Source organism: Ruegeria arenilitoris (assembly GCF_013031355.1).
GTDB lineage: Bacteria > Pseudomonadota > Alphaproteobacteria > Rhodobacterales > Rhodobacteraceae > Ruegeria > Ruegeria arenilitoris_C.
In genome coordinates this window covers 111,945-169,615 of record NZ_WPZO01000004.1, presented here as the reverse complement: position 1 = coordinate 169,615, position 57,671 = coordinate 111,945, and the positions used below count along the sequence as shown (strand labels likewise).

56 protein-coding genes and 1 riboswitch (2 of these 57 cut by a window edge) are annotated in these 57,671 nt (G+C 60.1%); of the genes, 18 read left to right on the top strand and 38 right to left on the bottom strand.

Annotated features, from left to right (window positions below; translation table 11 throughout):
- From GOX63_RS11835 to GOX63_RS11785, 11 genes are all read right to left on the bottom strand, one after another.
- On the bottom strand, positions 1-5 hold the beginning of the coding sequence (locus tag GOX63_RS11835; RefSeq protein WP_170326183.1) for an ABC transporter ATP-binding protein. It extends 829 nt beyond the left edge of the window; 5 of the gene's 834 nt are visible here — the first part of the coding sequence; the start codon lies at positions 3-5; its stop codon lies beyond the left edge, outside the window.
- A gap of 72 nt (positions 6-77) precedes the next feature.
- Complete coding sequence (locus tag GOX63_RS11830) at positions 78-1,361, bottom strand: ABC transporter substrate-binding protein (RefSeq protein WP_170545793.1); 1,284 nt, start codon at positions 1,359-1,361, stop codon at positions 78-80.
- 74 nt (positions 1,362-1,435) lie between these two features.
- Positions 1,436-2,512 (bottom strand): branched-chain amino acid ABC transporter permease, encoded by a 1,077-nt coding sequence (locus GOX63_RS11825; RefSeq protein ID WP_170326181.1) that lies wholly within the window; start codon positions 2,510-2,512, stop codon positions 1,436-1,438.
- Between the two features lie 3 nt (positions 2,513-2,515).
- Complete coding sequence (locus GOX63_RS11820) at positions 2,516-2,773, bottom strand: hypothetical protein (RefSeq protein WP_170326180.1); 258 nt, start codon at positions 2,771-2,773, stop codon at positions 2,516-2,518.
- Complete coding sequence (locus GOX63_RS11815) at positions 2,770-3,024, bottom strand: hypothetical protein (protein WP_170326179.1); 255 nt, start codon at positions 3,022-3,024, stop codon at positions 2,770-2,772. Before GOX63_RS11815 ends, GOX63_RS11820 begins: the two co-directional genes overlap by 4 nt.
- Positions 3,025-4,011: a branched-chain amino acid ABC transporter permease gene (locus GOX63_RS11810; RefSeq protein WP_170326178.1), complete on the bottom strand. Its 987-nt coding sequence runs from the start codon at positions 4,009-4,011 to the stop codon at positions 3,025-3,027.
- 29 nt (positions 4,012-4,040) lie between these two features.
- Complete coding sequence (locus GOX63_RS11805) at positions 4,041-4,859, bottom strand: ABC transporter ATP-binding protein (RefSeq protein ID WP_170326177.1); 819 nt, start codon at positions 4,857-4,859, stop codon at positions 4,041-4,043.
- Between the two features lie 78 nt (positions 4,860-4,937).
- Entirely contained in the window at positions 4,938-6,881 is a 1,944-nt protein-coding gene (locus GOX63_RS11800) for an AMP-binding protein (protein ID WP_170326426.1), read from the bottom strand.
- A gap of 787 nt (positions 6,882-7,668) precedes the next feature.
- Positions 7,669-8,067, bottom strand: a complete 399-nt coding sequence (mutT, locus tag GOX63_RS11795; protein ID WP_170326176.1) for an 8-oxo-dGTP diphosphatase MutT — start codon at positions 8,065-8,067, stop codon at positions 7,669-7,671.
- Positions 8,064-9,290 carry a bifunctional glutamate N-acetyltransferase/amino-acid acetyltransferase ArgJ gene (argJ, locus tag GOX63_RS11790; RefSeq protein WP_170326175.1) on the bottom strand — a complete coding sequence of 409 codons (1,227 nt, stop codon included), beginning with the start codon at positions 9,288-9,290 and terminating at the stop codon, positions 8,064-8,066. The genes mutT and argJ overlap by 4 nt, the downstream gene beginning before the upstream one ends.
- A 6-nt stretch (positions 9,291-9,296) precedes the next feature.
- On the bottom strand, positions 9,297-10,145 hold the full coding sequence (locus tag GOX63_RS11785) for a peptidylprolyl isomerase (protein ID WP_170326174.1): 849 nt from the start codon (positions 10,143-10,145) through the stop codon (positions 9,297-9,299).
- A gap of 176 nt (positions 10,146-10,321) precedes the next feature.
- On the opposite strand from GOX63_RS11785, the gene secA reads away from it, so the two are divergent.
- The 3 genes from secA to GOX63_RS11770 all read left to right on the top strand — a co-directional run bounded on the left by secA (position 10,322) and on the right by GOX63_RS11770 (position 15,645).
- Positions 10,322-13,039 (top strand): preprotein translocase subunit SecA, encoded by a 2,718-nt coding sequence (secA, locus tag GOX63_RS11780; RefSeq protein ID WP_170326173.1) that lies wholly within the window; start codon positions 10,322-10,324, stop codon positions 13,037-13,039.
- Positions 13,040-13,139: 100 nt separating this feature from the next.
- Positions 13,140-14,063 (top strand): hypothetical protein, encoded by a 924-nt coding sequence (locus GOX63_RS11775; protein WP_170326172.1) that lies wholly within the window; start codon positions 13,140-13,142, stop codon positions 14,061-14,063.
- A gap of 25 nt (positions 14,064-14,088) precedes the next feature.
- Positions 14,089-15,645: a phosphate ABC transporter substrate-binding/OmpA family protein gene (locus GOX63_RS11770; protein ID WP_170545791.1), complete on the top strand. Its 1,557-nt coding sequence runs from the start codon at positions 14,089-14,091 to the stop codon at positions 15,643-15,645.
- Between the two features lie 4 nt (positions 15,646-15,649).
- Here GOX63_RS11770 and radC read toward each other — a convergent pair whose 3' ends face one another.
- The 13 genes from radC to dnaK all read right to left on the bottom strand — a co-directional run bounded on the left by radC (position 15,650) and on the right by dnaK (position 27,219).
- Positions 15,650-16,405 (bottom strand): RadC family protein, encoded by a 756-nt coding sequence (radC, locus tag GOX63_RS11765; protein WP_170326170.1) that lies wholly within the window; start codon positions 16,403-16,405, stop codon positions 15,650-15,652.
- Between the two features lie 35 nt (positions 16,406-16,440).
- On the bottom strand, positions 16,441-17,175 hold the full coding sequence (locus tag GOX63_RS11760) for an ABC transporter permease (protein ID WP_170326169.1): 735 nt from the start codon (positions 17,173-17,175) through the stop codon (positions 16,441-16,443).
- On the bottom strand, positions 17,172-17,900 hold the full coding sequence (locus GOX63_RS11755; protein ID WP_170326168.1) for an ABC transporter ATP-binding protein: 729 nt from the start codon (positions 17,898-17,900) through the stop codon (positions 17,172-17,174). Before GOX63_RS11755 ends, GOX63_RS11760 begins: the two co-directional genes overlap by 4 nt.
- On the bottom strand, positions 17,897-18,571 hold the full coding sequence (tenA, locus tag GOX63_RS11750; protein ID WP_170326167.1) for a thiaminase II: 675 nt from the start codon (positions 18,569-18,571) through the stop codon (positions 17,897-17,899). Before tenA ends, GOX63_RS11755 begins: the two co-directional genes overlap by 4 nt.
- Positions 18,568-19,503 carry an ABC transporter substrate-binding protein gene (locus tag GOX63_RS11745; protein ID WP_170326166.1) on the bottom strand — a complete coding sequence of 312 codons (936 nt, stop codon included), beginning with the start codon at positions 19,501-19,503 and terminating at the stop codon, positions 18,568-18,570. Before GOX63_RS11745 ends, tenA begins: the two co-directional genes overlap by 4 nt.
- Positions 19,504-19,523: 20 nt before the next feature.
- A complete protein-coding gene (locus GOX63_RS11740) occupies positions 19,524-20,486 on the bottom strand; it encodes a ThiF family adenylyltransferase (RefSeq protein WP_170326165.1) in 963 nt (320 codons plus the stop codon).
- The gene (locus GOX63_RS11735; RefSeq protein WP_170326164.1) at positions 20,483-21,079 is read right to left on the bottom strand and encodes a thiamine phosphate synthase; all 597 of its coding nucleotides are present in this window, start codon (positions 21,077-21,079) and stop codon (positions 20,483-20,485) included. Before GOX63_RS11735 ends, GOX63_RS11740 begins: the two co-directional genes overlap by 4 nt.
- On the bottom strand, positions 21,076-21,840 hold the full coding sequence (locus tag GOX63_RS11730) for a thiazole synthase (RefSeq protein ID WP_170326163.1): 765 nt from the start codon (positions 21,838-21,840) through the stop codon (positions 21,076-21,078). The genes GOX63_RS11735 and GOX63_RS11730 overlap by 4 nt, the downstream gene beginning before the upstream one ends.
- A gap of 2 nt (positions 21,841-21,842) precedes the next feature.
- Entirely contained in the window at positions 21,843-22,037 is a 195-nt protein-coding gene (thiS, locus tag GOX63_RS11725; protein ID WP_170326162.1) for a sulfur carrier protein ThiS, read from the bottom strand.
- Positions 22,021-22,998, bottom strand: coding sequence for an FAD-dependent oxidoreductase (locus tag GOX63_RS11720; protein ID WP_170326161.1), 978 nt, complete (start codon positions 22,996-22,998; stop codon positions 22,021-22,023). The genes thiS and GOX63_RS11720 overlap by 17 nt, the downstream gene beginning before the upstream one ends.
- On the bottom strand, positions 22,995-23,798 hold the full coding sequence (thiD, locus tag GOX63_RS11715) for a bifunctional hydroxymethylpyrimidine kinase/phosphomethylpyrimidine kinase (protein ID WP_170326160.1): 804 nt from the start codon (positions 23,796-23,798) through the stop codon (positions 22,995-22,997). The genes GOX63_RS11720 and thiD overlap by 4 nt, the downstream gene beginning before the upstream one ends.
- A gap of 45 nt (positions 23,799-23,843) precedes the next feature.
- Positions 23,844-23,950, bottom strand: a riboswitch (TPP riboswitch).
- A 132-nt stretch (positions 23,951-24,082) separates the two neighbouring features.
- A complete protein-coding gene (gene dnaJ, locus GOX63_RS11710) occupies positions 24,083-25,234 on the bottom strand; it encodes a molecular chaperone DnaJ (protein ID WP_170326159.1) in 1,152 nt (383 codons plus the stop codon).
- 74 nt (positions 25,235-25,308) lie between these two features.
- Positions 25,309-27,219, bottom strand: a complete 1,911-nt coding sequence (gene dnaK / locus GOX63_RS11705; RefSeq protein WP_170326158.1) for a molecular chaperone DnaK — start codon at positions 27,217-27,219, stop codon at positions 25,309-25,311.
- 212 nt (positions 27,220-27,431) lie between these two features.
- Between dnaK and GOX63_RS11700 the strand changes: the two genes are divergently transcribed.
- Entirely contained in the window at positions 27,432-28,034 is a 603-nt protein-coding gene (locus GOX63_RS11700) for an alpha-ketoglutarate-dependent dioxygenase AlkB family protein (protein WP_170326157.1), read from the top strand.
- Here the strand turns inward: GOX63_RS11700 and GOX63_RS11695 are convergent.
- Positions 28,031-28,852, bottom strand: coding sequence for an ABC transporter permease (locus GOX63_RS11695; RefSeq protein ID WP_170326156.1), 822 nt, complete (start codon positions 28,850-28,852; stop codon positions 28,031-28,033). The two genes, GOX63_RS11700 and GOX63_RS11695, sit on opposite strands and share 4 nt — an antisense overlap.
- Before the next feature lie 122 nt (positions 28,853-28,974).
- On the opposite strand from GOX63_RS11695, the gene cysQ reads away from it, so the two are divergent.
- The 7 genes from cysQ to GOX63_RS11660 all read left to right on the top strand — a co-directional run bounded on the left by cysQ (position 28,975) and on the right by GOX63_RS11660 (position 36,971).
- Entirely contained in the window at positions 28,975-29,772 is a 798-nt protein-coding gene (gene cysQ, locus GOX63_RS11690) for a 3'(2'),5'-bisphosphate nucleotidase CysQ (protein ID WP_170326155.1), read from the top strand.
- Entirely contained in the window at positions 29,772-30,572 is an 801-nt protein-coding gene (locus GOX63_RS11685; RefSeq protein WP_170326154.1) for a 3-deoxy-manno-octulosonate cytidylyltransferase, read from the top strand. Before cysQ ends, GOX63_RS11685 begins: the two co-directional genes overlap by 1 nt.
- A gap of 68 nt (positions 30,573-30,640) precedes the next feature.
- Entirely contained in the window at positions 30,641-31,624 is a 984-nt protein-coding gene (gene galE, locus GOX63_RS11680) for a UDP-glucose 4-epimerase GalE (RefSeq protein WP_170326153.1), read from the top strand.
- 7 nt (positions 31,625-31,631) lie between these two features.
- Positions 31,632-32,669: a glycosyltransferase family 2 protein gene (locus tag GOX63_RS11675; protein WP_437436611.1), complete on the top strand. Its 1,038-nt coding sequence runs from the start codon at positions 31,632-31,634 to the stop codon at positions 32,667-32,669.
- Positions 32,670-32,835: 166 nt separating this feature from the next.
- Positions 32,836-33,822 (top strand): glycosyltransferase family 2 protein, encoded by a 987-nt coding sequence (locus tag GOX63_RS11670; RefSeq protein WP_170326424.1) that lies wholly within the window; start codon positions 32,836-32,838, stop codon positions 33,820-33,822.
- Positions 33,819-35,519, top strand: a complete 1,701-nt coding sequence (locus GOX63_RS11665; protein ID WP_170545789.1) for a DUF5927 domain-containing protein — start codon at positions 33,819-33,821, stop codon at positions 35,517-35,519. Before GOX63_RS11670 ends, GOX63_RS11665 begins: the two co-directional genes overlap by 4 nt.
- Before the next feature lie 6 nt (positions 35,520-35,525).
- The gene (locus tag GOX63_RS11660) at positions 35,526-36,971 is read left to right on the top strand and encodes a nodulation protein NodH (RefSeq protein WP_170326151.1); all 1,446 of its coding nucleotides are present in this window, start codon (positions 35,526-35,528) and stop codon (positions 36,969-36,971) included.
- On the opposite strand, the gene GOX63_RS11655 is transcribed toward GOX63_RS11660, so the two are convergent.
- The 8 genes from GOX63_RS11655 to GOX63_RS11620 form a co-directional block, all read right to left on the bottom strand.
- Positions 36,955-37,473, bottom strand: a complete 519-nt coding sequence (locus GOX63_RS11655) for a L,D-transpeptidase family protein (protein ID WP_170326150.1) — start codon at positions 37,471-37,473, stop codon at positions 36,955-36,957. The two genes, GOX63_RS11660 and GOX63_RS11655, sit on opposite strands and share 17 nt — an antisense overlap.
- A 57-nt stretch (positions 37,474-37,530) precedes the next feature.
- Complete coding sequence (locus GOX63_RS11650; RefSeq protein ID WP_170326149.1) at positions 37,531-38,316, bottom strand: ion transporter; 786 nt, start codon at positions 38,314-38,316, stop codon at positions 37,531-37,533.
- A 20-nt stretch (positions 38,317-38,336) separates the two neighbouring features.
- On the bottom strand, positions 38,337-39,566 hold the full coding sequence (locus tag GOX63_RS11645; RefSeq protein ID WP_170326148.1) for a class I SAM-dependent RNA methyltransferase: 1,230 nt from the start codon (positions 39,564-39,566) through the stop codon (positions 38,337-38,339).
- 48 nt (positions 39,567-39,614) lie between these two features.
- Complete coding sequence (locus tag GOX63_RS11640; RefSeq protein WP_170545787.1) at positions 39,615-41,447, bottom strand: ABC transporter ATP-binding protein; 1,833 nt, start codon at positions 41,445-41,447, stop codon at positions 39,615-39,617.
- Positions 41,444-43,282, bottom strand: a complete 1,839-nt coding sequence (locus GOX63_RS11635; RefSeq protein ID WP_170326146.1) for an ABC transporter ATP-binding protein — start codon at positions 43,280-43,282, stop codon at positions 41,444-41,446. Before GOX63_RS11635 ends, GOX63_RS11640 begins: the two co-directional genes overlap by 4 nt.
- Positions 43,283-43,480: 198 nt before the next feature.
- On the bottom strand, positions 43,481-44,635 hold the full coding sequence (locus GOX63_RS11630) for a CCA tRNA nucleotidyltransferase (protein WP_170326145.1): 1,155 nt from the start codon (positions 44,633-44,635) through the stop codon (positions 43,481-43,483).
- Entirely contained in the window at positions 44,632-45,237 is a 606-nt protein-coding gene (locus GOX63_RS11625; RefSeq protein ID WP_170326144.1) for a CoA pyrophosphatase, read from the bottom strand. The genes GOX63_RS11630 and GOX63_RS11625 overlap by 4 nt, the downstream gene beginning before the upstream one ends.
- Positions 45,221-46,198, bottom strand: a complete 978-nt coding sequence (locus GOX63_RS11620; RefSeq protein WP_170545785.1) for an Hsp33 family molecular chaperone HslO — start codon at positions 46,196-46,198, stop codon at positions 45,221-45,223. Before GOX63_RS11620 ends, GOX63_RS11625 begins: the two co-directional genes overlap by 17 nt.
- A gap of 76 nt (positions 46,199-46,274) precedes the next feature.
- Between GOX63_RS11620 and GOX63_RS11615 the strand changes: the two genes are divergently transcribed.
- On the top strand, positions 46,275-46,718 hold the full coding sequence (locus GOX63_RS11615) for an NUDIX hydrolase (protein WP_170545783.1): 444 nt from the start codon (positions 46,275-46,277) through the stop codon (positions 46,716-46,718).
- Here GOX63_RS11615 and GOX63_RS11610 read toward each other — a convergent pair.
- Positions 46,715-48,010: a SpoIIE family protein phosphatase gene (locus tag GOX63_RS11610; RefSeq protein ID WP_170545780.1), complete on the bottom strand. Its 1,296-nt coding sequence runs from the start codon at positions 48,008-48,010 to the stop codon at positions 46,715-46,717. The genes GOX63_RS11615 and GOX63_RS11610 overlap by 4 nt on opposite strands.
- Before the next feature lie 132 nt (positions 48,011-48,142).
- On the opposite strand from GOX63_RS11610, the gene GOX63_RS11605 reads away from it, so the two are divergent.
- Positions 48,143-48,472, top strand: a complete 330-nt coding sequence (locus GOX63_RS11605) for an Hpt domain-containing protein (RefSeq protein WP_170545777.1) — start codon at positions 48,143-48,145, stop codon at positions 48,470-48,472.
- Here the strand turns inward: GOX63_RS11605 and ilvA are convergent.
- Together ilvA and GOX63_RS11595 are read right to left on the bottom strand one after the other, a co-directional pair.
- Complete coding sequence (ilvA, locus tag GOX63_RS11600) at positions 48,469-49,695, bottom strand: threonine ammonia-lyase IlvA (protein ID WP_170326139.1); 1,227 nt, start codon at positions 49,693-49,695, stop codon at positions 48,469-48,471. The genes GOX63_RS11605 and ilvA overlap by 4 nt on opposite strands.
- Positions 49,696-49,753: 58 nt before the next feature.
- Positions 49,754-50,572: a hypothetical protein gene (locus GOX63_RS11595; protein ID WP_367646711.1), complete on the bottom strand. Its 819-nt coding sequence runs from the start codon at positions 50,570-50,572 to the stop codon at positions 49,754-49,756.
- Positions 50,573-50,663: 91 nt separating this feature from the next.
- Between GOX63_RS11595 and GOX63_RS11590 the strand changes: the two genes are divergently transcribed.
- From GOX63_RS11590 to msrA, 5 genes are all read left to right on the top strand, one after another.
- Entirely contained in the window at positions 50,664-51,887 is a 1,224-nt protein-coding gene (locus GOX63_RS11590; protein WP_170326138.1) for an argininosuccinate synthase, read from the top strand.
- Between the two features lie 140 nt (positions 51,888-52,027).
- Positions 52,028-53,095, top strand: a complete 1,068-nt coding sequence (locus GOX63_RS11585; RefSeq protein ID WP_170326137.1) for a YjgN family protein — start codon at positions 52,028-52,030, stop codon at positions 53,093-53,095.
- 3 nt (positions 53,096-53,098) lie between these two features.
- Complete coding sequence (locus tag GOX63_RS11580; protein WP_170326136.1) at positions 53,099-54,142, top strand: M48 family metallopeptidase; 1,044 nt, start codon at positions 53,099-53,101, stop codon at positions 54,140-54,142.
- Between the two features lie 64 nt (positions 54,143-54,206).
- The gene (locus GOX63_RS11575; RefSeq protein ID WP_170326135.1) at positions 54,207-54,491 is read left to right on the top strand and encodes an SCP2 sterol-binding domain-containing protein; all 285 of its coding nucleotides are present in this window, start codon (positions 54,207-54,209) and stop codon (positions 54,489-54,491) included.
- A gap of 96 nt (positions 54,492-54,587) precedes the next feature.
- Positions 54,588-55,259, top strand: a complete 672-nt coding sequence (msrA, locus tag GOX63_RS11570; protein ID WP_170545775.1) for a peptide-methionine (S)-S-oxide reductase MsrA — start codon at positions 54,588-54,590, stop codon at positions 55,257-55,259.
- On the opposite strand, the gene GOX63_RS11565 is transcribed toward msrA, so the two are convergent.
- Positions 55,256-56,125, bottom strand: a complete 870-nt coding sequence (locus GOX63_RS11565; protein ID WP_170545773.1) for a ribokinase — start codon at positions 56,123-56,125, stop codon at positions 55,256-55,258. The two genes, msrA and GOX63_RS11565, sit on opposite strands and share 4 nt — an antisense overlap.
- A 3-nt stretch (positions 56,126-56,128) precedes the next feature.
- Positions 56,129-57,671, bottom strand: the 3' portion of a protein-coding gene (locus tag GOX63_RS11560; RefSeq protein ID WP_170326132.1) for an NADP-dependent malic enzyme. 713 nt of this gene lie beyond the right edge of the window; only the last 1,543 of its 2,256 coding nucleotides appear in the window; its start codon lies beyond the right edge, outside the window — the gene reads right to left on this strand; its stop codon occupies positions 56,129-56,131.

The following is a 57,671-nucleotide window of genomic DNA, read 5'->3' as shown; positions in this document are numbered from 1 at the left end:
AGCATCTGCGCGTGTCCTTCGTGCGAGTGTGGGGTTCGGGGCGGCAGTTCACCGCCGCCCCGGTGTGTAAAAGCGCCTTAGTTGCAGCGCGAGTCGATGTTGTTTTCCGAGGCGTAAGCTGCCGAATCTTCGTCGATCAGCGCGCCGATCACGTCACCATCGGTCGGTTTGAACTCCGAGATCATCGTCCAGGTCTTGTTCGCCGCGTCCCATTGGGTCACACCCACCAGAGCGTCACCACCGTGGTTCTCGCACGAGACCGAGAAGGTCGGACCAAAGTTCGGCAGGCCCAGTTCGGTCATCTTCGCCTCAGTCATCTCGAGGGCTTCCATACCTTCGCGCATTTCGGCGGCGGTAATGTCGGCATTGCCCGAAATCTCTTGCGCCTTCTTGATCGCTTCGGCAGCCAGCACAGCCGCATAGAGACCACGGTTGTACAGAACCGTACCGACCTGATCACCCGCGCCTGCGGCTTTGCCCGCATCAACCACGTGTGTCTTCAGATCGTCGAAAACCGGGAAGTCGGTGCCCACATTGTGGAAGGTCAGCGCCTTATAGCCATTCGCGGCCTCACCGGCAGGCACAACGTCGTTTTCCGAACCCGACCACCAGATGCCGATGAAGTTTTCCATCGGGAAGCGGATGTTCGCGGCCTCTTGCACCGCCACCTGGTTCATCACACCCCAGCCCCACATCAGGACATAGTCGGGACGATCGCGGCGGATTTGCAGCCATTGCGATTTCTGCTCCTGACCCGGGTGATCGACCGGCAGGGCCGCCAGTTCAAAGCCATGTTTCTTGGACAGCTCTTCCAGCGTGCGGATCGGTTCCTTGCCATAGGCCGAGTTGTGATAGATCAGCGCGATTTTCTTGCCGCTCAGGTCACCGCCGTTTTCCTCGAGCAGATAGTTGATCGCACCCGAAGCACCGTCCCAATAGTTAGCCGGGTAATTGAACACGTGGCTGAAAACGGTGCCGTTCTTGGCCGAGGTCCGACCATAGCCCATTGTGTGCAGCGGAATGTCGTCCGCGGTCACTTTCGGGATCAGCTGATAGGTAATGCCGGTGGACAGCGGCTGATACACCAGCGCGCCTTCGCCCTTGGTGGATTCGTAGCACTCAACGCCTTTTTCCGTGTTGTAGCCGGTTTCACACTCGACCACGCGGATCGGAACACCGCCGATACCGCCATCGCGCTCGTTCAGCAGGGTGAAATAGTCGTTATACCCGTCCGAGAACGGAATGCCGCCGGCTGCATAAGGTCCGGTGCGATAGCTCAGGTCGGGGATCACCAGATCCGCCAGAGCCGGCCCTGCGGCCATCAGGGCGCCAAGCGCCGCGGTTGCCAGTTTCAATTTCATCGGGTGTCTCCTCCCTTGGTTGGTCCGATGTTGGGGTCGGGCTTTTGCACCCGTTATCTGATTGGGCCTGCCCCTTAGTGCGGGAACGGCCAGAGTCTGAGTTTCTCTTTCGCCACGCGCCACAGCTGCGCCAGGCCATGCGGCTCAAGGATCAGGAACAGGATGATCAGCCCGCCGACGATCACCAGCTGCAGATGCGCCACGATATCCGTGGGCCAGCCCAGCCAGTCAGCGCCGACCACTTTCAGCACCACAGGCAGCAGCACCAGAAACGCCGCCCCCGCGAACGAGCCGAAGATCGAGCCCAACCCGCCGATAATGATCATGAACAGCACCAGGAACGATTTCTGAATGCCGAAGGCCTCGCCGACCTCGACCGCGCCCAGATAGACCGCAAAGAACAGCGCGCCCGCGATACCCACAAAGAACGAGCTGACGGCAAAGGCAGTCAGTTTCGCCCGCAGCGGGTTCACCCCGATGATCTCGGCCGCGATATCCATGTCGCGGATCGCCATCCAGGTACGCCCTGTGGTGCCACGCGTCAGGTTGCGTGCGATCAGGGCGCAGATGGTCAGGAAGATCAGGCAGAACAGGTATGTGGCCCAGGCAGGTGCGTTCGGCCCGGTGATGATGATGCCGAACACATCGCGTTCCGGCGCATTGATCTGACCCGAAGCCGAATAGTTGTAGAACCACGGCACCCGGTTGAACAGCCACACCAGGAAGAACTGCGCCGCCAGCGTCGCTACCGCCAAGTAGAACCCCTTGATCCGAAGGCTTGGCAGGCCGAACAGCACGCCGACGATGGCCGTGATCCCTCCGGCCAGAATGACGTGGATGAACATGCTGACATCCGGGAAAGCGGTCATCAGCTTGTAACAGGCATAGGCCCCCACGGCCATGAACCCCCCGGTACCCAGCGAGACCTGCCCGCAATAGCCCACCAGAATGTTCAGCCCGATCGCCGCAATCGCGTAGATCAGGAACGGCAGCAACAGCGCGTTGGCCAGATAGTCGTTGATCAGGAACGGAATGATCCCGAACGCCACTGCCAGCACGACATAGTACCGATACCGGTCGAACTTGATCGGGAAGGTCTGGCTGTCATCAATGTACGAGGTTTTGAAATCCCCGGCCTCACGATAGAACATGTCTTACTTTCCCCATTCTTCCTGCGCTTTGTTGCGGGCCTCAGCGTTCAGTTGGTTGGACCCTTTGGCGTATCCGCTCGCCTCGGAGGCGCGCACCAGTTTCAGATAAGCCAGCACGCCCATGATCAGCCCGACAAAGGCCAGGATCGCGGCGATGGTCAGCTGACCGTCCGTCAGATCTTCAGAGGTGATAGCGATGTACCCAAAGGCCCAGAACCCGGCCCACGAGATGACGTTGATGATGGCAATGAGTTTGGTCATGCTGGAGCACCTATGTTTCTGATGTTCAGCCAGTGAACCACCCCAGCCAAGGCGGCGTAGAAGAACAGCGAATCTAGTGCCCGCAAGTAACCAGCGTAGAGAAGCATCCTCATCTCCCACTCAGTATCGCCTGTCATTGCCATGCTTGAACCAGTCAAATTAATCTCAAAGCACTCAGCCAGCGAACGAGCCAGTCCATAGAGCAACAAGGCAATTGGTAGGGCTTTGAAAAGGGGGCTCAGGTTATCCATCTATACTCTCTCGATAATTTTCTCACCGAAGAGACCTTGCGGACGGAACACAAGGAAGATCAAGGCTAGCACATAAGCAAACCAGTTCTCGGTCGCGCCGCCGACCAGCGGGCCGATGGCAAACTCGAACAGTTTCTCACCCACACCGATGATCAGCCCGCCGACGATGGCTCCGGGGATCGAGGTGAACCCGCCCAGCATCAGCACCGGCAGTGCCTTGAGCGCGATCAGCGACAGCGAGAACTGAACGCCCGACTTGGTGCCCCACATGATACCCGCAACCAGCGCCACGAAACCCGCAACCGACCACACCATGATCCAGATGAAGTTCAGCGAGATCCCAACCGACAGCGCCGCCTGGTGGTCATCGGCCACAGCGCGCATCGCCCGGCCCTGCTTGGTGTATTGGCTGAACACGACCAGAGCCGCCACCAGCAGCGCCGCAATCACCGTCGCCACGATGTCCAGATTGTCGATGAAGAAGCCGTAGCCGAAGATGTTAAAGGTCGTCTCATCAATCCACAGATTGATGCCCTGCGGCAGGCCCACATCCAGCGTCTTGATCTCGGACCCCCACATCAGGTCGGCCACGCCTTCAAGGAAATAGGCCAGGCCGATCGTGGCCATGAACAGAATGATCGGCTCCTGCCCGACCAGATGGCGCATGACGAACCGCTGCACCGCCCAGGCCAGCAGTACCATGACACCCATGGTCAGGATGATCGCCAGCAGCGCCGGCACGTTCCAACCGAACTTGTGCACATGCGTTCCGAAGGTGGCGTTGATCAAATGCGCAAAGGGCACCTGACCGCTCATGATCCCGACCAATGTCATCGCCGCGAACAGGGCCATAACCCCTTGTGCGTAGTTGAAAATTCCGGAGGCCTTGTAGATCAGCACAAAGCCCAGCGCGACCAGCGCATAGAGCACCCCGGCCATCAGACCGTTGAGGATGACCTCCATCGCGAATACGAGTTGTTCAGGCATCTGCGCCGCTCCTCATGTCTGTCGGATGCTTAGTCATGGCTGACCCCCAGATAGGCGTCGATCACGTCCTGGTTGCTGCGCACCTCGTCGGGTGTGCCGTCGCCGATCTTCTTGCCGTAATCCATCACGACAACCCGGTCGCTCAGGTCCATCACCACGCCCATGTCGTGCTCGATCAGGGCGATGGTGGTGCCGAACTCGTCATTCACGTCGAGGATAAAGCGGCTCATGTCCTCTTTCTCTTCGACGTTCATGCCCGCCATCGGCTCATCCAGCAGCAGCAGCTTGGGCTCGGCCGCCAGCGCGCGCGCCAACTCGACCCGTTTTTTCAAACCGTAAGGCAGTCGCGATACCGGCGTCTTGCGAATGTGCTGGATTTCCAGAAAGTCGATGATCTTCTCGACGGCCTCACGGTTTTCAACCTCTTCCGCCTCGGCTTTGCCCTTCCACCAGGCCTGCTGAAACATGTTGGTCTTCATGTAGTTCAGCCGCCCGGTCATGACGTTGTCCAGAACGCTCATGCCTTCGAACAAAGCAATGTTCTGGAACGTGCGCGCAATGCCCTGCCGCGCGACCTCATAGGGCCGCATCGGCGGGCGCTTGGCGCCGTGAAACCAGACCTCGCCCTCCTGCGGCACATAAAACCCCGAGATCACGTTCAGCATCGAGGACTTGCCCGCCCCGTTCGGCCCGATGATGGCGCGGATTTCACCCTCGCGAATGTCAAACGAGATATCCTTGATCGCCACCACACCGCCAAAGCGCAGGGTGATGTTCTTCATCTCCATCACCACGCCGCCGATCTTGCGGCCGTCTTCGGTGACATATCCTTCGGTACTATCCAGCATCAGTCACTCCCTGACTTTTGCAAAAACGGGACGGCGGGCGGGGCGATGACCGCAGGTCGAGCGGCGCATGACCGGCCCTCATTCCGCAGCCACCTTGTGCTGCGCCACCGGCACCACCGGCGCGTCCACAATCTCCAGCGTCGCCGAGATCGACCCCTTGCGGCCGTCCTCATAGGTCACTTCGGTCGTGGTCGAGACGGATTTGGACCCGTCATACAACGCCGCGATGATGTCGCTGAACTTCTCCTCAACGAATCCCCGCCGCACTTTCCGCGTGCGGGTCATCTCACCGTCATCGGCGTCCAGTTCCTTGTGCAGCACAACAAAGCGATGCACCTGGCAACCAGACAGCATTTCATCGGCGGCAACGGACTTGTTCACCTCTTCTACGTGACCCCGAATCGTCTCTAACACACGGGTGTGGCCCGCCAGTTCCTGATAAGACGCATAAGCCACGTTGTTGCGCTCGGCCCAGTTTCCGACTGCGGTCAGGTCGATATTGATGAAGGCCACACAATGATCCCGGCCATTGCCGAACAGCACGACCTCAAGGATATCGGGATAAAACTTCAGCTTGTTCTCGACATATTTCGGCGCGAACATCGACCCATCGGCCATCTTGCCCACGTCCTTGGCGCGGTCGATGATCCGCAGATGGCCCGAGTTCTCTTCGATGAACCCGGCATCCCCGGTGGCCACCCAGCCCTCGGCATCCTTGGTCGAGGCCGTCGAGTCCGGGTTATTGTAATACTCGACGAACACGCCGGGCGAGCGGTAGTGAATCTCGCCATTGTCGTCGATTTTCAGCTCAACCGCCGGAGCTGGTACGCCCACCGTATCCGCGCGCACCTCACCATCAGGTTGAACAGTGATGAAAACGGTAGCTTCGGTCTGGCCGTAAAGCTGCTTCAGGTTGATGCCCAGCGAGCGGTAGAAATCGAAAATCTCCGGCCCGATGGCCTCACCGGCCGTATATCCCACGCGGAATCGGCCATAGCCCAACGTGTCCTTCAGCGGACCGTAGACCAGCAGGTTGCCCAGCGCGTATTTTAGCCGGTCGCCAAGGCCGACCGGTTTGCCGTCCAGCAACAACCCGCCAACCTTCTTGGCGTGCGCCATGAAGTGGTGGAACATGCGCTGCTTCAGCTTGCCCGCATCCTCCATCCGGATCATCACGTTGGTCAGCTGGGTTTCGAACACGCGCGGCGGGGCAAAGAAATAGGTCGGCCCGATCTCGCGCAGGTCGGTCATCATCGTGTCTGCGCTTTCGGGGCAGTTCACGCAGAAACCGCACCAATAAGCCTGACCGATGGAAAAGATGAAATCACCGACCCAGGCCATTGGCAGATAGGACAGGATGTCCTCATTCCGGGTCAGATGATCGAATTCCGCCGAGTTCTTGGCGCTTTCGATCACGTTGCGGTTTGACAGCACCACGCCCTTGGGCTTGCCGGTGGTGCCCGAGGTGTAAAGCATCACGCAAGTGTCGTCATAAGTGATTGCAGCGGTGCGCTTGTCCAGTTCCGCATCGAACCGCTGATGGCCTGCGTTTCCCTCGGCCATGATGTCTTCCAGCGCGTTCATTTGGGAATGGTCGTATTTCCGCATCCCGCGCTTGTCGGTATAGAAGATGTGTTTGACCCGATGCAGGTTTTCCTGAATCTCGATGACCTTGTCGACCTGTTCCTGATCCCCGCAGACGACGTATTTTGCGCCACAGTGTTCCAGCACATAGGCCATCTCTTCGGCGACCGAGTCCTGATACAGCGGCACAGGAACCGCCCCCACCATCTGCGCGGCCACCATCGACCAGTAATGCGCCGGGCGGTTGCGGCCGATCACGGCAATATGGTCACCCTTTTCAACGCCGATCTCGAGGAAACCAAGCGCCAGCGCGCGGACCTCGGCAGCGGTTTCCGCCCAGGTCCAGCATTGCCAGATGCCGAATTCCTTTTCCCGATAGGCCGGGGCATCCCCGAACTGAGTCGCGTTACGATGTAGCAGCGCCGGAAGGGAGGCCATCCCGTCCGCGCCCGACTGCGTCTGAGCCAATCTCTCTCTCCTCCCCATCCGGCCCCTCCCCGGGCCGGAAATGGCGGGTCCGGGTCAAAGGCCCGAACGCCAATGCCCCGATAAGGGACGCGAGAAAGATCAGCGTCAACTTTTTCCTGATGTTTTCTCAATTCTTACGAATTGTAACAGGGATTGAAACGATTGTTCCGTGTCCAATTCTCTTCGTGGCGATGCTGCGGGCTAAGCCCGACCGCAAGTTGAATATAGCCCATTGATTACCATTAAAACGCAACTTCGGAGTTGAAGTAGTTGACGAGCTTGCAAACCGCATTAAACGTTCCAACATGTTAATTAGAATAGAGAAACCACCTTTGGGTGAAGCGCCTGATTGGGTCCGATCAGCTTGGGTCGGATTGCAGCTTCCTGTATTGAACGAACAGCCTGAGCGGTTTTCAGTTTACGGCGTTTTGTCTGGCCCGAAGTCAATAATTGGCTTTATCTGGGCATACCTTGTTCACCCCAAAATCGAGTCATACGGATATTTGGTTCATGCTCGGACTGCGGTTGAGTTACTTGAGGTAGTCAATCCAGAAGCAGCAAACTGGTGGAAAACAAACGCAGCGCATATGCTCATAGGCCAGACATGTTTTCACTTTGATGCTGACGCGTGTGAGCTCACTTTTCCGACCAATCCTTCATGGCCATCAAAGTGAATTCTCATCGTTTTGTTTTTCAGCGCTATATCTTGTTGGCTGACTAGATTTCACAAGGCGCCCAATACCAAGGCACATTGCGCCTACAACCAGTCCCGCAAAATCGGGATCAACGGCACGTCCGCCGCAGGCATCGGGTAGTTGCGCAAGTCATTCGCGCGCACCCATTTCAGCGCCTGCCCCTCCTTGGACTGCGGGATGCCCTCCCATTTGCGGCAGGCAAACAGCGGCATCAGCAGGTGAAAATCATCATAGCTGTGGCTGGCAAAGGTCAGTGGCGCGAGGCACGAGGCCCAGGTGTCGATGCCCAGTTCCTCGTGCAATTCACGGATCAGGGCGGCCTCGGGGGTTTCGCCGGATTCGATCTTGCCTCCGGGGAACTCCCACAGACCAGCCATGGATTTGCCTTCCGGGCGCTGCGCCAGCAGCACCCGGCCCTCGATATCGATCAGGGCAACGGCAGAAACAAGGACAGTTTTCACGAGCGATAATCCGCGTTGATCTCGATATACCCGTGGGTCAGGTCACAGGTCCAAACAGTGGACTTGCCCGCTCCCAGCTCCAGATCGACGGTGATCACCAGATCCTGACCCTTCATATATTCAGCGGCGTCTTCCTCGCGGTAATCCGGGCTGACCCAGCCTTTTTCAGCCACCAGAATGTCACCGAAGGAAATGCTCAGCAGGTCCCGATCCGCTGCGGCGCCGGACTTGCCGATGGCCATGACCACGCGGCCCCAGTTCGGGTCTTCGCCCGCAATCGCGGTTTTTACCAACGGTGAGTTCGCGATCGCCAGACCATGCACCTTGGCGTCAGCGTCCGAGGCGGCCCCGGTCACGCGGATTTCCACGAATTTTGTGGCGCCTTCCCCGTCGCGCACCACCTGCTGGGCAAGATCCAGCATTACGGTTTCCAACGCCTCGGCAAAAGCCGCGTTGCCGGTTGCATCCACACCCGAGGCCCCGGTGGCGCACAGCAGCAGGCTGTCCGAGGTCGAGGTGTCGCTGTCCACGGTGATGCAGTTGAAGGTCCGGTCGGTCTGCGCCCCCAGCATCGCCTGCAATGCCGATTGCTCGACCTGCGCATCGGTAAAGATGTAGACCAGCATCGTCGCCATATCCGGCGCGATCATGCCGGAACCCTTGGCAATCCCCGCAATAGAGACTGTTTTGCCGTCAATCTCGACTTGTGCCGATGCCCCTTTCGGGAAGGTATCGGTGGTCATGATCGCCCGCGCAGCGTCTTCGATGGCATGGCGGCTGAGGCCCGATTTCAGCGTCTCAAGCTGTGCAACGATACGCTCATGCGGCAGCGGCTCGCCGATCACGCCGGTCGAAGAGGTAAAGACCCGTTCGACCGGAACGCCGGTGGCTGTCGAGACAGCCTGCGTCACCTCGGCCACCGAGGTCTGACCGTAATGCCCGGTGAACGCGTTGGCATTGCCCGAGTTCACAAGGATGGCTGCCGGGCCGTCACTGGCCCCGCCGATCTTGTCCTGACAGTCCAGCACCGGCGCCGCACGGGTGGCGGACCGGGTAAAGACCCCGGCCACAGACGTGCCCGGGTCCAGGACTGCCAGCATGACGTCAGTGCGTCCCTGATAGCGCACCCCCGCCTCAACAGTGGCAAAGCGCACACCGTCAATCGCGGGCAATTCGGGAAAAGCCGCCGGAGCCAGCGGAGAGACCTTGGTGATCGTGGCCACGCGCGTTTACTCCTGAATCAGGTCTGTCTGACGCAGAACCTCGGGGCCAGCGCCTTCCAGCGCCGGGCGTTCGATCTCGGCCTGCTGGGTCAGTTCGTCGATGCGGGCCTGAATGACCTCTTGCTGCAGGGTCTGGCTCAGCTCAGCGCGCACCTGATCCAGTTCAGGTGCCTCGGATTTGCGCTTGTCGTTCAGAGTGACCACGTGCCAGCCGAACTGGGTTTTCACGGGCTCGGACACCTGACCCTTTTCCAGGCCGATCACGGCTGCCTCGAATGCCGGAACCATCTGGCCCGATCCGAACCAGCCCAGCTCACCCCCGTTGGGACCCGACGGGCCGGTCGAGTGCTCTTTGGCCATTTCGGCAAAATCGGCGCCGTCATCCAGCTGTGCCTTGATCTCTTTGGCTTTTTCTTCGGTTTCCACAAGGATGTGGCTGGCATTGAATTCGTCAGCGCCCTGGAAATCGGCATATTTGGCGTCATAGGCCGCCTGGATCGCCTCATCCGTCAGCTCTTCCTCGATCAGGGCGTTCACCGTCTGCACAGCCAGCAGCGAGCGTGTCTCATTGTCCAGCGCCAGCGTGTTCAACTTGGACAAGGCCTCTTGCTGCTGGCCCAGCAATGCCTGCTGGATCAACTGGTCGACGATCAGCTCGTACAGCACGTCGTCTTCAATCTGCTGGTACTGCTCGGGCAGAGCGGCACCGGTGGCGATGACGTGACCCAAAGTGATCTCATCCCCGTTCACGCGGGCAATAACGGTGCTGGCGTCGGGTTTGGTTTCGGCGGCCAATGGCAGGGCCATCGCCGCAGCAAGCGCCAGCGATGGCAGAAAAGTGAGGCCTTTGGGCATGGAATCATCCTATTTCTTTGCCGCGACAGGGCGCAGCGTTGACACTCTGGAACCTGCCGCTTACATCGCTTTGAAGCCTTGGACAGGGCCGCCTTTCACCCCCCGTATCTATGGGTTGCGCGCAAGGTGGGCAAGCCTGTCGCAACCAAGACAAGAACAGATCCGCTGGAGTGAACATGCTGGGACTCGGAACGCTCGCCAAAAAGGTGTTCGGAACACCGAACGACCGCAAGATCAAGGCGACCCGCCCGCTGATCGAAAAGATCAACGCGCTGGAGCCCGAGTTCGAAAAACTCTCTGACGAGGGGCTGATCGAAAAGACCGCCGAGCTGCGCAAACGTGCGCTGGAGGGCGAAAGCCTGGATGCCCTGCTGCCCGAAGCCTTTGCCAACGTCCGCGAAGGCGCCAAGCGTGCGCTGGGTCTGCGCGCCTTTGACGTGCAGCTGATGGGCGGCACCTTCCTACATCAGGGCAACATCTCGGAAATGAAAACGGGTGAGGGCAAGACACTGGTCGCCACCTTCCCCGCCTATCTGAACGCGCTGACCGGCAAGGGTGTGCATGTGGTCACGGTCAACGAATACCTGGCCAAGCGGGACTCGGAGTGGATGGGCAAGGTGTTTGCCGCCGTCGGCATGACAACCGGCGTGATCTGGTCAGGCCAGCCCGATCCCGAGAAGAAAGCCGCCTATGCCTGTGACATCACGTATGCCACCAACAATGAGCTGGGCTTCGATTACCTGCGCGACAACATGAAGGCCGATCTGGCCGAGATTTACCAGAAATACCACAATTTCGCGATTGTGGACGAGGTCGACTCGATCCTGATCGACGAGGCGCGGACACCTTTGATCATCTCGGGGCCGTCGCAGGACCGTTCGGACCTGTATACCGCCATCGACGCCCTGATCCCGTCGCTGAGCGATGATCACTACTCGCTGGACGAAAAATCCCGCAACGTGACCTTTACTGATGAGGGCAACGAGTTTCTCGAACAGCAGCTGATTGCCGCGGGCCTGATCCCCGAAGGCCATTCGCTCTATGATCCCGAAAGCACCACGGTTGTTCACCACGTGAACCAGGGCCTGCGCGCGCACAAGCTGTTCACGCGCGACAAAGATTACATCGTGCGTGATGGCAATGTCGTGCTGATCGACGAATTCACCGGCCGGATGATGCCGGGCCGCCGCCTGTCCGAAGGTCTGCACCAGGCCATCGAAGCCAAGGAAGGCGTGCAGATCCAGCCCGAGAACGTGACGCTGGCCAGCGTGACTTTCCAGAACTATTTCCGCCTCTATGACAAGCTGAGCGGCATGACCGGTACAGCCCTGACCGAGGCCGAGGAGTTTGCCGAAATCTACGGTCTGGGTGTGGTCGAGGTTCCGACCAACAAACCGATCGCCCGCGTGGACGAGGACGATCAGGTCTATCGCACCGGCGCCGAGAAATATGCCGCGATGATCGAACAGACCAAGGAAGCGCAGGAAAAGGGCCAGCCGGTCCTGCTGGGCACCACGTCGATCGAGAAATCCGAACTGCTGAGCCAGTTGCTGCAGAAGGAAGGCATCGCGCATAACGTCCTGAACGCCCGCCAGCACGAGCAAGAGGCGCAGATCGTTGCCGATGCCGGCCGTCTGGGCGCGGTGACCATCGCCACCAACATGGCTGGTCGCGGCACCGACATTCAGTTGGGCGGCAACGTGGAAATGAAGGTGCTTAAAGCACTGGCTGAAAACCCCGAGGCCGATCCTTCCCAACTGCGCGCCGCCGAAGAGGCCCGCCATGCGGAAGAGAAAGAAAAGGTTCTCGCGGCCGGTGGTCTTTATGTGATGGCGTCGGAACGCCACGAAAGCCGCCGCATCGACAACCAGCTGCGCGGCCGTTCGGGCCGTCAGGGTGATCCGGGCCGCACCGTATTCTACCTGAGCCTCGAAGACGACCTGATGCGCATTTTCGGCTCGGAACGGCTGGACAAGGTTCTGACCACGCTGGGCATGCAGGAAGGTGAGGCGATCGTGCACCCCTGGGTGAACAAGTCGCTGGAACGGGCGCAGTCCAAGGTCGAAGGCCGCAACTTCGACATGCGCAAAAACGTCCTGAAATTCGACGACGTGATGAACGATCAACGGAAGGTTGTCTTCAGCCAACGGCGCGAGATCATGTCCTCGGACGACCTGTCTGAGATCGTCTCGGACATGCGCGAACAGGTGATCGACGATCTGATCGACGAATACATGCCGCCGAAAACCTATGCCGATCAGTGGGACACTGACGGTCTGCATGAGGCGATCAAGGACAAACTGACCATCGACGCGCCGGTTCAGGACTGGGCCGCCGAAGAAGGTGTGGACGACGAACAGGTGCGCGAGCGTCTGATCAACGCCGCGGATGAGATGATGGCGCAGAAAGCGGCGGCTTTTGGCCCCGAAAACATGCGCAACATCGAAAAGCAGGTGCTGCTGAACACCATCGACAGCAAATGGCGCGAGCATCTTCTGACGCTGGAGCATCTGCGCTCGGTCGTCGGTTTCCGTGGATACGCGCAGCGCGATCCGCTGAACGAATACAAGAACGAAAGCTTCCAGCTGTTCGAAGGGATGCTCGACAGCCTGCGCGAAACCGTGACCCAGCAATTGTCGCGCGTGCGCCCGCTGACCGAGGAAGAACAGCGCGAGATGCTGGCTCAGATGCAGGCGCAACAGGCACAGGCACAACAGGCGGTCGATCAGGCCGCTGACCGGGCCGAAGCCGTGGCTGAGGCCGAAGCCTCTGGCGATGCCCGCCCCGGTTTTGACGAGAATGACCCCAGCACCTGGGGCAACCCCTCGCGCAATGACCGGTGTCCTTGCGGATCGGGCAAGAAATTCAAGCACTGCCACGGACGCCTGACCTAAGGCTGCCCGAAATCAGACACATTGAGTCCCTCTCACGGCCACATATTGGCCGTGATTCTTAATCAATATGCGACTCGCTCCTTCAACTGGGGAGGGTGTCTTGTTTGTCATTAAGAACTATGTGACCACCGGCGGCACGGTCGTTTGCGCGCTGGCTATCGGTTACTTGATGCAGAATGGATTTCCTGCGGGACCGAACGGTTCGCAGAACCCCGAAGTTGTATCCACCGCCCAGAACGCTGTTGTGCCCGGGCTGGAGGACATCGTCCTGACCTCCTCGACCCCCGCCCCGGCAACAGACCAGATCACTTCGTCGACAAAACGAACGCTGAACCCCAGCCGGTCATCCCCCTCGGACCGCGCCGAGTGTGGCCTGAGCGCTCGGGCCCGTGCCGTTCCCGGTGCTGCCGCCCGCCTGATCGTCAAAGCTCCCTGCCACGGCAATGAACGAATCGAAGTGCATCACAGCGGCCTGACCGTCACGCAAGAGACGGACGCAAACGGCACGTTGGACCTGACCATACCGGCCCTGTCGGAGTACGCGATCTTTCTGATCTCGCTTGATGATCAGAAGGGGACCGTAGCCACCACTCACATTCCCGACATCGGCCAGTATTCCCGCGTGGCCCTGCAATGGCAGGGTGAGACCGAACTGCAGATCCATGCGCTGGAATTTGGGGCCAGCTATGGCGACGCGGGTCATGTCTCGGCCGAGTCCGGCACGCGGGGCGCAGGCAGCGTCGTGCACCTGGCCCAACCCACATTCCACGATGCCCGAAACGTCGAAGTCTATTCCTTCCCAGCGGCGCAATCGCAGCAATCTGGATCAATCGCATTGACGGTCGAGGCTGAGGTAACTGAGGCCAATTGCGGCCAGGACCTGAACGTGCAGTCGCTGGAGTTGCAGTATGACCGAAGCCTGCGGTCGCGCGACCTGACGCTCAGCTTTCCGGATTGTTCCAGAACCGGTGAGTTTCTGGTGTTGAATAATTTGCTCCAAGACCTGACAATCGCGGCAAACTAAACCCGCAGGCAGGCTCGAACTTCAAATGACATTTCTTCGTGTGGCGGCAGCCGCACTGTTTTCGGCAACATTTGCCTCAGCCGTTCAGGCGCAGGACATCACGCTCACCTCTCATGACGGCAAGGTCGAGGTGGCCGGAACCCTTCTGGGGTTCGACGGCGAGTTCTACCGCGTCGATACGCAATTCGGCGAGTTGACGGTCGACGGTTCGGGTGTGACCTGCGACGGACCTGCCTGCCCCAACCTGACCGACTTCGTGGCCGAATTACGGTTTTCCGGATCGTCCGTCATGGCCGAAAAGGTACTGCCCGCCCTGCTGATGGGCTTTGCGGAACAAGAGGGGCTGTCGGCAACGCCCCTCATGACCCAAAACGACAAACTTGTTTATGAACTGCACCAGACCGGGCGCGATGCCCCGCTTGGGCAGTTCTTTTTCGACGTTGGCAATACAGGCGGCGGCTTTTCCGATCTGATTGCGGGACAAACCGATATTGTGATGGCTCTGCGCGAAATCCGTCCGTCGGAACAAGAGGCCGCCGAGGCTGCGGGTCTGGGCGACCTGACCCAGGCGCGCCGCTCACGGGTTGTGGCGCTGGATGCGTTGGTCCCCATCGTTGCCCCAGACAACCCGGTGCCGTTTGTTTCCCTGTCCGATCTGGCGCTGGTGCTGTCCGGTGAGATCGACAACTGGTCCGCTTTGGGCGGACCGGACGCGCCAATAGCGCTGCACCTGCCCGAAACCGGGTCAGGTCTGGCGCAAGGGGTCGAGGATCGGTTGCTTGCCCCCGCCAAAGTGGCGCTGTCCGATGTCGTCCTCCGACACACGCGTGGCAGCGATCTGGTGCGTGCCGTGGCCGATGATCCCTTTGCCATCGGAATAGCCAGCGAGGCCGAGGTCGAAACGGCGCGCGCCCTGCCGCTGGCCGGGGGGTGTGGTCATGCGCTGATGGCCACAAGGCAAACAATCAAGACCGAGGATTACCCTCTGACTTCACCCATGTTCCTGTATCTGCCCCAGCAACGCCTGCCCCGCGTCGCCCGTCAGTTTCTGGCCTATACCCAAAGCGCTGACGCCCAGATGGCAATCCGCGCCGCAGGTTTTGTTGATCAGGCGCCCGAGAGGATGCCGATCGAGCTGCAGGGAAACCGGTTTGCCAATGCCGTGGCCTCGGGCGGCACTGAGGTCGGGCTGGAAGAACTGCAGCGTATGGTCACCACGTTGCGGCCTTTGTCCCGCCTGTCGCTGTCCTTCCGGTTCGAGGCTGGATCTTCGCGACCTGACGCGCAATCTCGGTCCAACATCCTGCAATTGGCCCAACAGCTTGAAGCGGGAACGCTCGATGCGCGCAAACTAGTCTTTGTCGGTTTCAGCGACGGCGACGGTGACGCAGCAGCCAACGCGCGGATTGCGCTGCTGCGGGCAAAAACAGTGCGCAACGCGGTGCTGGCAGCGGTGGAAACCGCGATCCCCGACAGTATCGAGCTCGAAGTAGACGGGTTCGGCGAGGCTATGCCGATGGCCTGCGACGACACTGATTGGGGCCGCAAGGTCAATCGCCGGGTCGAGGTCTGGGTCAGGTAACCCGCTAGAGATACCCTTCCGACCGAAAGCTCAGCTCATTCGATTTGCCGATGATCAGGTGATCGTGCAACGTCAGGCCCAGCGCCAGACAGGCATCCTGAATCCGGTTGGTCATGTCGATATCCGACTGTGACGGAGTCGGATCGCCCGACGGATGGTTGTGCACCAGAATAAGCGCCGAGGCATTCAGTTCCAGCGCCCGTTTCGCCACCTCACGCGGATAGACCGGCACGTGATCGACGGTGCCCTTGGCCTGTTCCTCATCCGCGATCAGCACGTTCTTGCGGTCCAGGTAGAATACCCGGAACTGCTCGGTCTCGCGATGGGCCATGGTGGTGTGGCAATAATCCAGCAGCGCGTCCCAGCCAGAGATCACATGCCGCTGCATCACCCGCGCGCGGGCCATGCGGTGGGCGCAGGCCTCAAGGATTTTCAGATCGGTGATAACCGTATCGCCAACGCCCTTGATCTGCCGCAGTCGTTCCTCGGGCGCGGTCAGTACCCGGTTGAAATCGCCGAACGTATCCATCAGTGCCCGCGCCAGCGGTTTGACGTCCTGTCGGGGAATGGATCGGAACAGGACCAACTCCAACAGCTCATAATCCGGTATCGCGGCCGAGCCACCCGACATGAACCGTTCACGCAGCCGTTTGCGGTGATCCTTGATGTAAGACGGTAATCGCCCCGACGGCAGCGGCTGCACCGGGGCTTCGTCAGTTTCAAACAGCATCGGGGCTTCGGCAAAGGCGTCCTGGGTCATGCCCTCAGACTGGCGCAGAATCGGTTTCTGAAAGGTTAACGCGCCTCGCCCGCCATGCGGGAAGTGGCGCGGCGGACAAGCATATGCAGCAGGATCGAAAACACTCCCAGCGTCAGCATCGCCGCAAACATCAGATCGGTCTTGGCGCGGCCATTGGCCAGCAACATCAGATACCCCAACCCCTGCGAAGAGCCGACCCATTCGCCGATCACCGCCCCAATCGGCGCATAGACCGCCGCCAGCCGCATCCCTGAGGCCAGCGACGGCAGCGCCGCAGGTATCCGGATATGCCACAACACCGCGCGCGGGCTGGCCTGCATGGTGCGCGCCAGATCGAGATACCCCGCAGGCGTCCGCATCAAGCCATCAAAAAAGGATGAGGTGATCGGGAAATAGATGATCAGCACCGCCATCGCCACCTTGGACCACAGCCCGTAGCCCAGCCACAGGGTCAGCAGCGGCGCCAGCGCAAAGACCGGCAGCGCCTGCGTGAAGACCAGCATCGGCTGCACCAAAACTCTCGCGGCACGGGAATTGGCCAGTTGTAGCGCGGTGACAACCCCCAGAACCGTTCCACAGGCCAACCCGACCACCACTTCGACTGCGGTGATCCACGTGTGTTCGGCAATCAGCCAGCGGTTTTGCCACCATGTCTCCGCCACCAAGGCGGGGCCGGGCAGGATGAATTTCGGCAATCCAGTTAGCGAAACAATCGCTTGCCAGACCGCCAATGCGAACAGGGTTGCAGCAAGGGCCGAGAGGTATTTCACGCCGCTTCCTCGCGCAAAAGACGCAGCAGCGCACCTTGGGCTTCCAGCGACCCCCGGTCATCGACCTTGCGTGGCGCAGGCGCAGCAGGAGGCTGACAGGGGGTCAAGCCGTGCTGCGACATCACCACGATGGACTGACCCAGCCTTGCGGCCTCGGCCGGGTCATGGGTGACCAGCAGAACGGTCCGCCCCTGCAATGCCTCGGCCGCCAAATCCTGCATATCCGCGCGGGTGCGGGCATCGAGCGCCGAGAACGGCTCATCCAACAACACGATGGGGCGATCTTCCATCAGCGTGCGGGCCAGGGCGACGCGCTGCCGCTGACCACCGGACAATTCGCCGGGCTTCTTGGTCAGATGATCCTGCAGGCGCATCCGTTCGATCAGACGGTCACGGTGCGCAAGGTCCGGTTTTTCACCCCGCAACCGCGCGCCCAGCGAGACATTCTGCGCCACTGTCGCCCAAGGCAGCAACAGATCGTCCTGCGCCATATAGGCGACGCGCGCGGTCACCGGGTGGCCATCGCTGGCGGTGATCCGGCCGGTGAATTCTGCCCCGGTATCCAGCCCTGCAATCAAGCGCAGAACGGTGGTTTTTCCAACACCCGACCCGCCTAGCAGGCAGGTCCATTGCCCCGCGCCAAGCGTCAGGGACAGCGGCGCAAACAGCGTTGTGCCGTTGATGCTGGCCGATCCGGCTATGGTCAGGTCAGGTGCTGGGGTCACGGGGTCAGGCCCATTTGCCAGAAACCGACCTCAAGCTCAGTCGCGGTGCGGAAGGTCTGGCTCAGGCGCTGCCAGCGCGGCGACGCCTCAAAATCCGCACCAATGCGCCGTGTTAGAGCCGCATCGAGCAGTACGCCTACTGCCTGACAGGCCCCTTGATAGTCCGGGCTGGCATAGGTGTTGATCCAGTCGCGATAGGTGTCGGACGTGGCCTCGGACGCCAGCCGAGCACCAATCTCACCATACCCCATCACGCAAGGCGCCAGCGCGGCCAAAAGGTCCAGCAGATCGCCGCTATACCCGGCCTCGAGCACAAAGCGGGTATAGGCCAGATTCTCGGCTCGCTCCTTGGTTGCGAGCAGCTCTTCGCCCGAGATGCCTTCTGCCTCGCAAATCCCGATATGCAGCTGCATTTCTTCAGCCACCAATGCGTTGACGGTCGCAACCGCAGTCAGCATCTCGGAATGGGTTTCGGACTTCACCACCGCCAATGCCCAAGCGCGCGAGAAGTGGATCAGGAACACGTAGTCCTGCCGCAGATAGTGCAGAAACGCTGCACGCGGCAGGGTGCCATCCTTCATCCCTTCGACAAAGGCGTGGCGGGTGTAATCCCGCCACGGCCCCTGCGCCGCATCACGCATCAGCGTGAACGCTTTGCCGTATCCGCTCATTGCACGGTCACGTCGATGGTGATGTCGTTTACCGGGTTGATGCTGTCGATCATGCCGCTGTCTTTCAGGAATGCCTCGAACCGGGCATAGCGGCCCGCGTCAAAACCCGCGGGGCGCAGAGCAAAACGGGGCAGCGTGTCGACCCAGGCGCGGGCGTTCAGCTCATCCTGCAATTCTGGCGAGGTGGCGGCGAAAATCTCCCAGCTCTTTTCCGGGTTGTTCACGATGAACTGGGTCGCTTTTTCTGTCGCGGCCAGAAAACGCGCGACCTTGTCGGCATCCATCGTTTCGGGGTTGGCGACATAGATCAGCTCATCATAAGGCGGCACGCCTTCTTCCTCGATATAGAAACAGCGGCCTGCGACGCCTTCGATATCCATCTGGTTCAGTTCAAAGTTGCGGAAGGCCCCGATCACCGCATCCACCTGACCGGACATCAGCGACGGCGACAGTGAGAAGTTCACGTTGATCATCTCGATATCGTCCAGCGCCACGTCATGGTTGTTCAGCATCGCGGACAGAACCGCCTCTTCCACTCCAGCGACCGAGAAGCCGACCTTCTTGTCTTTGAGGTCAGCCAGCGTTTCGATCGGTCCATCTTCAAGCACCAGCAGGCAGTTCAGCGGGGTGGCAACCAGCGTGCCGACACGTTTTAGCGGCAGGCCCTCGTGAATCTGCAGGTGAAGTTGCGGTTGGTAGGAAACTGCCAGATCCGCCTGACCGGCGGCCACCAGGCGCGGCGGGGCCGAGGGGTCGGCGGGCGGGATGATTTCCACCTCAAGCCCCTCATCGGCGAAGTAACCGTTTTCCTGCGCCACGATGATGGGGCCATGGTCGGGGTTGATGAACCAGTCCAACAGGACGGTCATCTTATCCTCGGCCCAGGCGGGCGCGGCGGCCAGCAGGGCAATGGCTGTGATCAGTTTCTTCATGTCTCGCGTTTCCTTTTCACTCACGAGGTTGACGCCGCGACAAGGACGATCTCGCCCGGCCAATCCGGTTGCAGTTCTTCCGCGGCCCGCCAGGCGCGCAGGCCGGTGGCGCAACAAAGCGCCAGTCTTTTCCCTTTTTTAGGGTCTTTTCTAAGAGTGTCCGTCGATGCGCGCCGGGCATTGGGATGAATGGAACCGGGTGCCTCATCCGTGCTGCGCAGCTCGATGATCAGATCGTCCTCGGTCAATTGATTGGCCGAAACAAAGGGGAAGTACCGATCTGGTTCCGGGGCCTCGTCAAAGCGGAACGTGGTGCTGCGGAAGGTGCGCGCATCGACCTGTACAATCTGTCCCAGCGGGGAGGGCTGAAGGCCGAGGATCAGGTTCAGCGCCATCTGCGCCTGCATCGCTCCGATCATTCCAACGACCGGACCCAACACCCCAGCGGTTGCGCAGCTAGCGCCGCTGTCAGGTGCGTCCGGGAACACCGCCCGCAGGGAGGGCGCGCTGCCGCAAAAGCTGCCGACGTAGCCCGACAACCCCAACACGGATGCTGAAATCAGCGGCTTACCCAATTCGAAACAGGTGTCCGACAGGGTATAGCTGGCCGCGTAGCTGTCGGCGCAATCTAGGACCAAGTCTGCCTGTTCGACAAACTCAGCCACATTGTCGTTTGTTAGAGCCTGTTTTTTTGCGAAAATCCTGACATCACTATTTAAGCCCCGGCAACGATCCGCCGCGACCTCCGCCTTTGGGCGCCCACAATCTGCCTCAGTAAAAAACGTCTGCCGATGCAGGTTCGACAGGGCAACATGATCGCGGTCCATGATCGTCAACTGCCCCACCCCAGCCCCGGCCAACAGCGGCAGCGCCGGAGCGGCCAGCCCGCCCGCGCCCACCACCAGAACCTTCGCGGCGGACAAGCGGGCCTGCCCCTCTGCACCCACCTCGGGCAGGATCATCTGGCGGGTATAGCGGTTCATCGCGTGACCTCGATCCATTCGCGCACGCGGGCCTCGGGGCCGGCATTCAGCGTGATGTCGGTGACGACCGAGACGATATCAGCCCCCGCCTGCAACACGCCCGGCGCGCGTTCAACACTCATCCCGCCAATGCCGACCAGAGGGATATCCCCCACCCGCGCCTTCCATTCGGTGACGCGAGGCAAGCCCTGCTGCTCCCACTTCATCTTCTTCAGGATTGTCGGATAGACCGGCCCCAGCGCCACATAGTCCGGGTCCATCTCCAGGACCCGCTCCAATTCATCGTCATCGTGAGTCGAAACGCCCAGTTTCAGCCCCGCCTTGCGGATAGCCTTCAGATCAACCTCATCCAGATCCTCCTGCCCGAGGTGAATCCAGTCGCACCCCGCCTCAATCGCAGCCTGCCAATAGTCGTTGATCACCAGAACCGCGCCATGCTGACGGCAGAGATCGCGCGACAGGGCAATCTGTTCGCGCACCACTGCATCGGGCTGATCCTTGATCCGCAACTGCACAAGTTTCACACCCAAGGGAAGCATTCGGCTCAGCCAGTCCGAATGGTCGAAAATCGGGTAAAACCGGTCGAGGATCATGACAGAAACGCCTTTCCGATCACCGGTGTTGAAGCTTCGGCCATATCGCGTGCCTCAATCGGGTCGGCCTGATGGGCCAATTGTCCGGCTTCAATCGCCAGCATCATCGCCTTGGCCATCGCCGCCGGATCGCCCGCCCGCGCCACGGCGGTATTCAGCAGAACCGCGTCATAGCCCAGCTCCATCGCCTGCGCCGCGTGGCTGGGCAAACCGATCCCAGCGTCGATCACCAGCGGCACATCCGGGAATTCGGCCCGCATCGCGCGTAGAGCATATGCGTTGTTCAGTCCGCGCCCCGATCCAATTGGGGCGCCCCAGGGCATCAATACCTCACACCCCGCCGCCAGCAGACGTTCGCCCACGATCAGGTCATCGGTGGTGTAAGGAAACACCTGAAACCCGTCCTCGGTCAGGACGCGTGCGGCCTCGACCAGTTGGAACACATCCGGCTGCAGGCTGTCGGTGTGGCCGATCAGTTCCAGCTTGATCCATTTTGTATCGAACACCTCACGCGCCATATGGGCGGTGGTCACGGCCTCTTTGACCGTATGGCACCCGGCTGTGTTCGGCAGGACCATCACGCCCAACTCGCGGACCATCTGCCAGAATGTCTGACCCGCACCAGATTCACGCCGCAGCGACACGGTGGCCACCCCGGCACCGCTGTCCCGAAACGCCTGTTCCAGGATCGCAGGGCTGGGATATTGCGCCGTACCCAGCATCAGCGGATTGGGCAGAGAGGTGCCGTAGAAAGTCTTCATCTTCAGCCCCCCTGCATCGGCGCGACAACTTCGATCCGATCGCCGTCGGCCAGTGTGTGGGCAATGCGCAGACCCGAAGGCACGAAATCCTCGTTCACGGCCGTCGCTACCCGTCCCGAGATTCCGCATTCGACCAACAGGTCCGAGAGGGTTTGGGCGCGTACCTCGCGCGGTTCACCATTAAGCACGATCTTCATCGACCATCTCCGAATGTTTGTTGTCCAGCGCCAGATCCGCCACGCCCTGCGCCAGCGCCGGGGCCAGCAGATAGCCGTGGCGATAGAGGCCATTGGCATAGATCGTGTGCCCCAGCCGCCGGATGCGCGGCAGGTTATCGGGAAAGGCCGGGCGTAGATCGACGCCGATCTCAATCACTTCGGCCTCTCCGAACGCGGGGTTCAGCGCATAGGCTGCGCTGAGCAGTTCCAGCATCGAGCGCGCGGTGATGCGGCTGCTGTCTTCGCTTTCGATCATCGTCGCGCCCAGCATGTAGATGCCGTCCCCGCGCGGAACGATGTAGAGCGGCATCCTTGGGTGCAGCAGCCGCACAGGCCGGGTCAGGGTCACGTCCGGGCAACGGATCACCAACATCTCACCCTTCACGCCGCGCAGATCGTGCAGCACTTCGCGAGCGTGTAAACCCCGGCAGTCGATCGCATTTTCCAACCGCGATGGAGCCAGTTTTCGGTGGATTTCTACGCCTTGGTCCAGCAGTTGCTTATAGAGGTCCCGCAAAGCTTGGCGTGGATTCAGATGGGCTTCATTCATGAAATGGAGACCCTTGGTGAACCTGTGTAGATCAGGCTCTAATTCAGCAATTTTGGACCGATCAACTTCACTGTACCCATCGGTCCGTCGCGCAAACCGGCGTAGATCGGGCAGGTCGCGCGGGTTGGCCACGACCAGCGTACCCCGCCGTTCTACCCGAGTGCGCGCTGCCCACCAGTCCAGCGCAATCTGACCCAAGCGCAACACCGGTTCCTCGGCGTTTTCATACTCACACCATGGTGCCAGCATACCGCCCGCCCACCACGAACACCCGTGTGGACCCGGAGGGCCGGCGGGGTCGAACACCTGAACCTTGGCACCGCGCGAAACAAGTTCGCTGGCGACGGCCAAACCGGCCACGCCGGACCCTATGACCGACCAGACCGTCACGCGGGCCAAACCCGATGGAAGTGATGCACCGGCCCGTGCCCCTGCCCGATCATCAAACCGTCCGCCAAGGCGATGGCCCCTTGCAGGTACTCATGCGCCTGCGCGACGGCATCGGTCAGGTCGAGGCCCAGCGCAAGCCCGGCTGCAATCGACGAAGACAAGGTGCACCCGGTGCCATGCGTGTTCCGCGTCTCGCGTCGGGGGGCGGTGAACTCGGCCACCAGACCAGAAGCATCAACCAGCAGATCATGGCAGACAGTCCCGCGGCCATGCCCCCCTTTCATCAACACCGATCCTGCGCCCAACCCGCACAAGGCAAGCCCCTGTGCAATCATCTGGTCGGGGGTTTCAGCTTCAGTAGCTCCTAGCAAACAGGCTGCTTCCGGCAGGTTAGGGGTCAATACGGTGGCGCGAGGCAGAAGGATGTCGCGTAAAGTCAGCACTGCATCCTGCGCCAGCAACGCATCACCGGATTTGGCAATCATCACCGGGTCCAGCACAACCGGGCCATCGAACCCGGCAATGGCATCCGCGACCGCCTGAATAATCTCCGGGTTCGCCAACATCCCGATCTTGATCGCGCCGACATCCAGATCGGTCAGTACCGCCTCGATCTGGGCGGAAACCACATCCAGCGGTATCCCATGCACTGCCGTCACGGCCCGGGTGTTCTGCGCCGTCACCGCCGTGATCACACTGGCGCCATATACACCCAAAGCGGACATCGCCTTGAGATCCGCCTGTATCCCGGCCCCACCGCCGCTGTCCGAGCCCGCAATAGTCAGGGCAATATGCGCCATATCGTTGCTCCATCATCAATGGGCAACGCAGCAAGGAAAACGTCTGTAATGTATACGACCGTTCCCTACGCCGGTATTGCCCGGATCAGGTTCGATGGGTTAGCGCATTCACGCCTCTCAGCCCCTTGATCGGGGCACCCCAACGGTTGGGCGGACAATCTCAAGGGTTGGCAGGGGAATCAAGGGCCAATTTTGGCGCAGTCGATGGTCAAACTGGACTTATGGAATGAAAAAGCCGGCCTCTGGGGGCCGGCTCAATCTTAGCTTCTTTTGGTGATAAGGCTTTAGCCTTTCATCCCATCCCAGAAGGATTTGACGGATGAGAAAAAGCTTTTTGATTCTGGATGGTTATCTTCACCCAAATCATCGAACTCTTTCAGCAGTTCTTTCTGGCGACTGGTCAGGTTGACTGGGGTTTCCACGGCCAGTTCGATGAACATGTCCCCGACGCCACCACCACGCAGGGCAGGCATACCCTTGCCGCGCAGACGCATCTGACGACCCGACTGGCTGCCGGCTGGAATCTGCACGCGACCGCGTCCACCGTCGATGGTGGGCACTTCGATCGATCCGCCCAGTGCGGCCTTGGCCATGCTGACCGGCACGCGGCAATAGAGGTTCACGCTGTCGCGTTCAAACAGTTTGTGATCCGACACTTCGACAAAGATATAGAGATCACCCGGAGGGCCGCCGCGCATCCCGGCCTCACCCTCACCCGCCAGACGGATTCGGGTTCCGGTTTCGACACCTGCGGGGATGTTCACGGACAGAGCGCGTTCTTTTTCCACGCGGCCTGCACCACCGCAGGATTTACAGGGATTCTTGATGATCTGGCCCAGACCCGAACAGGTGGGACAGGTACGTTCAACGGTAAAGAAACCTTGCTGCGCGCGAACCTTGCCCATGCCTGAGCAAGTCGGACAGGTGGTCGGCTCCACGCCTCCTTCGGCACCCGAGCCGTCGCAGGCCGAACAGGCCACGGCAGCGGGAACGCTGATGGTTTTCTGCAGGCCCGAAAACGCCTCTTCCAGCGACACACGCAGGTTATACCGCAGGTCGGACCCGCGCGCGGCACGACGGCCGCCACCGGCACCGCCGCGCTGACCGCCCATGAAATCGCCGAACAGATCGTCGAACACATCCGAAAACGCGCTGGAGAAATCGCCCTGACCAAAACCGCCTCCCGGACGGCCACCGCCACCCATGCCATTTTCAAAAGCGGCATGACCAAATCGATCGTAGGCAGCCTTGCGGTCGGCGTCCTTCAAAACGTCATAGGCTTCGTTCGCTTCCTTGAACTGGGCCTCGGCGTCCGGGTTGTCCTTGTTGCGGTCAGGATGCAATTCCTTGGCCTTCTTGCGAAAGCCCTTCTTGATCTCGTCCGCCGATGCGCCCTTAGCTACGCCGAGCACATCATAGTAGTCGCGTTTTGACATCAGTGTTTCCTTCTGCCTCAACGTAATCGGGCCGGCCCGGCAACCGGACCGGCCCGCATTGGCCCGGTTACCCGTTAGTTACGCTTGTCGTCGTCCAGATCTTCGAACTCGGCATCGACGATGTCGTCGTCACCGGCCGGAGCGGCATCTGCCGCCGCAGGCTCATCCTCGGCCTCTTCGGCTTGCGCCTTGTAGATGGCCTCACCCAGCTTCATGGCCGCTTCGGTGACGTTCTGGATGCCGGACTTGATCTTGTCGGCATTTTCGGTTTCCAGCTCGTCTTTCAGCGCGGCAATCGCCAGTTCGATGGCTTCGATGGTGGTCGGGTCGACCTTGTCGGCATGCTCTTCCATCGACTTCTCGGTCGAGTGGATGAGGCTTTCCGCCTGGTTCTTGGCGTCGACCAGCTCGCGGCGTTCCTTGTCGGCTTCCGCGTTCTCTTCGGCGTCCTTGACCATCTTTTCGATATCGTCGTCCGACAGACCGCCCGAGGCCTGGATGGTGATCTTCTGCTCTTTGCCAGTGCCTTTGTCCTTGGCCGAAACCGAGACAATGCCGTTGGCGTCGATGTCGAAGGTCACCTCGATCTGAGGCATACCGCGCGGTGCGGGCGGGATATCTTCAAGGTTGAACTGACCAAGGATCTTGTTGTCCGCAGCCATTTCACGCTCACCCTGGAACACGCGGATGGTTACGGCGTTCTGGTTGTCCTCGGCGGTCGAGAAGACCTGAGACTTTTTGGTCGGGATCGTGGTGTTCCGGTCGATCAGGCGGGTGAACACGCCACCCAGGGTTTCGATACCCAGCGACAGCGGGGTCACGTCCAGCAGAACCACGTCTTTGACGTCGCCCTGCAGAACGCCGGCCTGAATGGCGGCGCCCATGGCAACCACTTCGTCCGGGTTCACACCCTTGTGCGGCTCTTTACCGAAGAACTTGGTGACCTCTTCGATCACTTTCGGCATCCGGGTCATACCACCGACCAGAACAACTTCGTCCACGTCAGCAGCCGACAGACCGGCGTCTTTCAGAGCGGCCGCACAGGGCTTCATCGACTTCTTGATCAGGTCCGACACCAGCGATTCCAGCTTGGCACGGGTCAGCTTCATGACCATGTGCAGCGGCTGACCGTTCGACCCCATCGAGATGAACGGCTGATTGATTTCGGTTTGCGAGGTCGAGGACAGCTCGATCTTAGCTTTTTCAGCAGCTTCTTTCAGACGCTGCAGAGCCATCTTGTCGGCAGACAGGTCGACACCGTGTTCCTTTTTGAACTCATCCGCCAGGTAGTTGACGATGCGCATGTCAAAGTCTTCACCACCCAGGAAGGTGTCACCGTTGGTCGACTTGACCTCGAACAGGCCGTCGTCGATTTCCAGAATGGTCACGTCGAAAGTACCACCACCAAGGTCATAGACCGCGATGGTTTGGGTTTCTTCCTTATCCAGACCATAGGCCAGAGCGGCAGCTGTCGGTTCGTTGATGATCCGCAGCACTTCCAGACCGGCGATTTTACCGGCGTCTTTGGTGGCCTGACGCTGTGCGTCGTTGAAATATGCCGGAACGGTGATGACGGCCTGTGTGACTTCCTCACCCAGATAGCTCTCGGCGGTTTCCTTCATCTTGCCCAGAGTGAAGGCCGAGATCTGGCTTGGGGAGTACTTTTCACCGCGGGCTTCAACCCACGCGTCACCATTGCCGCCATCGACGATGGCGTACGGCACCATTTTCTTGTCTTTTTCGACTTCTGCATCATCCACACGACGACCGATCAGACGCTTGACGCCAAAGATCGTGTTGTCGGGGTTGGTGACCGCCTGACGTTTTGCAGGCTGACCGACCAGTCGCTCATCTTCTGTGAAGGCGACGATCGAGGGCGTGGTCCGCGCCCCTTCGGCGTTTTCGATAACCTTCGGCTGCGAACCGTCCATGATCGCAACGCACGAGTTGGTGGTTCCGAGGTCAATCCCGATTACTTTTCCCATATGTTCAATCCCTTTCTCTTCAAGGCGATGTCCGAGGTCCGGACCCGTTATGGCACCCGGCCCCGATCTGATATGCGCGAACGGCCCTACACCATCGCGCGTCCCGGCGTATATAAGGGCGGGATCAGAGGCCTGCAAGCGTTGTAAAAGGCAGGTTTTCGGGAATCTGCGGCCTTTTTCGCAAGGTTTTGGCAAGGATTGGGGAATCTTGAATGGCGCGACTGCTTTTGCGCGGTTTTGATATCAGAAAAGGCTATCTGGATAGCGCAGCTCAGACGCAGCTGATCGAAGTGCTGCGCCCGATTCTGAAATCGGCCCCCTTGTTCCGACCGGTGACACCATCGGGAAAGGAAATGTCGGTGCGCATGACCTCGGCCGGGTCGCTGGGCTGGGTGACGGACAAGGCCGGGTACAGGTATCAGCCACAGCACCCCAAAGGGGCGGACTGGCCTGCGATCCCCGATCCGGTCCTTGATATCTGGCGCGAACTGGCCAGCCCCGACCGTGATCCCGACTGCTGTCTGATCAACTATTACGGCGAAGGCGCCCGGATGGGCCTGCATCAGGACAAGGATGAGGCGGATTTTTCCTGGCCTGTGCTGTCGATCTCATTGGGGGATGACGCGCTGTTTCGCATCGGCAACCAGACCCGCGGCGGCAAGACCGAGTCGATCTGGCTGAACTCGGGCGATGTGGTGATCATGGGCGGCCCTGCCCGGCTGACCTATCACGGGATCGACCGTATCCGGTTCGGGTCCTCGAAACTGTTGCCCAAGGGCGGCCGGATCAACCTGACCCTGCGCGTGGCAAACTAGCGACGCGCATCCCAGCTTTGTGACACGTGCTCACGCGAGAAAAAGATCCCCAGCAGCCCGATCAGCAGCAAGGCCAGCCCAACCCAAAGCGCGTATTCCCAACTGGTGTTTCGTGGAAAGTAATTGCGGAAGACGAACCCCCGGCACTGGTCGATGATATGGAACAGCGGGTTCCACGCAAACATTGCCAGCGTGGCACCGCCGAGCGCATTTGCCACAAACATCTTTCCCGAAAAGATCATGTTCAGACGGCGGTAGACGTTTTTCAGCATCGTGGAAACAGTCGGCAACCACGGTTTCAGGGCCATGAACACAACGCCCACGGAGCATCCGGTAAACCAGGACAGTATCAACATGCCAAACGCGCCGCCTGGATCCTGAATCTCGATCGGCGCCACCGCAACACTGTAGAGGAACAGAATGACGAAGATCGTGACAATCTGCGTGTAAAGCGCGCCAAATGCAGTCGACAGCAGCACGACCATCATGTTCATCGGCGAGTGCAGCATCATCGGGTTACCCCCGGTGCTGACTCCCGCCACTGAACTGACCGACCTGACATGCGTTACGAACAAAAACACGCCAGAAAGTAGGTAAAGAATGAACTCGCCGCGGATTCTGGCAATACGCGGACCCATGAAAGACATGATCGTGTAAAACACCGCAACAAGGGCCAGAACCTGCAGGATGTTGATAATTATAGCCAGCACCGCGTTGCTGTGCTGCGATCGAACGCTGCGCACTACGGCATGGAAAATAAGCTCGGCGGTTGTGAACGCGCCGCCCAGTAGTGACTGGTTTCGCTTAAAATAATACACCCGAAGCGTCTTTCCCGTTTTTTCGCCTGCAATCTGCCACGAATTTCTTGCCGATCCGTAACCGGCACATCATAAGGCCGTCAGGATATTCGATCAACAAATCACAGGAACGGAGCATTTTTGTGACCTACGACGCCCTCATTCCCGTCATCCGACGTCTGGCCCTGGAAGCGGGCGACAAGATCATGGAGATTTACAATTCGGATGATTTCGACGTCAAAGTCAAATCCGACTCCAGCCCTGTGACCGAAGCGGATGAGGCCGCCGATGCCCTGATCTCGGCTGGTCTGCGTGACGCCTTCCCCGATATTCTTCTTGTGACCGAGGAACAGGCCGCCTCGCATTCGGAAAAGGGCGATACGTTCCTGATCGTCGATCCGCTGGACGGCACCAAAGAGTTCATCAACCGCCGCGGTGATTTCACCGTGAACATCGCGCTGGTCGAAAACGGCGTTCCGACCCGTGGCGTGGTGTACGCCCCCGCCAAAGGGCGTATGTTCTACACGCAGGCCGATGGTCAATCGGTCGAGGAAACCGGTGCGCTGGACAAAGTGCAGGCGGGAGATTTGACACCGATTTCAGTGTCTAAACCGGACAATTCCGCACTTTTGATCGTGGCGTCGAAATCGCACCGGGATCAGGCGACCGAGGATTACATCAACAAGTACCAGGTGCAGGACAGCAAGAGCGCGGGCTCGTCGCTGAAGTTCTGTCTGGTCGCCACCGGTGAGGCGGATCTGTACCCCCGCGTCGGTCGCACGATGGAATGGGACACCGCCGCAGGCCACGCCGTTCTGGCAGGTGCCGGCGGCAAGGTGATCCGTTTCGACAACCACGAACCGCTGACCTATGGCAAGGACGGCTATGCAAACCCATTCTTCATCGCCTACGCTCCGGGTGTTGACCTGAAGGAGGCCTGATGTCCGTTCTGATCGCCATTCCCGCCCGCTACGCCTCGACCCGCTATCCGGGCAAACCGCTGGTTCCGCTGACCGGCGCCAGTGGCAACGCGATGACCCTGATCGAACGATCGTGGCGCGCGGCCTGTTCGGTCTCGGGCGTCGACAAGGTGGTTGTCGCCACTGATGACGACCGCATCCGTGAGGTCGCCGAAGGCTTTGGGGCCGAGGTTGTGATGACCTCGGAAACCTGCGGCAATGGCACTGAACGCTGCGCCGAAGCCCATGAGGTGTTGGGCGCAGGATATGACATTGTGGTTAACCTGCAGGGTGACGCGCCACTGACCCCGCACTGGTTCGTCGAAGACCTGATCGCCGGTCTGCGCGCCGCGCCCGAGGCCGGTGTCGCCACCCCGGTTCTGCGCTGCGACGGCGACGCGCTGAACAGCTTGCTGAATGACCGCAAGAATGGCCGCGTCGGTGGCACCACAGCCGTCTTCGCCACCGACAACAGCGCCATGTATTTCTCGAAAGAGGTCGTCCCCTACACCGCCGAAACCTATTGCGGAGACGACGCGACCCCGGTCTTCCACCATGTCGGCGTCTATGCCTATCGTCCCGATGCGCTGGCCGCCTACCCCACTTGGCCCGTTGGCCCGCTGGAGAAACTGGAAGGACTGGAACAGTTGCGCTTCATGGAGAACGGCCGCAAGGTTCTGTGCGTCGAGGTCGAGGCCAAAGGCCGCCAGTTCTGGGAGCTGAACAACCCCCAGGACGTCCCCAAACTGGAAGAGATGATGATGGCGATGGGGCTGGATTGATAGCTGCCCCACGCGACTTGCCAGCCCTCCGGCATGGCAATGCACACCCTATTTGATCGGAATAATAGATGACCAACATTCTTGTGACCGGCGGCGCCGGATATATTGGATCGCACGCCTGCAAGGCGCTGGCGCAGGCAGGCTATACGCCGGTGACTTATGACAACCTGATCACTGGCTGGCAGGACGCGGTGAAATTCGGCCCGTTCGAACAGGGCGACCTGCTGGACCGCGCTCGGCTGGATGAGGTCTTTGCCAAGTACAAACCCGCCGCCGTGATGCATTTCGCCGCTCTCAGCCAGGTGGGTGAAGCGATGTCGGAGCCCGGTAAATACTGGACCAACAACGTCACCGGATCGCTGTCCCTGATCGAGGCCGCCGTCGCTGCTGGCTGCCTGAACTTCGTGTTCTCATCGACCTGTGCCACCTATGGCGAGCATGACAACGTGGTGCTGGACGAAGACACACCGCAAGAGCCGCTGAACGCCTACGGGGCGTCGAAACGCGCCATCGAGGATATCCTGCGCGATTTCCAGGCCGCACACGGGCTGAATCACGTGATCTTCCGCTATTTCAACGTCGCCGGGGCCGACCCGGATGGCGAGGTGGGTGAATTCCACCGCCCCGAGACCCATCTGGTGCCGCTGATGCTGGACGCTATCGATGGCAAGCGCGACGGGCTGACCGTGTTCGGCACCGATTACGACACCTCTGACGGTACTTGCATCCGCGACTATGTGCATGTCTGCGATCTGGTTGATGCGCATGTGCTGGGTCTGAACTGGCTGGAACAAGGCAAGGGCAGCCGGGTGTTCAATCTGGGCACTGGATCAGGCTTTTCGGTGATGGAGGTGATCGGCCATTCCAAAGCCGTCACCAACCGCGAGGTGCCCTATTCCATCGGCCCGCGCCGCGCCGGGGATTGCACCAAGCTGGTTTCGGGCTCGGTCCGCGCCGGGGACGAGTTGGGTTGGACCCCGAAAAGGTCTACGCTTGAGACGATGATCGGCGATGCCTGGCGCTGGCACCAGAACGGCAATTACGAGAAGTGAGCGGCAGATGATGCACACCGCAACCGATACGCTTCCCCCCATCGGATGGGTGCAGCAGTACCGGTTGCGGCTGAAACGTCGGCGGTTGCTGTGGCGATCCTTTCGCAGCCGCCACCAACTGACTTGCCTTCAGGATCAGACCACGCAGATCAGGCCCGGTGCCATTTTGGCCTTCACCACGCTGCGCAACGAAATCACCCGTCTGCCATGGTTCTTCCGCCATTACCGTGCGCTGGGTGTCGATCACTTTCTGATCGTGGACAATGGCAGCGACGACGGTTCGGTCGAGTTTCTGCGTGATCAGCCGGATGTGTCGCTGTGGCAGACCCCTGCCAGCTATCGTGCCGCACGCTATGGGCTGGATTGGCTCACCTGGCTGCAAGTGCGCCATGGGCACGACCATTGGACCCTGATGGTGGATGCCGATGAGCTGCTGATCTATCCCGACTACGATAGAAATTCCCTGCACGACCTGACCGCAGAGCTGGACCAGCAAGGCCGCATCGGTTTTGGTGCGCTAATGCTGGACCTTTATCCCAAAGGGCCGCTGGGCGCGCAAAACTATAACCCTGAAACCGACCCGACCGAAGTTCTGAGCTGGTTCGATCCCGGCCCGTATCGGGCCCAGCGGCAAAGCCCGCTGGGCAATCTGTGGGTTCAGGGCGGTGTGCGGGAACGCATGTTCTTTGCCGATCAGCCGCGTCATTCTCCGACGCTAAACAAAATCCCTCTGGTCCGGTGGTCGCGGCGCTATGCCTTTGTAAACTCGTGTCATTCCGCTCTGCCCCGGAACCTGAATGCAGCCTATGACGGGCCGGACGGCACGATCCCTGCAGGGGTATTACTGCACACCAAGTTCCTGCCCGAAGTGGTCGGCAAATCACAGATTGAGAAAGCGCGGCGCCAGCATTTCCACGATCCCGACCAGTTTGCGACCTACTATGATTCAATCGCGGACGGACCCGATATGTGGACACCCCAGTCGGTCCGATTTGAGGGCTGGGAACAGTTGCAGCGCATGGGCCTTATGGGGAAAGTTTGCTGAAAAGCCGCATATGTGACTAACGACTTTTAAAGGCGTTGCCATGAAAGATGCAAAGGTGGCATAAATCGGCAATTGCCCGGCACCACTCTGGACTATCCAGCCCCCGGGTATGCTCGCGTAACAAAAAGGGCAGAGCAACCGCGTGAGCCTGTTGGATTCATACCGGATGAGGTTACGGCGCAGGCGCCGCCTTGCGCGTTGCCTTCTGAAACGGCAGCAACTGAAGCCGGTGACCGACAAGACCGCCAACATCCGACGCGACGACGTGTTGTTGATGAGCGTGCTGCGGAACGAAAAGATCCGCCTGCCCTATTTCATGGACTATTACCGCAAGCTGGGCATCAACCATTTCCTGTTCGTCGACAATGACAGCGATGATGGCTCGCGCGAGTATCTGGCCAGCCAGCCTGACGCCTCGGTCTGGCGCGCGCGGGCCAGCTACAAACGGGCTTCGTTCGGGCTGGACTGGTCGAATTACCTGCTGCGCAAATACGCGCATGGGCACTGGGTTCTGACCGTCGATCCGGATGAGTTCTTCATCTACCCGTTCTGCGACACCCGCCCGATCCGCGCCCTGACCGATTGGCTGGACGGCTGCGCGGTGCGCAGTTTCGGCACCATGCTGATCGACATGTACCCACAAGGACCAGTGGACGCGGAACCCTATCGCGAGGGGCAGGACCCTTTTCAGATCGCCCGCTGGTTTGATTCCGGCAACTACATGATCACGAAGAACCCGGTTTACGGGAACCTGTGGATTCAGGGCGGCCCGCGCGCACGTGTGTTTTTCCGCGATACCCCCGCCAAGGCGCCAGCCCTGAACAAGATTCCTCTGGTCAAATGGGACCGGCGCTATGTCTACGTCAGTTCGACCCATTCACTGCTGCCGCGCGGGCTGAACCAGGTCTATGACGAATGGGGCGGCGAAAAGACCAGCGGCGCATTGCTGCATGCCAAGCTGATCAGCACGCTGGGCGAAAAAGCCCGGGAAGAGATGCTCCGCCGCCAACACTTCCGCCGCTCGGGCGAATACCGCGCCTATGCCGAGGGGCTGGAGGACAAGCCGGTATTCTGGTGCGACCAGTCCGAGAAGCTCATCAACTGGCGGCAGCTTGAGATTCTGGGCCTGATGTCGAAAGGAAACTGGGCATGAGCCGTCTGGGTGTCGTCATGCTGGTCCACACGGCGCTGCACCGGGCCGAACAGGTGGCGCGCCACTGGACTGCCGCCGGATGCCCGGTGGTGATCCATGTGGACCGCAAAGTGCCCGTTCGGATCTATTCCGAATTCGTCACCTCTTGCGCCGACGACCCGCTGATCCGGTTTTCCGACCGCCATGTCTGCGAATGGGGCGGATGGGGCATCGTTGCCGCCTCGCAATCCGCAGCGGAACTGATGCTGAACGTCTTTCCGGATGTGCATCATGTCTACCTTTCCTCGGGCGCCTGCCTGCCGTTGCGGCCAGTGGAAGAGCTGATCGACTATCTCGCAGACCGGCCCCGTGTCGATTTCATCGAAAGCGCCACCACCGCCGATGTCAGCTGGACCATTGGCGGGCTGGATCAGGAACGGTTCACCCTGCGGTTCCCGTTTTCCTGGCGCAAGAACCGCAAACTGTTCGATGCCTATGTGAAGCTGCAACGCGCCACCGGTTTGCGCCGCAAGATCCCCGACGGTCTGGTGCCGCATATGGGCAGCCAGTGGTGGTGCCTGACCCGCCAGACCCTCTCGGCCATTCTGCAAGACCCCAGACGCCAGACCTATGACCGCTATTTCCGGCGTGTCTGGATCCCGGATGAAAGTTATTTCCAGACACTGGCACGGCTCTACTCCACTCACATCGAAAGCCGGTCCCTGACCCTGTCCAAATTCGACTATCAGGGGCGACCGCATATCTTCTATGATGACCATCTGCAGCTGCTGCGGCGGTCCGACTGTTTCGTGGCGCGAAAAATCTGGCCGAACGCAGATCGGCTGTATCAATCCTTCCTGACCGATCAGAACAGCGCCATGCGACCGGCCGAACCCAACCCGGGCAAGATCGACCGTGTTTTCTCGAAAGCGGTCGAGCGTCGGACCCGCGGGCGCGACGGGCTGTACATGCAAAGCCGCTTTCCCCGCCACGGCAGCGAGAACGGGCTGACCTCATTCCCCTATTCAGTGTTTCAGGGCTTTGCCGAACTGTTCGAAGGGTTCGAACCCTGGCTGGCGGAAACCACCGGCGCGCGGGTACATGGGCATCTGTTCGGACCCGAACGTGCCGAGTTTGCCGGCGGCGCAACAATCACCAACGGAGCCCTCAGCGATTGCGCCGTTCTGCGGGATTACAATCCGACGGCTTTTGTCTCGAACCTGATCTGGAACACCCGGGGCGAGCGGCAGTGCTTTCAGTTCGGTCCCGCAGACACCCAGCAGATAAACTGGTTTCTGGCTCGGGACAGGAACGCACAAATCTCGGTCATCACCGGGGCCTGGGCGATTCCGCTGTTTCGGTCAAACAAGAACTTCGCCGACATCCGAAATGAAGCCGCGCGCCTGCAACAGATCGAAACCAAACAGCTTGAGGTTCTGAACTCGGTCTGGACCAAGGCGCGGGTGCGCACCTGGTCGCTGGCGGAATTCGTGGAATCTCCGATGGAGCCCTTACAGACGGTCATTGCGGAAATCGGCCCCTCTCGGGCCAGCCACCTGACAGAGGCCCCGTTGATGGTGGATCTTTCGGGGTTCGGGAAGTTCCTGCAAAACCTCAAGAACCAAGGCATGCACCCGTATTTGATGGGAGACTTTCCCGTCGATGACGTCTTTGGCGCCCGCGCCCGGCCGTTCAAGAAACCCTATTTGGTGCAATAGCCTGCGATGACGACCCGATTTGACTATTTCATCGTTCTTGCCGCGATGCGCACCGGGTCCAACCTTTTGGAGTTCAATCTGAACGCTCTGGATGGCGTTGCCTGTCATGGCGAGGCGTTCAACCCGCATTTCATCGGCCGCCTCAAATCCGAAAGCCTGCTGGACGTGACGCTTGAGGAACGGGACGACGACCCGATGAAACTGGTTCAAGCGATCCGATCCGCACCGGGTGAGCTCAACGGGTTTCGGTTCTTTCAGGGGCACGATCCCCGTGTGTTAGAGCCTGCATTGTCCGACCCCCGCTGTGCCAAGATCATCCTGACGCGCAATCCGCTGGACAGTTACGTTTCGCTGAAAATCGCGCGCGAGACCAAGCAGTGGCAGCTGAAAAACATCAAACGCCGCCGTGAAGCTCAGGTTGATTTCGAAGCACAGGAATTCGAAAGCTATCTGGACCAGCAGCAGGATTTTCAGCTTCTGTTGCTCAACGCGCTTCAAACCACCGGGCAGACCGCATTTTACATCGCCTATGACGACCTGACCAATCTGGACGTTCTGAACGGGCTGGCCGCGTGGCTGGGGGTTTCGTCCCGACTGACCTCAATCGACGACACGATCAAGCCGCAGAACCCCGAACCGGCCCTGTCAAAGGTGACAAACCCCGAAGAGGTTGAGCAGGCACTGGCCCGCATCGACAGTTTCAACCTGCACCGTACCCCGAATTTCGAGCCTCGTCGCGGACCCGCGATCGGAACGTATATCGCTGCACCTGACACGCCGCTGATGTACCTGCCGATACGCGGCGGGCTCGAAGCGCCGGTGACACAGTGGCTGGCCGATCTGGATGCGACCGAGCCCGACAAGCTGATCACCAATCAAAACCGCAAACAGACGCGACGCTGGCTGCAGGCCCATCCCGGGCATCGCAAGTTCACCGTGCTGCAGCACCCTCTGGCGCGGGCGCATTCGGCCTTTTGTTCCTATATCCTCAGCACCGAACCCGGTGCCTACCTGAAAATCCGCAACATGCTGCGCAACCGGTTCAAGATACCGATCCCCGGTCAGCTGCGCCCAGACAACTATTCGCGCGACCAGCATTATGAGGCGTTTTCAGCCTTCCTTACCTTTCTGCGGCAAAACCTGGCTGGACAAACGCCGGTGCGGGTGGATGGGGTGTGGTGCAGCCAGTCTCAGGTGCTTGCGGGGATGACATCATTTGCGTTTCCCGACCTGATCCTGCGCGAGGATGAAATCGCCGCTGCCCTGCCCGATCTGGCGCGTCGGATGAGGCATGACCGCCCGCCGACACCCGGCCTAACCGCACCGGATGTCCCGTTCGCGCTGGCCGAGATATACAACGACACGCTAGAGGCGTTGGCAGTGGATGCCTACCAGCGCGACTATTTACAGTTCGGGTTCGGGGGATGGAAACCGCTTACGGGCGCAGCGTGATCAGCGTGCCCTTGTTCACCATCGCATAGATCTCTTCGATCTCTTCATTCTTGACGGCGATGCAGCCCGCGGTCCAATCCGGCGTCTTTTTGGCGCGCTTCAGTTCCGACCGCTTTTTCGGCTGACCGTGAATAAAAATATCACCACCCGGGTCAACACCGGCCGCCTTGGCCTGCGCGATGTCATTCGAGTTCGGATAGGAAATCCCCAGCGACAGGTGATAGCGGCTGTTGGGGTTGCGGCGGTCGATCAGATAGCTGCCCTCGGGCGTGCGCCCGTCGCCGCGCTTGGTCTTCGTGCCGTTCGGCGCAAAGCCCAGATCGACCTTGTATTCCTTGAGAACGGTTTCATTGTGCAGAAGATACAGCTTCCGCGCACCCTTGTTGATGACCAAAGAGGTCACTTCGGGGCCATCATAAGTCAGAAATCGCGGGCTGGCCGAGGCACAGGCCGAAAGGCCCAGCGTTGCCATAGCGCCCATTCCAAATGCTCGACGATCCATGTTTCACTGCCTGCTCTTTTTTTTTCAGCATTATGCCAGAAATCGGAAAAACTGAAATCACTTTTTGCTGTGCGATTGCTCGGTCAAGCGGCGCTCGATGCTTTCCAGCCGTTCCAGCACCTCGTCGCGATACGCGTCGGTTTTCACCTCATCCTCGGCATGGTGCGCGTCCTGCATCGAGTTCACGATCAGACCCACCAGCAGGTTTACCACCGCAAATGTGGTGACCATGATGAAAGGCACGAAGAACAGCCAGGCATAGGGGTACACCTCCATCACCGGGCGCACGATGCCCATCGACCAGCTTTCCAGCGTCATGATCTGGAACAGCGTATAAGCCGACTGGCCCAGATCGCCGAACCATTCCGGGAACGAGACCGAGAACAGCTTGGTCGAGATCACCGCACCGATATAGAACAGGATCGCCATCAGCAGGAACACACTGGCCATGCCCGGCAGGGCTGAAATGAAGCCTTCGACTACACGCCGCAAGCGTGGGGCAACCGAAATGACGCGCAGAACCCGCAGGATTCGCAGCGCCCGCAGCACCGACAATCCGCCCGCGCTGGGGATCAGGGCAATGCCGACAACGATGAAATCAAAGACGTTCCAGCCGTTCAGGAAGAACCGCCGCCCTGTTGCCAGCAGTTTCAAGGCAATCTCGGCCACGAAGATGGTCAGGCAGATGCTGTCCAGCGTCACGATCAGCGGGCCTGCGGCTTCCATCAGGGTGGGCGATGTCTCCATCCCCAACAGGATGGCGTTGAAGATGATGACCCCGGTGATGAACCGGCCAAAGATGGGATTTTCAATGATGCCCAGAAGGCGTTGATTGAATCCCATAGTGATTTTCTCCTGCGTGCTCATGATGCGGATCCCAAGACAAACCGTGCGGCCAATTCCGTGTGTGATGACCATCGAAATTGGTCCACCACCTGTACCCATTCAAGGGTGTAGCCCGCGTTAATCAACGTTTTTGCGTCCCGCGCGAAGGTGACCGGGTTGCACGAAACATAGGCGATCACCGGGCGCTGCGCCTGCGCCAGTTCGACCACCTGCGCCTCGGCCCCGGCACGGGGTGGGTCGATGACCACGGCATCGAAATTTTTCAACTCATCCGGCATCAAGGGTCGGCGGAAGAGGTCGCGGGCCTCGGTCGTGACACGCTTGAGGCCTTGTGCACGGCGCCAGCCCTGATCCAGAGCGTCGGTCATCGCGGCCTCACCTTCTACCGCGTGTACTTCGGCAGTTTCGGCAAGGGGAAGTGAGAAGGTTCCGCTACCGGCGAACAGGTCAACAATTCGCTTTGCGCCCTGCGTGGCCTGCAAAACTGCCTGTAACAGAGCCTGTTCTCCGTCTTTCGTCGCCTGCAGGAACGCGCCCGGCGGCGGCACTACCCCAGCCACTCCGAACCGCTGCACCGGAGGCTGCCGCATGGCGATCACCTCACCATCCCAGCTGAGTCGCGCCAGCCCGTGTTTCTCGGTCGCTTGCGCCAGCGCCAGTTCCAGCGGGCCGTCCAGAGGCTTGCCGCCTTTGACCGCCACATCCAACCCGCCTTCGGACAGAGTCAACGTCACCGCCAGCACGCCCTTGCGGCTGCCCCCCAGTACCGCCAGCGCTTCGGCCACCGGAATGGCCTCGATCAGGGCCGGGTCCAGCAAATGACAATCAGGGATTTCGATGATCGTGTCGGACGCGCGTCCATAAAATCCGGCCAGTGTACCTTTCTTGGTCCGCCGCACCGCAATTGTTGCCCGGCGACGGGACCGTTCGGGTGAGGTGTGTATTGGCCGCATCGGGGCATCGAGCCCCTGCGCGGCCAGCGCGTTGCGCACCACCGCAACCTTCCAATCGGCCACGAAATCGTCTGCAGCGTGTTGCAGCTGACATCCGCCGCAGGCCTTGTAATGGCGGCACGGCGCTTTGACCCGCTGATCCGAGGGCACCTCGACCCGGATATCGGTCAACAACTGGCCAACCAGCGTGCCGCTGACCACTTCACCCGGCAAGGTGCGGGGTGCATAAACGGGGCCATCGGCGATGCCATCGCCCTGATGGCCCAGGCGGGTTATGGTGAACTGCTGCGTCATGGGGCGCCTGATACCGGGGCTTTGCGCGCAACAAAACCCCTGAGAGCGTTATTCCGCCGCTTCCGCCTGAATGAACCCGCCGGACTGACGATGCCAGAACCGGGCATAGAGCCCGCCCTGCTCCAAAAGTGCAGCATGGGTGCCGGTTTCAACGATGCACCCCTGATCCAACACGATGATCCGGTCCATCTCGCTGAGCGTGGACAGGCGGTGCGCAATCGCCAGCACGGTCTTGCCCTGCATCACCCGGTGCAACGCCGCTTGGATCGAGGCCTCGACTTCGGAATCCAGCGCTGAAGTTGCCTCATCCAGCACCAGAATCGGCGCATCCTTCAGAATGGCACGCGCCAAAGCGATCCTCTGCCGCTGTCCGCCGCTCAGCTTCACGCCGCGCTCACCCAGATGTGCGTCATAGCCCTTGCGACCATGGGCGTCCTGCAGGCTGAGAATGAATTCATGCGCTTCGGCCTTTTTGGCAGCGGCAATCATTTCGTCCTCGGACGCATCGGGGCGGCCATACAGGATGTTCTCACGCGCCGAGCGGTTGAACATCGCGGTTTCCTGCGTGACCATGCCGATCTGTCCGCGCAGACTGTCCTGAGTCACTTGATCGACATCCTGCCCATCAATGCGAATTGCGCCTTTTTCCCCGTCATAGAGCCTGAGCAGAAGCGACACCAAGGTGGATTTCCCCGCCCCCGAAGCGCCGACAATGCCCAGCTTTTCACCCGGATGAACGGTCATGGTGACATCAGACACACCGCCCACGTCGCGGCCATAGGCAAAGCTGACGTGGTCGAAATCAATCTGTCCTGTGGTCACTTTCAGCGTCGTGGCATCCCCGGCATCTTCAACCCGGTCGCGCTTGGCCAACGTTTTCATACCGTTTTCAATTTCACCCACATTGGCATAAAGCCCCATCAGCGTGAAACTGACCCACCCGGTCATCTGTGAAACCCGGATTGAGATTGCACCCGCCGCCACGATATCCCCTGCCGTTGCGATGCCATTGCGCCACAGCAGCAACGTCGCGCCGATCAGCAGAACCGGCAAAACGCCGGCCAGCACCATCAGGATAAAGCGGAAGCTGGCCGACAGTTTGCCGAAAGCCAGCATCTTTTCCCGCAAATCAACCATCGAGTTCCGCGCGGCCTGATCCTCGAACGCGGAATGGGCGAACAGCTTGACGGTTTTGATGTTGGTGATCGTATCGACCACCTGCCCCGACACCATCGCGCGCGCCCCGGCCCGCGCCGAAGACCGCACGCGAATGCGTGGCAGATACCAGCGGATCAGCAGGAAATAGACGACCAGCCAACCGGCAAAAGGCAGGATCACCAGAGGGTGAATAGACCCTAACAAAAGCAAAGAGCCCGCAAGCGAGGCCAAGGCAAAGACAATCGCACTGATCGTTTCGGACACAACCGAGGCCATAGCGTTCGACGTCTGCATCTGTTTCTGCGCAATCCGGCCCGCAAAATCATCGTCAAAATAGGTGACCGACTGGCCCAGCGTCCAGCGGTTCAGTTTGGCCAGAACCAGCGGCGGGATATTGGGCATGACGATGTAGTTGTTCGAAAACGCCGAAAACCCAAAAAACACCGGGCGCAACAGCATGAAGAACGCCGCCACGCCGAGGATCGTCCACAGATTGCTACCGGTCAGGATATTCTGGGGTCCGCTCTCGGTTGCCAGATCGATCACAAGGCCCAGCATCCAGGCGGTGCCAGCCTCCATCGCGCCTGCCGTGGCCGAGAAAAAGGCGGCGACGAAAATCATCGGCCAAGCCCCCGACAGGCACCAGCGAATAAACGCCCCCAGCGTTTGCGGCGGGGGCGTTTCGGTGTTCTTGAACGGGTCGATCAGGTCGGCAACCTTCATTCCGCGGCCTCCGGGTTCAGGAAGCCCCCAGATTGCCGCGCCCAGAACTGGGCGTAAAGCCCGCCATGCGCCAACAGCTCGGAATGGCCGCCCTGTTCCACGATCCGGCCGCCATCCATGACCAGAATGCGGTCCATCTGGGCAATGGTGCTGAGCCGGTGGGCAATGGCGATCACGGTTTTACCTTGCATCATGCCGTAGAGGGTCTCCTGAATCGACGCTTCGACCTCGGAATCTAGGGCGGATGTCGCCTCATCCAACAACAAGATCGGCGCATCCTTCAGGATCACCCGTGCCAGCGTCACCCGTTGCCGCTGACCACCAGACAGCTTCACGCCCCGTTCGCCCACGTGCGCGTCATAGCCGGTGCGCCCCTGCGGGTCCTGCAGGTCAAGGATGAACTCATGCGCTTCGGCCTGTTTGGCGGCGGCGATCATCTGTTCCTCGGTCGCCTCGGGGCGGCCATAGAGGATGTTGTCGCGCACCGAACGATGCAGCAAGGCGCTGTCCTGCTGCACCATGCCGATATGGCTGCGCAGACTGTCCTGCGTGACGCTTGCGATGTTCTGATCGTCGATCAGGATCGCACCCTGTTCCACGTCATAAAACCGCAAAAGCAGCTTTACGAGGGTCGATTTACCGGCACCAGACCGCCCGATCAGACCGATTTTCTCGCCCGGATGGATGGTCAGGTTGATGTGATCCAGACCACCGGTCTTGCGCCCGTAATGGTGCGACAGGTCGCGGATGTCGATTTGACCTTTGGTGAGTTGCAACGGCTTGGCCTTCTGCGCGTCCAACAGGTCGATGGGCTGGGCGATGGTCTCCATCCCTTCGGCCACAACACCAAGTTGGCGGAAGAAGCTGGTCAGGGCCCACATGATCCACCCGGTCATCGCGTTCAGCCGCAGCGTCAGCGCGGTGGCCGCCGCGACCACACCGACCGTAGCACTGCCCTGCATCCACAAGGCAATGGCCCAGCCGACGACACCAACGATCAGCAAACCGTTCAGAGCGACCAGAACCGCATCCATGATGGTGAAGATCCGCATCTCGATCTGGAAAGTTCGGCGGGTTTCCTCGATGGCTTCGCGGGCATAGTCCAGTTCCTGATCGTCATGCGCGAACATTTTGACCGAGTGGATATTGGTGTAGCTGTCCACCACACGACCCGTCACCGCTGAACGCGCATCCGAGGCTGCCTGAGACGCCGGGCCCACCCGAGCCACCGTCCAGCGCACCAGCAAACCATAAAGCACCAACCATATCAGCAGTGGCAACAACAGACGCGGATCAGCAGCCATTAACAGGATCGCCGCCCCGATCAGGTAGGCGATCGAAAAGGAAATGGCATCAAACACCTGAAACACGGCCTCACCCGCGGCCGGAGGCGTCTGCATGATCCGGTTGGCGATACGGCCGGCAAAGTCATTCTCAAACCACCCTACCGACTGCCGCAACACGTGCTTGTGCGCGCGCCAGCGGATCAGGGTACCAAAGTTTGGCAGGATCGTGTTGTTCAACAACAGCACATCGACCACATGCAGCATCGGGCGCAGCAGCAACACAAAAACTGCCATCAGGATCAGTTCGGTGCCATGCGCCTGCCAGACCTCAGCAGGTGGCCCGGACAGCAGGTCCACAACGCGACCCATGTAGTAGATCAGGCCGACCTCAACCGCCGCAACAATGACCGAGATCAGCGCGGCCCAGAAGAACACCCGCATGAACGGCCGCGAGTAATCCAGCATGAACGGCCACAGCCGCGTGGGCGGCGTGTCGGTTTCTTCATAGGCAACAAAAGGGTCAACGAGGTTTTCGAAATAGCGAAACATGGAGGGTGCTCCGATTGAGCAGGAAATTCAGGACGTGCGAAAACAGATGGCGCCAGAACACCACCCTTACGGGTCAAAGTGTTCCGGCCTTAGCCGAACCAGATCCCGTAGTACATTCGCATGCCTCCCTCCAAATCAGGTAACACGCGAACGTAACCACAATATTTTTTGTTTGTCATCCCTTTTTGAGACTTCGTCTCAGCCGCCCAGCAGGTCTTTGCGATCCAGCGTGAAACCAGAGGCGATCCAGCGGGCTTCAAGTTCAGCCAGCTTCTTGCCCAGCGCGGGTCCGGTGAAGTCGGGGATAAGATCGGTGGCCTGAACCGGAAAATCCGCTGCCGCCCCTTTGCGCAAGTCCTGCCGCATGTCCTCGGACCAGGGCTGTTCCAGAAAAGCGCAGCGTAGGAGGGTTTCGTGCATTCCACCCTCTTCCCCATAGCGGAAACCCAGTTCCGCAATACTGGCGGTGCTCGATGCTTCATCACGCATCCGGGTCAGCCGTTGCAGCTGCGCTTTACTCAGGCGCAAGGTTTTGGCGATCTCGGGCGTGACAATGGCAGACAGACGGCGGATCGGCTCGGGCGTGGCCCCGGCCTGATGCTCCAACGCGACCAGAGGCGCCAGTGACCGGTCTTCGGCCCCTGGAATCAACTGCGCCAAAACACCTGCCTGACGCATGGCTGCGACCGAGGGCGCGGGATCGGGTGCGCCCAGCAGTTTCAGCAACTCGGCCCCGACCCGTTCGCGGGACAGACCGGCCAGCCCGTCCAGATTGGCGGCAATCGCCGCCAACGCATCCGGATCGAACCCGGCTTCCGCATCGCCATACCACGCGTGAAAGCGGAAATAGCGCAGCGAGCGCAGGTAATCCTCTCGAATGCGGTTTTCGGCGGTGCCGATAAACCGCACCCGCCGTGCCTGCAGGTCGGGCAGACCGTTCAGCGGGTCCAGCACGGTGCCGTCGGGCCGGGCATAGATTGCGTTCATGGTGAAATCGCGGCGCGCGGCGTCTTCTTCCACCTTGTCGGAAAAGGCCACCACAGCGCGGCGACCATCGGTTTTCACGTCACGGCGAAAGGTAGTGATCTCATGCGGGGCGCCGCCGCTGACCACGGTTATGGTGCCGTGCTCGATCCCGGTGGGAATGGCTTTGAGGCCCGCCGTCTGCGCCAGCTCCATCACCCGCTCGGGATGGGCATCGGTGGCAATGTCGATATCCGAAACCGGCGCGCCCAGCAGCGCGTTTCGAACGCAACCACCGACAAACAGCGCCTGCGCTCCGCCGCCGGTCAGGGCCGCGCAAACCTTTTGTGTAGCCGGATCAGAAACCCAGCCTTCGGAAATTTGCGTCATTCACTCACCCGCGCTGCCAATCCCCGCAACATCCGGGCCGTCGCGCCCCAGATGTAATAAGGACCGAACGGCACCGCGTAATAATACCTTTTCTGACCCCGCCAGCGGCGCGATTCAACGATATAATTCGCAGGGTTGAGCACATGTGCAAGTGGGACAGAAAACACCTCGTCGACTTCACCCGGCTCCGGGATCAGTTGGAACGGCGCGCGCAGGATTGCCACAACCGGCGTCACAGTGAACGAGGTGACCGTCTCATGGGTTGGCAGATGCCCCAGAATCTCGGGCAGGTCGGGCGGCAGACCGATCTCTTCCTGCGCTTCACGCAGGGCGGTGGCGGTGACATCCGCGTCGCCCTCATCCTGCTTGCCGCCGGGAAAGGCGATCTGGCCGGGATGATGTTTCAGGGCCGAGGAGCGTTTAGTCAGGATCAGCCGCGGCGTGCCAGTTGCAACCGAGACCGGCACCAGAACACCGGCGGGGCGCAGCTTGCGACCCTCGGGCAGAACGGTTTCGGGGTTCAGGTCGAAATCGCTCGACCCATGGCCGGGGCGGCTAAGTGCCGCCCGCAGCTGATCGGTTGGATCAGGCCTCGTCCGCATCAAAGCCGACCGAGCCCGGTTCCAGCACGTAATGGGCACCGCAGAACTGACAATCGGCGGTCACTTTGCCCTCGGGCGTAGTCATCTTTTCGATGTCCTTGGCCGAGTAGATCGACAGGCTTTGCCGCACGCGGTCCTCGGAACAGGTGCAGCCGAACTGCACGGGTTGCGCGTCATAAACCCGCGGCTGTTCCTCGTGAAACAGCCGGACCAGCAGATCGGTGGGTGCCACCGATGGCCCGATCAGTTCCAGATCCTCGACCGTATCCAGCAGGATATTGACGCGGCCCCAGTTTTCACCCTCTTCGCCGTCCACCAGATCTTCGGCGGTCAGGATCTGGCCCTCACCCTCGTTGTTCGCCACAAAGGGCGAGGCTTTGGGCATGTGCTGCAGCATGACCCCACCGGCGCGCCAGTGCTCACCGACGCCCGGCTCGGTCGATTTGCCAAAGCTCAGCGAGAAACGGGTCGGCAGCTGCTCGGACTGCGCGAAATACGCCTCGGCGCAGGCAGAGATCGACCCACCGGCCAGCGGCGTGATGCCCTGATAGGGCTGCGAGCCCTTGCCCTGGTCGATCATGATGGCGAAATAGCCTTCGCCCACCTGATCGAACGGCGCGCCATCGGTCAGGCGCTCGCGGTCGAAACTGGCATAGGCGCGGATGCGGGCCGGTTCGCCCTCTTGCTTGGGCGCATAGTAGTCGGTCGCGATCATGCGCACCGGGCCTTTGGACTGAACCTGCAAAGACAGTTTCCAGCGCAGTGAAATGGTCTGGCCGATCAGCGCGGTCAGCAGGGCCATCTCGGCCACCAGGGCCTCTACCTTTTCCGGATAGTCGTGCTGCTTCAGGATGCCGTCGAGCACGCCATCCAGACGGGCCACGCGGCCGCGCATATCCGATACATCAAGTTGAAAGGGCAGGACGGTATCGTCCCACGCGATTTTCGTTCCAAGAGACATGGGGTTTCCTTACACGCCACAGGTTGGCATACCGCCAGCATATAGGTCGAACAATTCGGGTTGTAAGGGGCCATACATGATCAGACGGTTCGGTGAAACCCCGCAAGCGGGGCAGAAATACATCAGACGTGTGGGTGTTTACGCTTTGTTGCCGCGTGGCCGACACCTTTTGCTGACCTGCCAGATGGAGCCCGGCCCCGATCTGCAACTGCCCGGCGGCGGCATCGATCCGGGCGAATCACCCGTCACCGCCCTGCACCGCGAAGTGTTCGAAGAAACCGGCTGGCTTGTGGCCGCGCCGCGCCGCGTCGGGGCGTTCCGGCGGTTCACCTTCATGCCCGAATACGATCTGTGGGCGGAAAAAGTCTGCCTGATCTATCGCGCCCGCCCCGTGCGCCGTATCGGCCCGCCGACCGAGCCGTTTCACGAGGCGTTGTGGATGGATACCGCAGATGCGACGCAAATGCTGGGTAATGCCGGTGACCGCCACTTTGCCGCCCAACACCTGAACAGGCTCTAGGGCCCGTTATATTCAAAGAATACGGCCGAGACGTCGTCATCCATGCCGCTGCCCGGGGCCATGACCTGTGTCAGGCGCCAAAACATATCGTCCAGAAACTCGGTTCCACTGCGTCCGGGCGCGCACTCGACGGCCATCCGGCGCAACCCTTCCTCTTCCAACAGCCCGCCACCGGCGAGCCCGCACTCGGTAAAGCCGTCCGAATACAACAACAGCTTGTCGCCGGGATGCAGATAGGTTTCGGTTTGCTGGAATGAAACATCCGACAGCAATCCGATGGGCAACCCGCCTTCGCCCAGAAACTCGGTGCTGCCATCATGGCGCAGCACCAGCGGATGCGGATGCCCGGCCTGCACCATCTTCAGATGCCCGTTGCGCAGGTCGATGATTGCATAGACCATGGTGAAGTATTCCTCGACGCCCGCATCCGCCATTAGACGGGAATTGAGCATCTCGGCCACCTGCTCGGGCGGCAGCAGCGCATAGAATTTGTCGAACCGCTTTTCCATCGCCACGTTCTGTTCGAAATGCTTGCTGGACAGATATCCCCCCAGCCGCGCCGTCATCATCGCCGAGGTGATGCCGTGGCCTGACACATCGATGCTATAGAACCCCAGCCGATTAACCCCGGGTGAAAACATCCCCACCAGATCACCCCCGATATGACCGCAAGGTTTCAGCAACATGCTGACCCGCGACTTGCCGAACTCGCGCGTCAGTTCCGGCACCAGCGAGTCCTGAATTTTCTTGGCCTGCATCAAATCCTTGTCGATGGCATCGTGCGCCACGCGCAGCTCTTCCAACGCGGTTTCGATCATCCGGTTCTTCTCGGACAGCTCACGCTGCATATCCAGAATACGCGCCCCGGCCGAAATGCGCGCGCGCAGCTCATCCGCCTCAAGCGGTTTGATCAGAAAGTCGTCGGCCCCGGCATCCAGCCCCTTTGCCACCTCCTGCTTTTCGCTTTTTGAGGTCAGCAGGATGAAATAGCTGTACTGCTCGCTGTCCAGCGCCCGAAATGCGCGGCAAAATTCCAGCCCGCTCATCCCCGGCATTACCCAGTCGCTGACCACCAGATCCGGGGGGTTGGCTTGGCACATCTCGATTGCCGCGTCACCGCTATCGGCCTCCAGCACCTCAAAGCCCCATTTTTTCAGTGAAGCCACCAGAATCCGCCGTTGCAGGCGGCTGTCATCGACGACCAGCACCTTTTGGATCGCGCCAAAATCAAGCTCTGCCCTGGCCTCTGCCTGACTGCCTTCTGCCACCTGTACCCTCTGCACTGCGACCATACCTGAACGCGCCGACCCTAGCGCGCAGCGGTTTAACATCCCGTGAAGGCGTCTTGTTTGCGTTGCTTAACCGCCTCTTTACCGGCCCTGGGTTAGGCAGGTCATGTCGCGATATGTGTGGAGGCGCCGAACATGATTGACTGGTCCAGGGTCAGACAGCTGCGGGATGAGGTGGGCGCCGGTGAGTTTGACGAGGTGGTGCAGATCTTTCTGGACGAGGTGCAGGAAACCATCGAACGGGTGCACCAGGATGCAAACCGGGCCGAGTTCGAGCAGAACATGCATTTCCTCAAGGGCAGCGCGCTGAGCCTTGGGTTCAATCGCTTCTCAAACCTTTGCCAGGATGCCGAGCGTAACGCCGCCGCAGGCAAAGCGGCTGAGGTCGATCTGCCCGCGATTCTGAAGGCCTATGACGAGTCCCGCACCGTGTTCCTGGCGGAAAAAGCCGCGAACCTGATCTAGATCACGAACTGTGCCAATGTCTCGTCTTCGGTGATGTCGGTATAGGTGAAACCGGCCTCATCCAGATGCGCGAACAGGCGGGCGAAGTTCTCGGGCTTGCAGGTTTCGATGCCAATCAGGACCGAGCCGAAATTGCGCGCCGATTTCTTCATGTATTCGAACCGAGCAATGTCATCCTCGGGGCCGAGAATGCCCAGAAACTCCTTTAGTGCGCCGGGGCGCTGCGGCAGGCGCAGGATTAAGTATTTCTTGACGCCGGAATAACGCTGCGCCCGCTCCTTGACCTCAGGCAGGCGTTCGAAATCGAAATTGCCACCCGAGGTGACGCAGACCACGGTCTTGCCACGGATAAAGCTCTGAATATCGCCCAGCGCCTCGATCGCGAGCGCGCCAGCGGGCTCCAGCACGATGCCTTCGACATTCAGCATCTCGATCATGGTGGTGCAGATGCGATCCTCGGACAGGACATGCACATCGGACAGGTGGCGATCCTTCAACAGAGCGAACGGTTTCGCACCGATTTTCCCCACCGCCGCGCCATCGACAAAGTTGTCGACCTGATCCAGCGCCACGGGATGCCCCGCCGCCATCGCCGCATGAAGACAGGCCCCACCTTTGGGTTCGACAAACAGGCAATGGGTCCGGTCCCCGAACCACGTCGCCACGCCCGAGGACATGCCGCCGCCACCCACGGGCAGGATCACATGATCGGGCAGTCCGCCCAGCTGTGCCTCAATCTCAACCGCCAACGAGGCCTGACCTTCGATCACATCCTCATCGTCGAAAGGCGACAGGAAATACCCGCCCTGCTGCGCGCACCATGCCTGCGCTGCGGCCAGAGTGTCGTCGAAATAGTCGCCGATCAGGTGAATCTCGATATTTTCGCCACCAAAGATGCGGGTCTTCTGGATTTTCTGCTGCGGTGTCGTCACCGGCATGAAGATCACACCCTTCACGCCCAGATGCTTGCACATATAGGCCACGCCCTGTGCGTGGTTGCCCGCGCTGGCGCAGACGAACAGGTCCTGCCCCTGCTGCTTGCGCATAGCGTTGAACGCACCACGTATCTTGTAGGACCGCACCGGGCTGAGGTCTTCCCGCTTGAGCCAGATATCCGCGCCATAGCGGTCGGACAGATGGGCATTCCGCTGCAGCGGTGTGGGCGGAAACACAGTGCGCATTGCCTGTTCGGCGGCGCGGGCGCGGGTCATGAAATCAGTCATAGCGATTTCAGTGCCGCATCACCGCCGAAAGGGCAAGGAATACATATGTGTACGCGGGTCAGGCGAGTTCGCGTTTTTCGATGAAGACGCCGTACATGGTGGTGAAAAGACTGACACTGACCATGGGCAGGACCAGCACTCCAAAGAATACTGACAGCAATATCCCCAAGACTGGAATGATAGCCAACGCAGTGAAGACAAGCTGAACAAGTAACTGGAACAGGAACGCCACAACAATCAGCGCCAGAATGGCTCCGGCCGCTCCGGCCGTGCTGTTCCAGGCTTCACCAAGAGTAATTGGTTGGCCGATGGCTGCTGCAGGCAGGATTATCGAAAGTCGATAGAAGCACACAAACAAAAAGATCGCATAGGCTACCATCAAGATAATTGCCAAAACTGGTGAGCTTTGAACCAGTCCAGCAAGAATAAAGCCCGCTGGAATCCAAGCAATGCCCATCAGCAATCCAAGCAGGATAGCTCGTCCGAGGTAAGCAAGGATGCGGTCGAAGCGGAACGCGGGAAAAATACCTCTGGGATACTCTTCAAGCAGGATAAACCGGTGCCAAGACACCGCTATCCAGAACATGGTGATAAGCACCACCGCAAACAGCCCAAAAATGAATAGGAGGACCCCACCTGCAGTGATTCCCGGTGGTAGGCCGTTTGCGTCTGTCTCAAAAAACTCAAGCGGAATACCTGATGCCATGAACAGCAAAACGATCAAAACCGTTGCGATCAAAGCAGGACCAAAAGTGATCTGAAGCACTTGCTTGAGATTGCCGAACACCATCCGCACCGAATGCACAAAAATCTGCCAACCCAACATCCTGAATCCTGCCCTCTCAACCAATCCTTGTTTTCTTTCCACCTGTTTCACCCCAATTCATCTCGTGCGTCAACGCAGATAACTTGCCCCCGCTTTCAAAACCCGTTAGGGGCCAAGCGTTCTACGCATAAGGGGAAGTCAGATGTCCGCGCCCAAGAAAGTTGTTCTGGCCTATTCCGGTGGCCTTGATACCTCGATCATTCTGAAATGGTTGCAGACCGAGTATGGTTGTGAGGTCGTCACCTTCACCGCCGATCTGGGTCAGGGTGAGGAACTGGAACCCGCCCGCCAAAAGGCCGAGATGCTGGGGATCAAGCCCGAGAACATCTATATCGAGGATATTCGCGAAGAGTTCGTCCGCGATTTCGTCTTCCCCATGTTCCGCGCCAACGCACAGTACGAAGGCCTGTACCTGCTGGGCACCTCGATCGCGCGCCCGCTGATTTCGAAACGTCTGGTCGAGATCGCGCAGGAGACCGGTGCCGACGCCGTGGCACATGGCGCAACCGGCAAGGGCAACGATCAGGTTCGTTTTGAACTGGCCGCCTACGCACTGAACCCCGACATCAAGGTCATCGCCCCGTGGCGCGAATGGGATCTGACCAGCCGTACCCGTCTGATCGAATGGGCCGAAGCCCATCAGATCCCGATTGCCAAGGACAAACGCGGCGAGGCGCCCTTCTCGGTCGATGCCAACCTGCTGCACACCTCGTCCGAGGGCAAGGTTCTGGAAGACCCCGCGGATATGGCGCCGGACTATGTCTATCAGCGCACCGTCCACCCCGAGGACGCGCCGAACGAGCCCGAGTACATCGAGATCGGTTTTGAAAAAGGCGACGCAGTCAGCATCAATGGCGAGGCGATGAGCCCGGCCACCATCCTGACCAAGCTGAACGAATATGGCGGCAAGCACGGCATTGGCCGTCTGGACCTGGTCGAAGGCCGTTTCGTCGGTATGAAATCGCGCGGCATCTACGAAACCCCCGGCGGCACCATCCTACTGGAAGCACACCGCGGGATCGAGTCCATCACCATGGACCGCGGCGCGATGCACCTGAAAGACCAGCTGATGCCGCAATATGCCGAGTTGATCTATAACGGCTTCTGGTACTCGCCCGAGCGTGAGATGCTTCAGGCCGCGATCGACAAAAGCCAAGAGCACGTCACCGGCACCGTCCGCGTGAAACTGTACAAAGGTCTGGCCTCGACGGTGGGCCGCTGGTCGGATCACTCGCTGTATTCCGAAGCACACGTGACGTTCGAGGAAGATGCTGGCGCATACGATCAGACCGATGCGGCGGGCTTTATCCAGCTGAACGCCCTGCGCCTGAAACTGCTGGCCGCACGGGATAAACGCCTGAAGTAACGGCTCTGCGGCACGAAAAAGTTGAATTGACCGGACGGGTCGCAACTTTGCCGCAGAATTGCCCAGTTGGTTGAACACACAGAACGGGTCGGCCCTGCAAGGGACCGGCCCGTTTTTCATTCAATCCAATTGAGGCATTCATGCAGGCAGATCACCGACAGGAGCCCCCGGCAGAGTTTGAGTTCCGGGGATCGGCAGCCGAATATTTCGGCATCTGGATCGTCAATCTGCTGCTGTCGCTTTTGACCTTTGGCATCTACAGCGCCTGGGCAAAGGTGCGCACCAAGAAATACTTCTACCAGAACACGTTTGTCGCCGGGCGCAGCTTTGACTACCACGCCACCGGGCTGCAGATCCTGATCGGGCGGATCATCGTGATCGCCGGGATCGTCGCCTATACCGTTCTGGGTACGATACCGCTGATGAACCTCGCCATGCTGCTGGGGCTGGTGTTCCTGATCCCCTACCTGCTGGTGCGCGCGTTGCGGTTTCAGGCGCGCATGTCCAGCTGGTCGAACATCCGCTTCGATTTTCAGGGCACCTGGGGAACGGCCGCGGCCAATTATTTTCTGTATCCCTTCCTCGCAGCGCTGACGATCTATACCACATGGCCGTTTGTCACACGCTCGGTCCAGCGGTTTCACGTGAATGGTCACACGTTCGGGACAACCATGATGTCTTTCGACAGCCCGATTGGGCCGTTTTACAAGGCCGCGCTGGCAGCAATGGTTTGGGTAATCGGAACGATTGTGGTTGCAACCGTCGTTGTCGGGGTGAATGCCAACATGTCTGACATGCTGAGTACTCTTAGTGAGGACCCCGAAGACATCGCTGCAATGATCGACGTCATGATGATTTTGCTGTTGTTCTTCGTCGCCGCCATCCCTGCCACAATCATTTATCACGCCATGGTGCGCAACACCGTCTACAACTATACCATTCTGGGCGACGGACACCGGTTCTATTCGGATGTGAACGCCCTGCGCATGCTGTGGATTTCCTTGTCGAACGCCGTGGTTGTGGCGATGACACTGGGCCTGATGCTGCCCTGGGCGCATGTACGCCGGGTGCGCTATCTGGCCAATCACACCACCTTCATCCCTGCCGGTCCGCTGGATGATTTCGTGGGCGATGTCAGCGCGCAAGTCAGCGCCATTGGCGACGCTTACGGAGATATCGAGGGCTTTGATATCGGTATCGCGGTCTGACCTTTGAGCGCATTTCCCGAAGATATCGGCGCGCGTGTCCAAGGGCGCGCCTATCCGCCTCTCAGCTCGCGCGAAGTTCCGGTGCGGTTGGCGGTGGGCACCAATACCGTCTGGCTGATTGACGAACAGGGCCAGATCCAGACCCGCTGCACCCCCGAGGAGCTGTCGGTGGAATCCCGCATCGGATCGACTGAGCGGCGGGTGAACTTCCCCGATGGCACCCTGTTTCTGACTGACAACCATGCGGCGCTGGAACATCTGATCGCCGATTCCAGCGGATCGCGCCTGCATCACGCCGAGAGGTTCCATCCCCGGTTGATCGTCGTCACGCTGGCCTGTCTGGTCGCGGTCTGGGGCGTTTGGAAATACGGATTGACCATACTGGTGGCGCTGGCGGTGTGGATGACCCCCCCGCCGCTTGTGGCCGCCATTGATGCCGGTGTGATGCAGGCGCTGGATCAGATCATAACCGAGCCCAGCGCCCTGAGCGACAGTGACAAGGCCAGGGTTCAGGACAATTTCGACCGGGTTCTGGCGGCGCTGGGTCCTGCGGCCGTAGACCACGACTACACCCTGAAATTCCGCGACCTGCCCGGCATGGGCCCGAATGCCTTTGCCCTGCCGGGTGGCACGATTGTGGTAACCGACGATCTGGTGCGGCGGGTCTCGACCGATGCGCTGGCCGGGGTGATTGGGCACGAGATCGGGCATGTGGCCGAACAACACGGGCTAACGCAGATCTACCGCTCGCTCGGAGCGTTTGTGCTGATCGGGATGATGGCGGGCGATACCGGGCCAGTGCTGGAACAGGTGCTGCTGGAAGGTAACCTGATCCTGTCCCTCTCCTATTCCCGCCAGCACGAGTTGGCCGCTGACCGGTTCGGTGTCGAACTGGCCCGAAAGGCCGGTTTCGATCCCAATGGCCTGTCGGATTTCTTCGAGTTGCTGGAACAGGAATTCGGCGATCAGGAGACGGACTGGTTCAGCACGCACCCGCGTTTCGACGACCGTCAGGAAAACCTGAAATCCATGACCCAAGGTCACTAGGCGCGGGCTATTGCCTGCGCCCCGGCTGCCCCCTAACCCTTTGGGCTGAAACAGGAGGGACCCTATGACACTTGCCGCTATTGCCGATGGTATTCAGAAAAACCTGGTCGGGCGCAGCTTTGAAGGCTCATTGAAATTCGACTGCGGCGATGACGGGGTCATCGTGCTGGCCGACAATCAGGCCAGCACGCAGGATCGCGACACCGATTGCACCATCCGCATCTCGCAGGACAACCTGACCAAGCTGCTGACCGGCAAGCTGAACCCGATGACCGGGGTGGCACTGGGCAAGCTCAAGATCTCGGGCAACATGGGGGTGGCGATGAAGCTGGGGCAGTTGCTGGGCTGAGGCGATAAACTCGTCTCACCACCGCGTGACAAACCATGTCAGCGGATTGCGCCGGTGCATAAGTCAGGGCAGCCTGATCCCGAAAGGAGCCCTGCCATGACCCGCATCGCTTTTCCCGACTTCATCAAACCATCGCTGCTGTTTGCGTTGATCGCACTGGCCGCCCCGCTGCGCGCCACGCCTGCTCCGGCAGCGGGGACCGAGACCCTGACGGTTGCGGGGGGCTGTTTCTGGTGCGTCGAATCCGATTTCGAATCCGTCCCGGGCGTGATTGGTGCGGTTTCTGGCTATACCGGCGGCAAAACCGCCAACCCGACCTATGATCAGGTCACCAAAGGCGGCACCGGCCATTACGAGGCGGTTCAGATCACCTTTGACCCGGCCCGGGTTTCCCGTGAAAAGCTGCTGAACATGTTTTTCCGCTCGGTCGATCCAACCGATGCGGGCGGTCAGTTCTGCGACCGGGGCAATAGCTATCGGACGGCAATTTTCGTCTCTAACACGGGGGAAAAGACGCTTGCACAGCAGGCCAAGGCAGACGCGCAGCGTGCCTTGGGGCAATCGGTCGTCACCCCGATCCTGCAGCAGGGCACGTTCTATCCGGCCGAGGCCTATCATCAGGATTACTACAAGGGCACCAAGCTGGTCCTGACCCGCTTTGGTCCCAAGCGCCAGCACAGCGCGTACAAAGCCTATCGCAAAGCCTGCGGGCGCGACGCTCGGGTCAAACAGCTCTGGGGCAGCGCAGCTCCGTTTGCCGGGTCTTAATCGAACCGCGCCTCGTGCACCTCTTTGAGGTCGGGGATCACATCAGCCGTTCCGTGCCGCGTGACCATCAGGGCCGCGGCACGATTTGCCTGTGCGATCGCCTGCGCCATCGGCATCCCATGATCCGTTCCCGCGAGAACATAGCCGGTGAACGTATCTCCAGCACCGGTCGTATCCACCGCCTGCACCTTATGGGCCGGAAAATCCGAAGCCTCACCGCGATGGAAATACCGCGCGCCTTTTGAGCCCAGCGTGACAATCACATGTTCGATCTTCAGGTCAGTCACCGATTGCCCGGTGGCGTCGCGCAACTGCTCGGCCTCGACCTCATTCAGGAACAGGAAATCCAGATAGGGTAGCACGGCCTGCACCGCCGCGGCTTGAAAGGGGGCTGCGGCATAGCAGACGGTCAGGCCCAGCGCGCGGGCCATCTTTGCGGCCTCAACCTGCAGGGTGGTTTCGTTCTGCATCACCAGCAGGTCACCCTGCGAGGCAGATGACAGCGCCTGCCCCAGCTGGTCCGGCGTGATTGCATGGTTCGAGCCCGGAAACAGGATGATGTTGTTTTCACCCTGCGCATCCACGGCGATGATGGCATGGCCGGTGGGCACATCAACCTCTGCGATATGGCGCGTGTCCACGCCATATTCGGTCAAACGATCCCGCGCCCAGCGCCCATCCGGCCCCACGGCGCCGATATGTGCCACCTGCGCCCCGGCCCGGGCGGCGGCTACGGACATGTTTGCGCCCTTGCCACCCAGAAACCGATCCAGCCGATTGGCCGAAAGCGTCTCTCCCGGCCCGGGCAGGTGCGGCACGTCATAGATCATGTCCGCGTTGATCGAGCCGAGATTCCAAATCGTCATGTGTTACCCGATATCGCAGGAGGCCAGGATGGCCATGTTCAGAATGTCATTCGCCGTCGATACGGTCGAGCAAATCTGGATCGGCTTGTCGATACCCGACAGGATCGGGCCGATCACAGTTGCTCCACCCATTTCCTGCATCAGCTTGGTCGAAATCGATGCGGAGTGCCGGGCGGGCACGATCAGGATATTCGCCGGGCCGGTCAGGCGTTGGAACGGATATCCTGCCTGCTGATCCACATTCAGGGCCACATCCACGGTCATTTCTCCTTCGTATTCGAAGTCGACGCCACGTTTGTCCAGAACTGCGGGGGCGCGGTGCATTTTTTCGGCCCGCTCAGACACCGGATAGCCGAAGGTCGAGAAACTGACAAAAGCCACGCGCGGTTCAAGCCCCATGTGCCGGGCCACGGCGGCCGAGCGTTCAGCGATATTGGCCAGATCGTTCTCATCCGGCCATTCATGCACCAGCGTGTCGCCAATCAGCACGATCCGCCCCTTGTGCAAAAGCGCGGTCACACCCGCCGCGCCATGGGCTGCGTCAGCATCAAAAACATGGTTGATCCGGTCCAATACATGCGCCGATTTGCGCGTGGCTCCGGTCACCAGGCCATCACCATGGCCATGCGCCAGCATCAGCGACGAGAACACATGGCGATCGCGGGCGGCCAGACGGTGAATGTCTTTGCGGTCAAAACCTTTACGCTGCAGGCGCTCATAGAGAAAATTCGAGTAAGTATCGAGATGCGAGGTGTTGGCGGCGTTCACCACCTCCAGCTCACGCACCGCGTCACCCAGACCGGCCTCGTCCAGCTTTTGTTTCACTTCATCGGGACGACCCACAACCAACGCCTTACCAAAACCCGAGCGTTGGTAGGTCACCGCCGCGCGCAGCACGCGGGGATCGTCGCCCTCGGCAAAGATCATTCTGCTTTGCGCCTGACGCGCGCGCGCGTTCAGGCCGCGCAGGATGCTGGCGGTCGGGTCCATACGAGACTTCAGGCTCAGTTCATAGGCGTCCATGTCGATGATCGGACGGCGCGCTGCCCCGGTATCCATGCCGGCCTTGGCAACGGCTGGTGGGATACGGTGAATCAGACGCGGGTCAAACGGCGTCGGGATGATGTAATCGCGGCCGAAAGTGAGCGATTTGCCATAGGCCATTGCAACCTCATCGGGCACATCCTCGCGCGCCAGATTGGCAAGTGCATGGGCACAGGCGATCTTCATCTCGTCATTGATGGCGCGGGCGTGGATATCCAGCGCACCGCGGAACAGGTAGGGGAAGCCCAGAACGTTGTTGACCTGGTTCGGATAGTCGCTGCGGCCGGTTGCGACGATGGCATCGACGCGCACTTCGTGGGCCTCTTCCGGCGTGATTTCCGGGTCAGGGTTGGCCATCGCAAAGATCACCGGGTTGTCGGCCATGCTGGCGACCATGTCCTGCGTCACCGCGCCTTTGACCGACACGCCTAGAAACACGTCTGCGCCCTTCATGGCGTCTTCCAGCGTACGCAAATCCGTGGTGATCGCGTGGGCTGATTTC

Bases quoted from the DNA above. Each gene is read 5' to 3' on its own strand.
- thiS (WP_170326162.1), bottom strand. From the start codon at position 22,037: ATGAAGATCGTGCTTAATGGTGAACCGCGCGAGGTACGCGCCCAAACC.
- GOX63_RS11730 (WP_170326163.1), bottom strand. From the start codon at position 21,840: ATGAAGACTTTCTACGGCACCTCTCTGCCCAATCCGCTGATGCTGGGT.
- GOX63_RS11645 (WP_170326148.1), bottom strand. From the start codon at position 39,566: ATGACGCAGCAGTTCACCATAACCCGCCTGGGCCATCAGGGCGATGGC.
- GOX63_RS11740 (WP_170326165.1), bottom strand. From the start codon at position 20,486: ATGAACCGCTATACCCGCCAGATGATCCTGCCCGAGGTGGGTGCAGAG.
- GOX63_RS11735 (WP_170326164.1), bottom strand. From the start codon at position 21,079: ATGATCCTCGACCGGTTTTACCCGATTTTCGACCATTCGGACTGGCTG.
- GOX63_RS11665 (WP_170545789.1), top strand. From the start codon at position 33,819: ATGAGCCGTCTGGGTGTCGTCATGCTGGTCCACACGGCGCTGCACCGG.
- GOX63_RS11660 (WP_170326151.1), top strand. From the start codon at position 35,526: ATGACGACCCGATTTGACTATTTCATCGTTCTTGCCGCGATGCGCACC.
- GOX63_RS11685 (WP_170326154.1), top strand. From the start codon at position 29,772: ATGTCCGTTCTGATCGCCATTCCCGCCCGCTACGCCTCGACCCGCTAT.
- GOX63_RS11805 (WP_170326177.1), bottom strand. From the start codon at position 4,859: ATGCTGGATAGTACCGAAGGATATGTCACCGAAGACGGCCGCAAGATC.
- GOX63_RS11830 (WP_170545793.1), bottom strand. From the start codon at position 1,361: ATGAAATTGAAACTGGCAACCGCGGCGCTTGGCGCCCTGATGGCCGCA.
- GOX63_RS11655 (WP_170326150.1), bottom strand. From the start codon at position 37,473: ATGGATCGTCGAGCATTTGGAATGGGCGCTATGGCAACGCTGGGCCTT.
- GOX63_RS11810 (WP_170326178.1), bottom strand. From the start codon at position 4,011: ATGCCTGAACAACTCGTATTCGCGATGGAGGTCATCCTCAACGGTCTG.
- GOX63_RS11605 (WP_170545777.1), top strand. From the start codon at position 48,143: ATGATTGACTGGTCCAGGGTCAGACAGCTGCGGGATGAGGTGGGCGCC.
- GOX63_RS11625 (WP_170326144.1), bottom strand. From the start codon at position 45,237: ATGCGGACGAGGCCTGATCCAACCGATCAGCTGCGGGCGGCACTTAGC.
- tenA (WP_170326167.1), bottom strand. From the start codon at position 18,571: ATGAGCGGATACGGCAAAGCGTTCACGCTGATGCGTGATGCGGCGCAG.
- ilvA (WP_170326139.1), bottom strand. From the start codon at position 49,695: ATGACTGATTTCATGACCCGCGCCCGCGCCGCCGAACAGGCAATGCGC.
- GOX63_RS11650 (WP_170326149.1), bottom strand. From the start codon at position 38,316: ATGGGATTCAATCAACGCCTTCTGGGCATCATTGAAAATCCCATCTTT.
- GOX63_RS11785 (WP_170326174.1), bottom strand. From the start codon at position 10,145: ATGCCCAAAGGCCTCACTTTTCTGCCATCGCTGGCGCTTGCTGCGGCG.
- GOX63_RS11610 (WP_170545780.1), bottom strand. From the start codon at position 48,010: ATGGTCGCAGTGCAGAGGGTACAGGTGGCAGAAGGCAGTCAGGCAGAG.
- GOX63_RS11630 (WP_170326145.1), bottom strand. From the start codon at position 44,635: ATGACGCAAATTTCCGAAGGCTGGGTTTCTGATCCGGCTACACAAAAG.
- dnaK (WP_170326158.1), bottom strand. From the start codon at position 27,219: ATGGGAAAAGTAATCGGGATTGACCTCGGAACCACCAACTCGTGCGTT.
- GOX63_RS11745 (WP_170326166.1), bottom strand. From the start codon at position 19,503: ATGAAGAAACTGATCACAGCCATTGCCCTGCTGGCCGCCGCGCCCGCC.
- GOX63_RS11670 (WP_170326424.1), top strand. From the start codon at position 32,836: ATGAGGTTACGGCGCAGGCGCCGCCTTGCGCGTTGCCTTCTGAAACGG.
- GOX63_RS11615 (WP_170545783.1), top strand. From the start codon at position 46,275: ATGATCAGACGGTTCGGTGAAACCCCGCAAGCGGGGCAGAAATACATC.
- GOX63_RS11575 (WP_170326135.1), top strand. From the start codon at position 54,207: ATGACACTTGCCGCTATTGCCGATGGTATTCAGAAAAACCTGGTCGGG.
- secA (WP_170326173.1), top strand. From the start codon at position 10,322: ATGCTGGGACTCGGAACGCTCGCCAAAAAGGTGTTCGGAACACCGAAC.
- GOX63_RS11825 (WP_170326181.1), bottom strand. From the start codon at position 2,512: ATGTTCTATCGTGAGGCCGGGGATTTCAAAACCTCGTACATTGATGAC.
- GOX63_RS11770 (WP_170545791.1), top strand. From the start codon at position 14,089: ATGACATTTCTTCGTGTGGCGGCAGCCGCACTGTTTTCGGCAACATTT.
- GOX63_RS11700 (WP_170326157.1), top strand. From the start codon at position 27,432: ATGGCGCGACTGCTTTTGCGCGGTTTTGATATCAGAAAAGGCTATCTG.
- GOX63_RS11820 (WP_170326180.1), bottom strand. From the start codon at position 2,773: ATGACCAAACTCATTGCCATCATCAACGTCATCTCGTGGGCCGGGTTC.
- GOX63_RS11635 (WP_170326146.1), bottom strand. From the start codon at position 43,282: ATGTTTCGCTATTTCGAAAACCTCGTTGACCCTTTTGTTGCCTATGAA.
- GOX63_RS11800 (WP_170326426.1), bottom strand. From the start codon at position 6,881: ATGGCCTCCCTTCCGGCGCTGCTACATCGTAACGCGACTCAGTTCGGG.
- msrA (WP_170545775.1), top strand. From the start codon at position 54,588: ATGACCCGCATCGCTTTTCCCGACTTCATCAAACCATCGCTGCTGTTT.
- GOX63_RS11640 (WP_170545787.1), bottom strand. From the start codon at position 41,447: ATGAAGGTTGCCGACCTGATCGACCCGTTCAAGAACACCGAAACGCCC.
- GOX63_RS11675 (WP_437436611.1), top strand. From the start codon at position 31,632: ATGATGCACACCGCAACCGATACGCTTCCCCCCATCGGATGGGTGCAG.
- galE (WP_170326153.1), top strand. From the start codon at position 30,641: ATGACCAACATTCTTGTGACCGGCGGCGCCGGATATATTGGATCGCAC.
- thiD (WP_170326160.1), bottom strand. From the start codon at position 23,798: ATGGCGCATATTGCCCTGACTATTGCGGGCTCGGACAGCGGCGGTGGG.
- GOX63_RS11590 (WP_170326138.1), top strand. From the start codon at position 50,664: ATGTCCGCGCCCAAGAAAGTTGTTCTGGCCTATTCCGGTGGCCTTGAT.
- GOX63_RS11565 (WP_170545773.1), bottom strand. From the start codon at position 56,125: ATGACGATTTGGAATCTCGGCTCGATCAACGCGGACATGATCTATGAC.
- dnaJ (WP_170326159.1), bottom strand. From the start codon at position 25,234: ATGTCAAAACGCGACTACTATGATGTGCTCGGCGTAGCTAAGGGCGCA.
- GOX63_RS11620 (WP_170545785.1), bottom strand. From the start codon at position 46,198: ATGTCTCTTGGAACGAAAATCGCGTGGGACGATACCGTCCTGCCCTTT.
- GOX63_RS11585 (WP_170326137.1), top strand. From the start codon at position 52,028: ATGCAGGCAGATCACCGACAGGAGCCCCCGGCAGAGTTTGAGTTCCGG.
- radC (WP_170326170.1), bottom strand. From the start codon at position 16,405: ATGACCCAGGACGCCTTTGCCGAAGCCCCGATGCTGTTTGAAACTGAC.
- GOX63_RS11815 (WP_170326179.1), bottom strand. From the start codon at position 3,024: ATGGATAACCTGAGCCCCCTTTTCAAAGCCCTACCAATTGCCTTGTTG.